The sequence below is a fragment of the Haliscomenobacter sp. genome (genome assembly GCF_040403615.1).
Taxonomy (GTDB): domain Bacteria; phylum Bacteroidota; class Bacteroidia; order Chitinophagales; family Saprospiraceae; genus Haliscomenobacter.
Genome location: NZ_JBBAKG010000040.1, coordinates 1 through 52,277 on the forward strand (window position 1 = coordinate 1; position 52,277 = coordinate 52,277).

Below are 52,277 nucleotides of genomic sequence, written 5' to 3' on the forward strand. Positions count from 1 at the left end.
CGTTCGACTTCCTATTCAAAACCCAAAATCGGGAAGTTAATTTTTCTGCGTTGTTAAAGCAATCTCGATGGTAAAAGTAGTTCCCAAATCTGGATTGGATTCAACTTCCATGCTTCCGTTTAATAAAGTCAATCGCGATTGAATGCTCTGAAGGCCAATGCCAGGATTTTGTAGCTTTTCTGCTACATCGAACCCTTTTCCATCGTCTTCGATGATCATACTAAGTTGTGCGTCCTCGATGCTGAGTTGAACGATCAGTTCTTTAGCTTCAGCGTGACGAAGGGCGTTTTTGACCAATTCCTGCACAATTCGATAGATGGACACAGCCGTAGGGTCATCAAAAGGGTAGTCCAGGCCATAGGGGATGAAACTGATTTCCAACCTTCCCGAGCGGCTGATGCCTTCACATAGGTCTTGAAGTGCAAACTCCAGGCCGTATTGTTGCAGGATTGCAGGCATTAAATTGTAGGAAATTTGTCGTACTTCGGTGCAAGCTTCATCCAATAGGCTGTCCGCTTTTTGATAAGACCTGTTGGCATCAATTTCAGGCAATTCATTCTGCACGGCATTGAATTGCAGTTTGACGGTGGCCAACAACGTGCCCAATCCGTCGTGCAATTCCTGGGCAATCCGTTTGCGTTCCTGCTCTTCTCCATTGATCATCGAACGAAGTTGATCGGCTTCTCGCTGTTTTTCCAATGCAGCCAGTTGTTGGGCTTGCAAGCGTTGTTCGGTTCGGGTGCGGTAGTTTTGGAATAACAGTAAGGCAATCAGTAGCACCACCAGTAAAGCCCCACCCAGCAAATAATTGAGTTGGTTTTTCTGGCGCAATTCAGCCCGATTTTTGGCAATTTCAGTTACTTGCAGGCTATCTCGCAGGGCAGCATTGTCAAACCGGGCATTCATTTCGCTGATGATGCGGGTTTGTTCTGCATTAAAAATAGAGTCTTTCAAATTTTGGTGCCGTTCTGCAAAAACATATGCGGCATTGAAGTTGCCTTGTAAGGCATTTGCTTTGGCCAAGGCATCCCAAATGGCCAGCAGATAGGTTCGGTTTCCTGCTTGGATGGCCAATGAAGCACAATTTTTCAAGTTGGCTAAGGCAGCAGTTCCCTCTTTTAGTTCCAGTTGGAGTTTGGCCATTTCCAAACGGATTTCTACTTCGCCGAGGGTTTCCTGGTTGGCTATTTTGTCGGTCAAAGCATTGCCAAAATAGGCCAAGGCCCGTTGGGAAGCAGAAATTTGATGAAAAAGTGCCAATGTGCGCCCACATTCCAGGTCATTTCCCAAGTGCTGAAAACCACTCAATGCCGTTTTATACAAGGCTAGCGCTTGATCATGTTGGTTCTGTTTATCCAGGCTTTGCCCTTGCAAACGCCTGATTTCAGCTACTTTAAATTCGTTTTTTTTGGCGACTGCCATCACCAGGCTCCGTTGGAGGTATTCTTCCGCAGTAGCCATCTGATTTTGCGCCAGGAAACCCTTGGCGATGGAATACAGCAATTCCATCTGTTGAAGGGTATCCCGAATGGATTGGGAAAGTTTCAAAGCTTTCAGCAGTTGTGATTGCGCCTGAGGCAGATCGCCAGTTTGACGAAATAAATCGGCCAATTCCTGATGGTCACTGATGAGATTACGCTCGTCTTTGGTTTTTTCGCGAAGCCGAATCAATTCCTCCAAATAATCCTGGGCCTTGATGAGCGATCCATCCTGGTTTTTGAAATTGGTGGCCAATTGGGTAAGTAAGTCGATGGCCAAAGTTTTATCAGACAATTGTAAGGCCAAGGCTTTTCCTTTTTTCAAATAGGCATTGGCCAAATCTGCTTTTCCTTGCTGGCTACAAATTTTGGCCCAAAAATTGTACCCTTTGGCCAGGGGCATTTGATCGCGAGTAGGTTCAGCGCGTTTTTCCAGCATGCGGAGTCGGGATTCCGCTGCTGGCCAATTGCCTTCGGCAAACAAAACTTCAGCCCAGATCAACCAGACTTGTAGCAGGTAAGCACGATCGTCGGCTTTATTGGCAGTGCTTTCGCAGGTCTCCAGTTGATCCTTGGCCCGAGGGAAATCTCCCTGGTAGAAATAGGCCGAGGCCAATCCCAAATTGGCCTGCAATAGGTGCTGTTTTTGCTTTTTAAAGGTAGCTTGATCAATCGCTTTTTGATACACCAAAATCGCAGAATCCAACTGGTCATGTTCCAGGAGTTTTTCTGCTTGCTGAATGAGTTGGGGCGTGGAAATGGAAACCGCAGGGCAAAGCAGTGGCAAAACCACCAGAAGCAGTGTAAGCAAGCGTACTTTTATCCGAACTTCTGGTTTTGTCATGCCTGATGGTCATCGGTTTGAATTCAAAAATACAAAGTCACGGTTGTTCTCCAAGCATTATAGCCTTTGAGCTTGCTGTTTTGTACCGATTGAAAAGCGTATGCACTACGAATGAGGACAATATCTTTGATTTTGGCCCCCAAAACCAGCGAATTGCGCAACACGCCCTGATCCCAATTGTTGTTGAGTTGTAAGGTTTCCAAACGCCAGGCTGCATAAGCGCCAACCAGGAAAGGAAACTCGTATTTGGTGTCAATCCAGCCTGAATAAGCTTGAAAGGGGCGGTTTTCGCTGTAGGTTTTTGCACTAAAATTGTATTGGGGAACCTGGTAAAACGCGGCCATCGCTTCTCCAGAAATTTCAAAGTGGCCAAAACCGAATACAAAATCGGTTCCCAGCATGGTTTGGCGGTAGCCACTTCGGTCTCGTAGATTGTCATTGAGTGGATCTGCCTGCAAAAATTTGCCTTGACTAAAGGAAAAACCTTGTTTCCAAAAATATTTGGGTTGCAATTTAAGGCGTGCGATGATGCCGTAATTCAAAGGATCAAAGCGGAAATTCCTGGGTAAATTTGGAGAAGCGGTAGTAAGCGCAAGTTCCAAGAAAGTCTTACTTGGCGCTATCGTCCAGCGGGTTTTGATGCCATTGGAATAGCCGTTGTAGTACAAAAGTGGAATGCCCCATTCATTGCGGCCATTGATCAATATTTTTGTGTCGTTTCCCAGGTTGTTGACTTGTCCGATTTGCTCAGAAATGTTGGCAAAATAACCATATGCCAAGGGTACATCCACAAAAGTACGGGCAGTGGACAATTGCAAATTGGAAAACAAGCCAAAAGGCGTGACGAAGCGCCCAACCGTAAACTGCAAGGGGCTTTCGCCCGGCTGCCAGTTCAAATTGGCTTGAGCCAAGCGCAGTTGATTGAATTTCAAACCCTCAGCGCGTTCCATTTGAACCCTGAAGTTTGAACTCAGGTGTGGATTAAAACGAATTTTGGCCAAAAAATTGAGTTCGAGCGGGCGGACAGCACCATTTTTCAGATCCTTATGAATGCCATTGAGGTAATAATGGGAACTGGCGCCTCCTTTCATGTATTCGAGATCGGCGGTTCCATTCAGTTCTATTTGGGGTTTGTCCTGCCCCCAAAGCGGAAATGAAGCAAGAACAAAGCATAGGACACCAAAGAAATTGATTTGATTCATCAGAGCAAGGCTTGGCGAATAGATTTGTTGTACAAATTAGGGTTTGACCAGGTTGAGGTTTTTGGTAACCACTCCCCCACCCTTCACCGTGAGGTTTTCTTCAATGAAACCAAGACTGTAATGGTACACTTGCACCCGGTAGTTTCCATCCGGTAATCCATCGACCTCGTAATTGCCGCTGGCGTTTACTTTGGTAAAAAATGGCGTATCCAGACTGAGGATAGCCGCATTCATGCCACAATGGATGTCGCATTTCAACTCCACCAATCCGACTTTTTCGATACGTTGGGGAATGGATTTGCCGGGTTGCCGCCGACCAATGTTAAAATTAGCCCGAGGAGTCATGCTGAAAATGTTGTGTACTTCGGTATCACTGTTCAAAAACTCAACGGTGCTACCAGCAGTGATGGGCAATACTTTTGGGGAAAAAGTCTTTTCCATCTGGTTCACAATGGCATTGGGCGTAGGAGAAATTTCAGCTTTGAAATCCAGAGGATGAAAGCTGATCACAACGTGCCGGTTGGGGTGATTTTCCAGTTGGAGTTGTTTTTTGCGCGGGCTGGCGGGTTCTTCTTCGCAGTACTTTTGGTTGCTGCCTCGTTTGACCAAAGGCACATCACCAGGAATGGAAATTTTCCCTACAATCTTGTTTTTGTTGAGCGGTAAATCTGCCGCAGGCATCAGCAGTAATGCATAAAATAAGATTGAAAAAATACGCATCATTTAGGTTTTAGGGATGTTGAATAAGCAGGACTTACTTTGAACAATGGAAGAATTAATAGATATTCGTTCCAGGTATTTTTGCATTGACTATTTGACCGATTTACAAAGATAAACAACTTTAGATCAAGAGACAAATAGCTAATATTAGGTTCATTGAAATCGTTATCCACTAACAAAACTCGATGCTTATGCTGCGCCAATTGCTTATTCTATGCTTTGTGCTGACTGCGTTATTGCAAGGAACTGCACAGGCAAATGATTATTTCTCCGTTGATTTCTATGCCCTGAATGCCCCCAAAGAAGCCAGTCAAAGTCTGAATTCCCTGGCGTATTACCTCAAAGGCACTGGAAAATTTGGAGATCAGGAAAAAGCCCGTTCAATATACAGTTGGATCACCCACAATATTCGGTACAACCACGCTATAATTGAGCAAAATCTGCTGGGTACACGTGAAAATACATTAATGCAACGCGCCGAAAATGTTTTGACAAACCGAATTGCTGTTTGCGAGGGTTATGCCAATCTGTACAAATCTCTGGCCAACCTCATGGGGTTAAAAGCTGAAATTGTCACCGGCAAGGTACGAGAAGAAGATGGCCAGATTGCAGATACTGGTCATGCTTGGGTGGCCATCCAATTGGATCGAAAATGGTTTTTAAGTGACCCAACCTGGGGTGCAGGATACTATGACCTCGATAATGGAGCACCCACTTCTTCCCATGATGATCAATACTTTCTGGTTGATCCCGTCACCATGATTCGCGATCATTATCCTTACGATCCGGTTTGGCAACTCAATCGCTTCCCGATGACTCAAGCCCAATGGCAATCCTGGGACTTGGTTTCACCTTTGCCCCAGAATGCCAGTACACTCCCTTTCTTTTTTGCAGATACCATTGCCCGCATGCGCTTGATGGACACGCTACAACTTACCCTCAATATAAATGCACGGATTTTACGCTTTAACCCTGATGATGATTTTGCATTGACCCAGTTGGGGCTAAAAATGTATGAACAAGGCCTTGTGGCCATGGTAGCGATTTATGAAAATCTTTTTGCCAAGGAAAGCGGCCCCGGTGTTCAATTGGATACTCTTCGATATTTTAAGCAATTACAATTGGTTGAGCAGGATTTTACGCGTACCTGGACCTACCTCAATGCCGTAAAAAATGAACGACTGAAAAAGATTCAGCAGCAAGTACAGTCGTTAGAATACATGCAAGCTGAATTGATTTTTGTACGTGGGCATGTCCATTATACTCAACTAAGTCGTTACTGTCGCGAAAACATTAGTGGTTTAAGTCAATTGAATCAGCAGCCTATGTTGAATCGAATTCAGCGTGAAACCGAGTTGGCAACTCAATATTATCAGCAATCGTTAAATATTTATGCCCAGGGAAATTCTGCAGCGCTGCTTGAAAAAAAATCAGAAATCATTTTCTTCCTGGCCCGCTGCCATTACCTCAATTCCATTTCATACCTCAATGCCAGTGCCAACCGAAGTCGTTTGGAAGTGGGAGCCTTGGAAAACAATTTGGCAGAAATCCACCTGGGCAAGTCCGCGCTTTTGGCCATGGAAAAAACCATCGAAGGTGCTTCCACTTTATCCACTCAAGCAGAAGGAATTGAGGAAATGCATGAAGATTTCCCCTTTTTAATGGCCAAGTTTTTAGCCAATGAAAGTTTAACCAAATACGACCTTGCAAGTACCAGATATCGGCAGGTTTATGACAATCCACTCCCTTATTTGAACACAAATTTCAACACTGCCCTGGAGGTTTATCGAGAAAGCGGGCACAATGCAGTTGAAGGATTAAAATTTATCAGTTCCAGTTCACCAACATCAGATCGATTGACCATTGTCCAGTTTCTCAATGCGGGAGGAGGCTTGGCCAATATTCAAATTGGAGCTTTCCAAGCTCAGGTCGCCTTTAAGCTGCACGAGAAGTTGGTCAAAAATCCAACGCTGGGATCACAGGATAAAATGGAAGCGCTTTCTCGAATCCGGCAAGCAGCAGAAGCTTTTGGTAAAGCCAAACCCTATCTGGAGCTGTCGGGGTCGAACAGTAGAAATTTGTTGCTCGATTTGCAAGCCCGGGTTGGCAAATTGGAAGAATTGAAAAAATGGTGGCAAGCCCGGTAAAAAAAATCCTCATAAAAGGGGAGTACTGGGTACCATCCAATGATCAGGTCGTTAAAATCAGCATTTGTGCTGATTATTGTAGTTGAGGGGATTTGCGTAAAAGATTTTATCTTGCTTTGAAATGAGTTAAAATTTGTATCCATGTCGCCACTGATATTTGACCTGAGCAAGAACCCGAGTGTTGCCCATCATTTTATTGCTGAAATGCGCAACATCAATGTCCAAAATGATCGCATGCGTTTTCGGCGCAATATGGAACGGCTGGGAGAAATCTTGGCTTACGAATTGAGTAAACATCTGCCTTATAATTCTATTGAAGTAGAAACGCCACTGGGCATAGCCCAAAGTAAAGAGCTGTCAAGGCCAATTGTATTGGCCACAATTTTGCGCGCGGGGCTACCATTGCATCAGGGCATGCTGAATTATTTCGATGGGGCAGAAAATGCTTTTGTTTCTGCTTACCGCAAGCACCACCACGATGGCACTTTTGAAATCAAATTGGAATACCTGTCTTGCCCCAACCTGGATGGAAAAATTTTAATTTTAGCTGACCCCATGTTGGCCAGTGGCGCCTCGATGGTCATTGCTGCCAAACAACTGCTTGAACATGGTACACCTTCGGAAATTCATTTTGTAACGGCTATCGCTGCTACTCCTGGTGTGGAATATGTGCGTAGAATGTACCCTAAAGCGGGGATTTGGATGGGTGCGCTGGATGAAGAACTTACTGCAAAGTCTTATATTGTTCCTGGATTGGGAGATGCGGGGGATTTGGCGTACGGGGAAAAAGTGCAGTTTTGATAGATTTTCACCACCATCATTTTGAAGTACAGGAAGAAGCAGGATTAAGCATCCGGTCTTTTCATCAGCAGGAGGAAGAGGCGTTTGCATCCTGGACTGGGCCTTGCTCTATTGGATTACATCCTTGGTATTTGTCTGCACACGAAGAAATCCGGGAGGGGCAATTGAACTGGTTGACGGAGGCGGCAAATGCTCCTAAAGTAAAACTAATCGGTGAGTGTGGTTTGGATAAACTTCGTGGCCCCGATTTGGCACTTCAACAGCTTGCATTCGAGCATTGCTTGCACCTCGCAGAGGAGTTGCACAAACCCTTGGTCATCCATTGCGTTCGCGCTTACGAAGAGTTATTGGCAACCCATCAGCGCGTTCAGCCAACTGTGCCGTGGATTGTGCATGGATTCAACCGCAAACCCAGTGTGCTTAAGGCTTTAATCAAGAAAGGGTTTAATGTTTCCTTTGGCGCGGCCATCTTGAAACCCGGTAGCCCCGCGGCTCAAAGCCTGATTGAGACCCCACTGGGACAACTTTTCCTGGAAACAGATGATAAATTGCTTCCCATTGCAGACCTTTACGCCCATGCTGCTCAGCTCAAGGGTATTCTGCTTGAAGACTTGGAAGCAGCGTTGTACCACAATTGGAAAAGAATAATTGAATTCACGTAATGAGTACCGACAACTGGTTGATCAGAACCGAACTACTGATTGGGGAAGAAAAAATTGAACAATTGCGACAAGCCAATGTGTTGGTCGTTGGGTTGGGTGGCGTAGGAAGTTTTGCTGCGGAATTTTTATGCCGCTCGGGCATCGGTAACATGACCATTGTGGATGGCGATGTAGTAGATGTAAGCAACAAAAACCGCCAACTGCCTGCACTCAATTCAACCATAGGAAAGCCCAAAGCCGCGGTAATGGCTGAGCGCATTTTGGATATCAATCCTGAGCTGAATCTTAAGGTGGTACAAGCTTTTCAACAGCCCGATTATATGGCTGAGTTGGTCCGCGATGGATTTGATTGTGTATTGGATTGCATCGATAGCTTTCAGCCCAAAATCAACTTATTGACCCATTGCCTGGATGCCGAAGTGAACCTGATTAGCTCGATGGGAGCTGGAGGCCGGGTAGATCCCGCCAAAGTAAAAGTTGATGATGTTTTCAAAACTTACAATTGCCCTTTTGCACAGCAGGTAAGAAAATTTCTGCGCAGCAGGGGAGTAGATCAGGGATTTCCAGTAGTTTTTTCTTCTGAATTGGTCAAGCCCGGTTCACTGCAACTCACGGAGGGAAGTGCATTCAAAAAATCCTTTTATGGCACTATCTCTTATCTTCCTGCACTGTTTGGCCTGAATATGGCAGCTTATACCATAAGAAAAATAACCAACCTGATTGACTAAATTAAATGATTACTCTTCTTCAAATTGGCGGCCAAAAGGAAGACGAGCCAAAATCCAGGTAATGTTGAACCAAGCTTGGTAGTAAGGGCCAAAGTAGGGAACAAGGACGCGTTTGTTTTGCACGGATCCCATAAAGCCAACAACCCACAAAAAGAAACAAAGCAACAGGCCGAACAACCAGAGGATGAAGCCAATTTGATAAGGAATCCGACTCAAAAACAACAACGCCGCCAAAGTAACATAAATGCCCCCTGCCTGACGCAAGTGAAAAGCAATGTAGTCCTCTTTGCGAAACAATTGAATCAAGAAGGATAATGCCCAGCCAATTGGACTCAGATAAGCCAGCGCACCAGCCAAACCCGCGATAGCAGAAATCGAATGACTCCGATGTTCCATGTATGATTATGTTTGATGATTTGGGGCCATTGTTATTTTCAGCGCGTAAATATACCGGATATTTCCTACCCTGTATCTTTAAATCCAGCAAGAATCTACAAAATAAAATTTCGCAGTTGTCATTCATTCAAAATTTACTCCCATTTTTGGCCTAAATTCCTAACCTCCTGCCTAATTAAGTATGGAATGCCGAATAAAACCTTTTTTCGATGAAAAATTAACCTTAGTCGATATAAATAATCATTTGGTCGATAATTTGACCATTTTAGTCGATGTCAAATCGGGTCTCGGTCGAGCATTCTCATCTCTTCATTGATAATGTGGACAATATAGACGCAACTTTGCGTTGTATTTGAGGATTTAAAAAGTAAATCAGTCCTACACCCAAATTAAATTTCCGTTTTAATCCCTGTTATCATGAATTACAAAATCAAATTTGGTTTTTCAACTCTGCTTGTCCTGTTTTTCTCGCTAAATTGTGCCCTGGCGCAACAAGCAAAACAAGCTCCTGAAAAAATCGCAGCTCCCGTTACTTCCAACGAGTATGAGGATCTCAAAAAAGATTGGGATGAATTTCAAGCTAAAACTGAAATAAGATCCAATCGCGTTAATCAAAAGCCTGCCCTTGAAGCCACTTATAATGAGCTGGTCGAACGGGTAGAGTTCATTTGTGAAGGCATTCAACCTGAAGACAAATCTCCGAAAAAAGCTGTGGCAACTCAACTTACCACTCCAGTGAAACCAAAGAAAGAACAGGTTTCAGCGATGAAGTAAGTTTTTCCATGAGGGTTTTCATTCGTTGAGCAACGTCAGCGTAGCGTTTTAGAAAGTTTAAAATAACAATTAATTATCATTTATTGTTTTTTTATTGATCTTTGCATACTCTTTGGCTTCTAACCCGAAATCATGCGTGAACGCTACCTCATCATTGCCTCATTTGCAACAGTTTACCTCGTTTGGGGATCAACTTATTTGGTCAATTATTTGGCCATCAGGGAAATTCCGCCATTTCTGATGTCTGGAACCCGTTTTTTGACGGCAGGTCTACTGTTGTTTGGCGTAGCAGCTTTGCGCAAAATCCCCTGGCCAAGTCTGGTACATTGGAAAAATTCTGCATGGGCAGGTTTTATGTTTATGGCTTTGGGCACAGGCTTGGTGGTTTGGGCAGAACAGTGGGTCGATAGTGGAATGGCCGCATTGTTGGTTTCCTTTGAACCATTGGTCGTCGTCGTTTTACTCTGGATCATGCGGGGTCAAAACCCTCAGTTGAATAGCCTTTTGGGGGTTGCTTTGGGCGTATTGGGCATGTTTTTGCTGGTTGGACAACCCCAAATTTCCACAGATCGCAATACTTTAATTGGTGTGGCCGGGATTGCCTTTTCGCTTTTGGCTTGGGGTTATGCTTCCATCTACATTGGCCAAGCCAATTTGCCTACCTCAAAAATGCAATCGGCGGGCATGCAAATGATGGGTGGCGGGGTATCGCTGTTGGCAATGAGCTTTATCTTTGGCGACTACAAGCAATTTGCGTGGGAAAATTTAACTGGAAAAGGAATTTTTTCATTTTTCTATCTGGTTGTATTGGGTTCACTCTTGGCCTTTTCGGCTTTCAATTACTTGTTGTCCAAAGTTTCGCCTGAAAAAGTGGCCACTACCAATTATGTCAATCCCGTTGTAGCCATGTTCCTGGGCTGGAGCATCAACAACGAACAAATAACCACCCGATCATTGCTTGCCGCAGCGGTAATGCTTACTGGAGTGTTCTTTATTAACGGAAGATTTGTCAAAAAGATGAAATGACCACAATCGGAAGATAAATCCAATTGTGGTCATTTTTATATTCCCATCAAAACAAGATAAACTTACTTGTTGCTGCTGTATCCTTTGTCCAAAAACAGATACCGTGCATCGTCTTTCGCCTTCACCGCTTTAGACTCTACATCAATCACCATTACATCTGGCTGACGATCTTCCTTTTTTGCCGCAGGCCATTGTGGTAAATTGGCGCCATTGGGATTGCCACTGATGACAAAATTGGCAAAATAGCTCAACATCGTTTCTGAAACTTTATAATCATCCGGTGTCCAGGCATAATCAGTCACCAGGTGTAGGTTCCCCATGCAATACTCGATCTCGCAGGCGTGGGGCGCACCGATGGGTTCGGGTGCTTTAGGCGCATTGGGGTCTTTTTTCACGGTTCCACCAGCAAGCCCAGAAGCTTGACTTTGATCGGCCAAAGGTGGGCGTATTTTGCTGTACAAATAGCGATACACGGGCTGATCGCTGTTTTTGAGGTGCAAATCAAACCATTTCCAGGTGCTGTAGGCTATAAAGCGATCTGAAGCCAGTGCTGTAGCCGAATATTCGATTTCTTTTTCTGAGCTGTGCGGATACAACTTGAGTACTTCCTCATGATCTTTCGGATATGCCTCCTTTACTTTTTTGGCATAGTTTTCTTCATTGTAGGGCAGTCCCTGCATAAAGGCCATCCCAGTCATTTCTGCTGAGTTCCAGCCCAACAACAGAGGCACCATGGCTTGTTGTTTTGCGTTGAAAACCTCAGGAGCTGTTTTGGGCATAAAATAGCCATCAATCACTGTAGAAAAGCCAAAACGCTTGGATTCCTGGTACAATTCGAAAATTTCGCGGGTGCTGAGTGCGCGCAACTGAGCCAAAGTAGGATATCCCGTATTTTTAGCGAATTCAAGACCCGTTTTTTCGGCTTCTGCCAAAGGAACCGGATACAAAGTTGGGAAAATTCCCGCGCCACTTTCGCCAATCGCACCGGCAATCAAACCTTTGGACAAAGGAGAAATCATTTGTGCACATACCGCGATAGAACCCGCAGACTCTCCGGCAATGGTCACTTTTTTGGGATCGCCACCAAATGCGGCAATGTTTTTTTGTACCCACTTCAAAGCTGCGTTTTGATCAAGCAGTCCATAATTGCCTGAGGCTTTGTAAGAAGCTTCGGCACTCAGCTCAGGGTGCGCAAAAAAGCCAAAGATGTTCAAGCGGTAATTGACGGTCACCACTACGATCCCTTTTTTGGCCATGCTCTCGCCGTCGTAACGTGGTTCTGCTCCATCGCCGGCTACAAAACCACCACCAAAGAAGTAAACCAATACGGGCAGGTTTTTGGTGTTGCGTTTGGCTGGAGTCCACACGTTGAGGTACAGGCAGTCTTCGCTCAGTCCTTCGGAGCGGCTTTTCATGTCGCCAAATACGATGCCTTGGACTGCTCTTGGACTAAATTTTTTGGTGGGGAGTACTCCTTTCCAGTTGTCGAGAGGTTGGGGTGCTTTCCAACGCAATTGACCAACCGGAGGTTTGGCGTAAGGAACGCCACGGTAAAACTGGATGCCAGTGCGGGTATCGTAATCGCCTTCGATGGTGCCATTTTCAATTTTGGCTTGAACCGCGAAGAAGTTGTTGGTCTGCGCCCACGTCGATAGGCTTATCAACATAAAAAACGCAAGTATAAATTGTGATCTGAACATTGTATCAGGTTGAAAAGGTTATTGTAACAAAATGATACAATGTTAAAAAAAATACCACCATGGAGATTAGAATCTGCGAAGAAATGTGTAGAAAGAAATTTAAAATCCTGTTTTCCTTCGACTTCTGAGCCAAAGGATGACACCTACTACTACTGCGGTCATTACAGCAAGCAATGCATTGCCCGATTTCAACTGCGTCAATAACCAGGAAGTAAAATAATATCCAATCCAGCCGTAAATACCCATCCAGATGCTGGTACTGATCAAACTAAACAGGAGAAATCGGTAAATCGACAATTTGCTCACCCCAAAAAGCAGGGGCAATACAATCCGAAAACCATAAATAAAGCGGTAAGAAAGCAAGAGGAGCGTACCTTTTTTTTCAATCCACTGATCAATTTTGGCAGCTTTGCGTTGCAATTTTTCATTGCGCTCCAGGTACCTGCGCCCCTGGCTGCGGCCTGTCAGAAAATAAAACCAATCGGTGCAAAAAGTACCCAGAAAAAAAGTGAGCATGGCTCCATAAAAATCGACATACCCTGCTCGTGCAGCCTGGATGGCGCTGATGTATACCACCTCGCCCTCCAGCACTGCACCAACAAATATGCCCAGGTAACCGATTGGGTTCACGTTTATTTTGATTTCAACCTTACCACCGGGCAAATCATCTCTTCAAGGGAGATCCCACCGTGCTGGAAGGTATTTTTGTAATAATTGTGGTAGTGGTTGTAGTTGTTGGGGTACAAAAAGAAAATATCTTCTTTGGCAAAAATGTAAGAAGAGCTCACATTGGGACGTGGCAAGCGGGCTTGCAAAGGATCCCGAATTTCGAGTACGTCTTTTTTGTCGTATTGCAGGTTGCGTCCCATTTTGTAACGCAAATTTGTGGTCGTATCGCGATCTCCTACCACTTTTGAAGGGGTATTCACCCGAATAGTGCCGTGGTCGGTGGTGACAATCAATTGGATCTCTTTTTCCGCCAATTTTTGCAACGCGCCATACAAGGGTGAATTCTCAAACCAGGATCTAGTCAAGGAACGGTAAGCCTTTTCATCACCAGCCAATTCTTTGAGTACTTCCATCTCCGTACGGGCATGCGAGAGCATGTCGATGAAATTGTAGACGATGACAGTCAAGTCGTTTTTGACATAGTTCAAGACGTTGTCCTGCATTTGTCGGGCGGCTGCAACGTTGGTGATTTTGAGGTAATCGTACTTGAACTCTTTGCGGATGGTCTTGCGAATTTGCTCGCCCAGGAGTTCGTTTTCATACAGGTTTTTGCCCCCTTCTTCATAGTCGTTTAGCCACCAATCCGGGAATTGTTTGTCGATTTCGGCGGGCATCATTCCTGCAAATATGGCGTTGCGGCTGTACTGGGTTGCAGTTGGCAAAATACTACAGAAGTAATCCTCATCTTCCACTCTAAAGAGTTCCGTCATGGCAGGCTCGATGACCTTCCATTGATCGAAACGTAGATTATCGAGCAACAACACAAAAGTGGGTGGATTGCCTGCAATTTGAGGAAAGATCTTGCGCCGAAACAACTGGTGCGACATCACCGGGCCATCGCTATCGGCTTGCACCCAATTCAGGTAGTTTTTGGCCACATATTTTGAAAACTCGGTATTGGCTTCTTTTTTCTGCATGGACAAAATGTCGCCCATTTCTGTCGAGTTGGAGCTATCGATTTTGAGTTCCCAGTTGATGATGCGCTTGTACACCTCCACCCACTCCTCAAAATTGAGTCCGCTGTTGATTTCCGTAAAAATCTGACGAAACTCCTGCTGGTAATCCGAAGAAGTCTTCTCGCGAACCAGGCGTTTGTTGTCGATGATTTTTTTGAGGGTCAGCAGAATCTGGTTGGGGTTGACCGGCTTAATCAGATAATCGGCGATCTGAGAGCCCAAAGCTTCTTCCATTACATTTTCTGCCTCGTTTTTCGTGATCATCACAATGGGCAACAATGGAATTTCTGCTTTGATGCGGGAAAGGGTTTCCAGCCCAGTGATACCAGGCATGCTTTCGTCCAAAAAAACCACATCGATGTTGCGGTTTTGCTGGCATTCTTCCAGGGCATCGTGGCCGTTGGTCACTGTTATTACTTCGTAGCCTTTTTTTTCCAAAAACAGGATCTGGGGACGCAGCAGGTCGATCTCATCGTCAGCCCAAAGTATGATGATTTTATCCATGGTAGATTTTTAGCCCACGAAAAAGTTCGAGGGTTGATTTTTTCAGATCTAGTTAAGTCGCGCGTATTTACGATAACACAAAAATCATCTTTTCTTCAATATTATTGTTCAGGTGGATAGAGTTTTTGAGATTTGTAACAAATTTCAAGTATGGCCACCCACAAAATCTTCAATGACCCCGTTTACGGGTTTGTTACAGTGCCTTATGGCATCATTTTTAATTTGATTGAGCATCCATACTTTCAGCGTTTGCGGCGCATCAAGCAAGTCAGTTTGACGCATTATGTGTATCCTGGCGCGCTGCATACGCGCTTTCACCATGCCCTTGGAGCATTCCACTTGATGACTCAGGCAATTGACGTGCTTAGAGCAAAGGGAGCCGACATCAACGATGAAGAGTCCCTTGCGGTACAAATTGCCATTTTGCTCCACGACATCGGCCATGGGCCTTTTTCTCATACCCTGGAAACTACCCTGATCAATGTGCACCACGAGCGCCTTTCGGAGTTGTTCATGCAAAAACTCAATGAAGAATTCGACGGCGCACTGAGCCTGGCCATTCAGATATTTGAGGATACCTACCCTAAGAAATTCTTGCATCAGTTGGTTTCCAGTCAATTGGATATGGATCGGATGGATTACCTCACCCGCGACAGTTTTTTCACGGGGGTGTATGAGGGCGTGATTGGGTACGACCGGATCATTAAAATGTTGGCAGTACACGAAGGTGAATTGGTGGTAGAAGAAAAAGGCATTTATTCGATTGAAAAATTTCTGATTGCCCGCCGTTTGATGTATTGGCAAGTGTATTTGCACAAAACGGTGCTTGCTGCCGAGCAAATGTTGATTCAAATCTTGCGTCGTGCCAAACAGATCGTCAAAGAAGGCGGCTCATTGTATTGCCCACCCAATCTGGAAATATTTATTCACCATGATTTTTCAGAAACCGACTTTCTGTCTCGTCGGGATGAATTATTGGATGCATTTGCCGGCTTGGATGATTACGACATTTTTGCCGCCATCAAAGGCTGGATGAAAGCGGATGATCGGGTGCTGAGTTTTTTGTCTACGGGCTTGATCAACCGAAAGTTGTTCAAACTTGAAATGGCCAACCGCAAATTTGAACCCGCTTACCGCCAGGCACTCAAACAAAAAATTGAAGAATGGTGGCAAGGGCCTGCCTCCGATATGGCTTACCTGTTGCTGAATGGCCAGGAAAGCAATCATGCCTACAATCCGCAAAGTGGTGAAATCAAAATTCTGTTTAAAAATGGCGTAGCACAACCCATGTCAGAGCTCCTGGAATCCGGGCTACATTTCAAAAACGTAACCAAGTACTACCTCGCCTATCCCAAATTTTAAATTTTGTTTTTTTTGTTGAAAAAAATTAAAAAGACTTGGCAATTAAGAACATTTTGTGTATTTTTGAGTTGATTTAAAATATTTACAACTCAAAGACATTTTTATGGGCAAGGTGGAAAAATATCTAAAGAAGAATTGGCTCAAGCTGGCCATTGTACTGCTTTTGGTATACGGGGCCACGCGTAAAAACCTGAGCTTGCGCATCAACATGAATACTCCGGTCAAGTCTGAAGAAAAGCTCCCCTTGCAACCCCTTGCAAGCCCCAAAAAAGGCTATACCGTTAATCAGCGGTCACTCACCACGGAGAGTAACAAATTTTCTCTGGATCCTTTTCCAACCAAAGAATCCTCCTCTACCTTGGCCGCACACTTGAGCAACATCGATGACGTATCCGTCAAGGCATTTATCCATCGCTTTGTAAAGGTTGCCGTCAACGAACAACACAAATTCGGGATTCCAGCTTCCATTATTTTGGCCAATGCCCTGATGATGAGCCAGGCTGGGCAAAGTGCTGCATCGCAAGGTGCAAACAACTTCTTTAATCTACACTGCACCAGCGATTGGCAAGGACCAACCTTCAATAATGAAAAATCCTGTTTGCGCAATTACGAAACAGCCTGGATGAGTTTCCGAGACCACAGTTACTACATCACAACAGGCGCTTTTTCGCCATTGCGAACAAAACGAACAACAGACGTAACAGGATGGATAGATACCTTGCAAACCCTTGGTTTTTATCCCACAAAAAGCGATGCCAAAGCAGTTTTGGAAATCATTGAAAAGTACGAATTGACTTCCTGGGACACCCATTGAAATAAAACGGGCTAAAAGCCGGTCTATTTATTCGAGTTTTGTATTTTTGCTACCTTAATTGTCATACCTTTCAAACTATAATTGCTATTCAGCTCCTGGGTGCTTGCGGCGGTAGTAGTGTACTCCTGCTCCAAAAACCCATCCTGAGCGACCTTTCCGAGTCTGGATTTTCACCCAAGGCTCCGTAACCGTTTCTTTTCCCAGGTTTACAGTGGTTTGTGAATCTGTTACTTCGTTGAGGTAGTACACTTCATCAAAGAGGGTCAGGCTTTCCAAAATTTCAGCGTTCAGGTTTGGGGTCTTGCGCACTTTCAACCCTTCGATGCTTACATAAAGTACCGCCAACGCAGGGCCAGAGACGGTGGGCGTAGCCACTGGCACAATAGTATCTTTTTTTGCGTTTTTGATGGCATGTCCAAGACTGTCTTCCAAGTTGCGAATGTGTTCGGTTTCGGCCCTACGACTGTATTTGGCCTGTGTAGCTGAACACTTTCTAAAAGCCCAAACCGCAAAACCGACAAAAAAAGCAGCGATAAGGAGCAGTTCCAAACTGGGCAGGATTGACCCTTTTTTTTCACTCATAGTATTTTGTTTGGAAGTAATAAAAATTCAAATCACATAGTAGTGGGGCAAAAGTAAGTGTTTCATTTTTTCGAAGCCAAAGGATTAGATAAGAAACTTGAAATGAACCGTTTTACTCATTTAATCCTTTGGCAAAATGAAACACTTATTTTTTTATCGCCCTCTACAAAGATATTCGTTTTTGCAATGGAGCATTTATTTTACCAAATTGCACTTACAAAAATACCCAAAGTAGGGCCGATAACAGCCCGTACTTTAGTGAGTTATTGCGGTAGTCCCAAAGATGTATTTGAGAGCAACACCAAAGCGTTGCTCAAAATTCCCGGTATTGGCGCACAATTGGTTCAGCAAATCAAGTCCACTGAACCTTTAACATTGGCCGAAAAAGAACTCTGGCACCTAGAGCAGCATGGCATCTCTGCCCTTTTCTATCTTGATGATCAGTACCCCAGTCGTTTAAAAAATTATCCAGATAGTCCATTGGTCATTTATTTCAAGGGAAACACCAATTTAAATCCAGATAGGGTCATTTCCATAGTGGGGACGCGCAAGCCTAGTATTCAGGGCACTGCATTTTGCGAAGAGTTTTTAGAGCAAATTTTGCCTTTTAATCCCCTTATCATCAGCGGATTGGCTTATGGCATTGACATTTGTGCCCACCGCAAAGCACTTGAACTTAAGTTGCCAACCATTGGCGTATTGGCCCATGGCCTGGCTCATTTATACCCTCCGGCGCATCATTCAGCAGCACAAAGAATGCTCGAAAATGGCGGAATCCTTACAGAATATGGGTTTGAAACCACTGCCGAAAAAGAACATTTCCCGCTGCGCAACCGCATCATTGCGGGCATGTGCGATGCCTTGCTGGTGGTAGAAACAGCGCGACATGGCGGCTCCATCATCACTGCCAACTTTGCCAACGATTACGACAAGGACGTTTTTGCAGTGCCGGGCAGAATTAAAGACCCCTATTCCGCAGGCTGCAATGCACTGATTAAAACCCATCAGGCGCACCTTCTTGAAAGCGCGGACGACTTGATTCGGATGCTGCGCTGGGATTTAAGCATCAGCGGACAGGGTATTCAGCAACAGCTTTTTACAGAACTGGATGTGGAAGAAAAAAATATCGTAAATTTGTTGCGTCATGATGAAGGAAAAGACATTGACACGCTTACTTATTTGGCTCAAAAATCCAATAGCGAAATGGCCGCTTTATTGCTCGAACTGGAGTTTAAAGGGGTCATTAAAGCTTTACCGGGTAAGCGGTATGTACTGGTCTAAGCTTTTTCTTTCTCAATTGGGTCAACCAAACACACGCTTAAAGACAAGATTAGATGAAAAAACTGATGCTGTGCTCACTGGCAATCCTGTTGAGTTTGCCCATTTTTAGCCAAAAAGCACCCAAAGGTACCCCTACTGGATCAATCACCCCAGTAGCCAAAGTCAAAAATGTGATCTTGCTGATTGGCGATGGCATGGGGTTGACCCAGCTCAGTGCGGGCATGTACTTCAACAACAATCAAAGTCAGTTTGAACGCTTCCCGATAGCTGGGCTACAAAAGCCCTATGCTGCCAATGACCTGATTACCGACTCGGCTGCTGGTGCAACCGCCATTGCTACTGGCGTCAAAACTTACAACGGAGCGATTGGTGTTGATGTGGACAGTACCCAATTGAAAACCATCATGGAAGAAGCCGAACGTAGAGGCTTGGCCACCGGATTGGTGGTTACCTCAACCATTACCGACGCAACGCCCGCCGCATTTGTGGCCCACGTACGCAATCGCAGAAAAGAGGAAGAAATCGCTACCTGGTTCCTTAAGTCAGAGATTGATTTTTTTGTTGGGGGCGGGAAAAAATACTTCGACCAGCGCACCACAGATACAAGAAATTTATACCAAGAACTGAAAGACAAGGGATTTCAGGTTTCGGACTATACTCAGTCTGGCACAATTACACCTGACCCCCAAAAGAAATTTGCCTATTTCAGTGCAGAACTCGATCCACCCAAGGTTTCGGAAGGTCGAAGTTACCTTGCCCCAATGAGTATCCTGGCCATTCAGCAGTTGAAACAACAATCCGAAAAGGGATTTTTCTTGATGGTGGAAGGTTCTCAAATTGACTGGGGCGGCCACGCCAATAATTCTGATTACATCGTCAGCGAAATGGTTGATTTTGATAAAACGGTTGGTAAAGTTCTGGACTTTGCCGCTGCCGACGGCGAAACCTTGGTTATCGTAACCGCAGATCACGAAACTGGGGGCTATGCCATCAACCCCGGCTCTGAATTTGGAAGCATTAAAGGCGTATTTACCACGACCAACCATACTGCGCAATTGGTTCCTGTATTTGCCTTTGGGCCTGGAGCTGATTTGTTTGCCGGGGTGTATGAGAATACTGCGATTTTCGCAAAGATGAAGCAGGTATTGGGGTTTTAGGGCACCTCTAAATCCCAATAGTGTCCGGTTCAAATTTAAATAAAGAGGAGAGTATAGCACCCCGCCTTCGGCAATGTGCTATACTCTCCTCTTTATTTAAATTCTGTTCTTTACTTATCCCCTACCCTTCTTTGCTCATCAGAAGCTCCGCTTCTTCTTCGTTCGGCTTTATTCAGGTATTGATTGCCAAAATTGTAGGTGAAAGTCAAATTGACAATCCTGGTTTCCCATTCTGAAAGGATTTTCGCTTTAAAATCGGCGTGGTCGATTTGGCCATGCCAGTACCGGAAGAGTATGTCGTCCATGCTCAGGTTGAGGTTGCCCTTGTTTTTGAGGATTTTCTTTTGCACGCCCAAACTCACACTGTACAAGTGCTGGCTGATCTGGATGCCTTCAATACCGGGGCCATTGTACCATCCACCAACTTCAATTTTCCAATCCTTGGGCAGGGTGTACGTTCCTTGAATAAAGGCGACAACATTCCAGCGCCCCTGGTTGAACTGTTCTTTAAAGACTTCTGATTGATAGTGGTTGTAATAAACCATCACGCCACCATAGCCGGATAATTGCTTAATGAATTCAAGGGGAAAAAACAGGCTACCTCCGTAGCGTTCGAATTTGGCCAGGTTGTCGTCCATCCCAAAACCTACCCCTGTTACCGAGTCTTGCTGGGTCACCAATTGGATGGCGTTGTTGGTACGACTGTATTCCAGGTTAAAAAAAGGCTGCTTGTCGTACGTCAAGGAAAGCTTGTAGGAGTCGGTGATTTCCGGGCGCAAAAAAGGGTTGCCCTTCTGATAGGTGTACGGGTCAAGGAACCGCACAAAGGGGTTCAACGAATTGTAACTTGGCCGGTTAATCCGGTTGCTGTAGGCCAATGCTACACCCAATTTATCCGTTAATGGAGCAGAAAGACTCAAACTGGGAAACAAACGGGAGATGTGCCGCTTTTGGGCACTATCTAAGGTAACGGAGTACCCCTTAGACAAAGAGTTTTCGTACCGCAAACCCGCTTGTCCTTCTACTTTACCCAGCGTAAAATCGGAAGAAACATAAGCCGCCGATATTTCCTCCGTAAAAATAAAGTGGTTGCTCAGGGTTGGATCATTCACCCAAATATTGTCGGTAAAGATGTTGGCTTGCAAGTCGTTGTCAACGATGGCATGGCTGTATTTAAGGCCCGTTTCAATTTTGAGTTTTTTTCCAAAAGGCTTGGTATAATCCAGTCGATAGGCTTCGATGGCCGTGTTGCCAGGTTGCTCCTGTCTGCGGTTTGGGTATTGATCGCTTCCAACTGTCAGTGTAGTTTGCAACAGGTTGCTAACCTCCCTGCCATAACGGTTTACACTTACATCGGCATTGATTTTCTGGCCGCTGGTGTCCAGTTTCAGTTCGTAATAGGCATCCACGTTGACAAATCCGGTTTTGCGGTTGGTCTCGTTGGTGGTCAACAATTCAGCCCGGGATTTTTGTAAATCCTGAGATAAAATGGAGGTTTTGTTCTCATTGGTCGCTTGGTTGGTTGTTCCCAACACGTTGACAGACATACCCACCGTTTGCATCTTGCTTAAATAGTGGTCTACTCCCGATTTCAAATTGAGCGAATATGGTAGCCCAGGCTGAAAATTGCGCTGGCTGTACACCTCATTGCCTACAATGCGATCCAGGTTCAAGGCTTCGTACCAGGTGCGGTGGCTGAAAGCGACGGAATTGGTAAAGTTGAATTTTTCGTTGCGAAAATTCATAGTACCAGAACTCCGGTATTTCCAGAATTTACCCACACCCGCGCCAAGTGTAGCGGTTCCGTTCAGCCCCAGTTTCATGTTGCGCTTCAAAATGATGTTGATTACTGCTCCGGTTCCCTGGGCATCAAATCGAGAACCTGGCTGGCTGATTACTTCAATGCGGTCGATATTGGCCGAAGGCATGTCCTTCAACAAACTCTGCATGTCCATGTACTGGGTAGGTCGACCATCGATCAGAATAGACAAACCTTGTTGGCCAGCCAGGCTGATTTTGTCGTTGACCACAATCATACCGGGCACTTTGCGCAATACATCCAACGCGCTACCACTCGCGCCAGTGATGCTGTTGGCCACATTGACAATCATCGTACCCGCTCTTTGTTCAAGGAATGGTTTGCGGGCAACGATTTCGGCGGTAGCCAGGGTTTTCGAAACGGTATTTAAGGCAATATCGGGAAGTTTAAGGTCTTCTGTCAGGGTTTCAATTTTTTGGAAATGATCCAAAAAACCGAGCATTACAACCCGCAAGAGGTAGGTTTTACCTGTTGGAACAGCAGTGAGTTCAAAGCTTCCATCATCGTTGGAAATAGCAGCTTTGATCATACTAGAATCTTTGGGTTCTAGCAATAACACATTGGCGTAGGATATTGCGGTTCGCTTTTCATCCAGCAATTTGCCACTGAGTTTGGCCTGGGCATGGAGGGACAAGCACAACAAGCAAGCTCCTCCAAGGGTGATTAGAAGTTTCATAACAGTCAGGTGATGGTGTAAAAATGTCTTTGAAATGAAGAGATGCGAAAAAATAAAGCTTACCCCTATTTGCCAATAAAATCGCAGGGAATTATTTTTCTCCCAAGGCTTCGCTCAAACCTTCCCCAAGTGACTTGAAGGTGATCACCGTAAAGAAAATCGCGATCCCCGGAAAAACAGCCAACCACCATTCAATTTCATGCTGCCCACGCAATTGCCCCAAAATTGTACCCCAGGTAACTTTGTCAGCCGCACCTACCCCCAATAGGGAAAGGCTCGACTCGGTACTGATGGCAGCGGCCATACTAAAGGACAACAAAACCAACAGTGGGCCTACGGCGTTGGGCAAAGCATGCCGAAAAATCAGGCGCAAATGATCAAAGCCCAAGGCACGGCCTGCTTCCATATAAGTTTGTTTGCGCACTTTCAAGAACTCTGCCCTTACAAATCGGGCCAAAGAAGCACTGGTAATAACGCCTACTATGGCCATCATGTACGTAACGCTGGGTTGCTTGAGTGTAGCAATGAGCGCCAAAACCAGGATAATGGAGGGAATGGCATCTACGATTTCCAAAAAACGCATCAATATCGTGTCCAGTGGCAGGGTGATTTTTTTCAAACGCGGAAACAATCTGGCACATAAACCAGCCAAAAGATAAGCCAACACCAATGGCCCGATGACCAGGCTGAGAAACTTGATCAGCAATCCAAACCAACCTGCACCTTCATTAGTGCCCGGTAAATAGGCAGCGTAAAAAAGGCTTAACGGAAGAAAAAACAAATAAATCAAAAACGTAGCACGATTGAGGACAAATCCGGAATCTCCAAAATAACCCGCCAATCCACCAAAGGTCAGCCCCAAAACCAGTGAAACGGAAACAGCAATGAGTCCCACCCACAAAGCCATCAAAGTACCGTACAACATGCCTGCGGCAACGTCACGGCCTGACTTGTCGGTACCCAACCAATGCCAGTAGCGCCAGGATTTTACCCTTTGCCGTTCAAATGGCCCACGAGCACCCAGGTTTTTGTGGTCAATGGATGAAGGTGAATAGGGGATGAAGGTAAACAGTACGTTGTTGTAAGTTTTATCCAGCCAATCTTCAGCAGGAATCAAGCGCTCATCCCAACTGCTCAGGCCAGCATCAACCAGGATCCCCTGGAAAAGTGGAAAAAATGTGTGCCCATGAACTTTTGCATAAACAGGCCGCTCATTGGCCAAAAAAGGACTCAAGAAAGCAACCAGCAAAAAACCCTGCAAGCCGCGGATGGCCAAACGACCAGCCCGCTGCGCCCGAAAGCGCTGCCAAACATTGTACCAATATCCTCTTGACACATCCTTCTTCATGCTTTATCCATCATTTTCATGCTTTTACAACCTGGTTAAAGCGCACCCGGGGATCCAGCCAGGCAAAAGCCAGATCAACCAATAACAAACTTACCATACTGAGCAATGCCCCCAGGAGAATGATGCCAAACACCACTGGCCAATCCTGAGTGCCAATAGAATCGATCAGCAACTGCCCCATTCCGGGAATGTTGAAAATGTTTTCTACCAAAATAGAACCCGCCACCATATCTGGCAACAAGGATCCCAGAAAGGTAATCAATGGAAAAGCAGCATTGGGAAAAGCATGCTTCCAAATCACCGCCTTTTCGGGTAGCCCTTTGGCCCTGGCGGTGCGGACAAAATCCTGGTTCAAGGCTTGAATCATCGAACTGCGCATTTGGCGAGCCAAAACCGTCATCGCCGGATAAATCAGGCACAGAATGGGCAACACCAATTGACGCGTACTTCTACTTAACCATTCGCTCCAGGTACTGTTTTCGTCCAAATCCATCATGCCCGTGATGCTGATAAAATTCATGCCCCAATCTGGATTGGAAAAAACATACAGCAAAACCAACAGTACCCAAAATGAAGGCAAAGCGTACAAACCAAAAAGTACAGCATTGGCCCGTTTATCAAAGCGGGAATCTTTTCTAACGGCCATTTTTACCCCCAAAAAAATGGCGATCAAGTAGGCAATGGGCAACGCAAAAAAACTGAGCAGCAAAGTCCAACCCAGCGCCCGCCCAATTTTGGCACTCACTGGACGTCCATCCTGAAAAGAAACGCCCAAATCACCCTTGAAATAACCCAATAAGGTATGCTGAAACTGATTGTCAAAACCATGCCATACCACGCTGGGAAGAAACAGTTTTTCTTTTTGAGGATGGGCAATGAGCTCATTCAAGGATTGCTTCAATTGTGCGTGAGGACCGCCTAAGGCCTTTTGCAAGACCGCATCTTTTTGAAGCAAGCCGCTGCTTTTTTTTACCAAAACCCTTACCACCGAAAAATCGGTGGTGTACTGCAAATCACCGATCAATTGCCCCAGGCTGCTGCGGGATGCTGATTGGATGGAATCCGGTAATGCTTGCAGCGCTCTTTTGAGTAAGCCAATGTTGTTAAAATAAGATTCCAAGGCTGGCCAATTTCCATTTTGTCGCAATAGTTTAATCAACATTTCTCGTCGACTGCGGAAGGGAATTTTGTACAACGTATCTGGATAAGCTGCGGGTTGAATACTGAGGTAAAAAACTGGCTTATCGAGTCCAATTCGAGCGGCTTTGCGTTGGTAGGTAATGAGCAATTCTTCTTCGCCGAGCCGGGATTCATCCAGTTCTTCCTCGAATTGTTCTTGCACCAAATCTCCTGGAACCAGACGACTCAAGCCAAATATCAAAACCAGCGCTGCCAACAAAGTTGGAGCCATGATCAGGATTCGCTTGAGGAAGTAACGCATCATTTTAGTTATGTTGAGTACTAATTTTTCAATCTAAACTCTGAAGGAACATAGCCAGGAGAGGTTGAAACCGGCGTGGTTGAAAACCGCTTGTGGATGGCAATGCATTCTTTGGGGGCAAACAGAAAAATCTCCGGTTGTTCATCATAGATGGTGGCCTGTAAGCGCTTATACATTTCTCGGCGTTTGTTGACATCAAAAGTCACGGGGATTTGATCGATCAGGGCATCGGTTTGGGCATTGCCAAAACCACTCCGGTTGTCTTCATCGGTACGCCAGTTTTGTTCTGGGTTCCAGGAAAGCGTTGGATTGCCGCGACCAGCACTCAACAATTCAAAATCGTGAGCAGACCAGTGCGCAAGAATTTCCCGACCTTCCATGGGTTGAATCTTGATGTCGATCCCCGCTTTTTTGGCATTGTCTTGAAACAAGAGTGCCATTTGCTCCGAGGTTTCTTTTCCAGCAGTATACAAATAAGAAAGGCTTAATTCGGTATTTTTCCCATTGATTGACTTGTCTACAATCCCATTTTTATTGCTGTCATTCCAACCTGCTTCCGCCAGAAGTTGCTTGGCTTTGTCGATGTCAAAAGCAATGGGTTTAAGGTCTTTGTTGTAATCTGGAGATGCCAGCGGAACAGGGCTCGTCACTCTTTCTCCAAACCCCAGGTACAATTCTTTGATGATTTCATCTACATTCACCACATGTGCCAAGGCCCTGCGCACTCTTTTGTCCGACAATTTTGGATTGCGCATGTTGATGGGCATGCTGAAATAGGAAGTCGTTGCCGGAGTGTAGAATTCGTATACATCCGCAACTCTCTTGTTTTTTTTAAGGGCCAAAAAATCCTCTGGTGTGATTCGATTGGTCACATCTATCTCTTCGTTTTTGAGGGCCGCCAAAGCAGCCGCTGGATCGGTGATCACTTTAAAAATGATTTCATCCGGGTAGTAGGTCAGAATCGGGTATTTTTTCACTAATGGCTCACCCCACCAGTCTTTTTTCTTTTTGGTAACAATTTTTTGTCCACTCGTCCAGGATTCGATGCGGTAAGGCCCACAACCTACCAGGTATTTAGGGTCATTGGAATACGCTGGAGAATTGAACAGCTCCGCAAATTGAATGATCTTGGGATTTTTGGCCAGTGCTTCTGCTTTGGCAGGATTGATTAAATCTGCCAAAGGAATGCTTTTCATTAAGCCCTTGGGATCAAGAATATGTTCGGGTAAAACCGAAAAAGAGTTGGTGGCAAAATCCAGCGAATAAATGGTTTTGGGACTCAATACCACGGTAAATCGCTTGGGTTTTTTGGCATCAATTTGTACATCTTTAATTTCCTCAACATAAGGTGCGATAGATGCATCGACTTTGGGGTTCAGGATGGTTTTCAGCGTAAACAGGTAATCTTTGCCCGTTACAGGCTTGCCATCATCCCATACAGCTTCATCAAAAATTTCAAAAGTATAGCTCACCGCACCATTGGGCAGATCTTTTACAACCGGTTGGCCCTTGACCAAAAAAGGAACCAGTTCGTAATTGTCGTTGTAGGTCATCAAGTTGAGGTGCGCCAAATCAGAAGGTATCCGTCCATACTGTGTAGTCGTGAGAATGGTATTGAGCCGGTCGGCATCGCTTTCCAGGCGCACGATTACTGAATTTCCAGTTCGTTTAAAATCTACATCCGGTAATTTCTCTTTGGAATCTTGTTGACAAGCATTGAAAACAAGCATCAGGCTAAAGACTAAAGTTTGGGAGATGTTCAGGTAACGCATTACTTTGGATTAAAGGTTCAACTATTCCCTAAAACCAATGAACGACTGAGGAAAGATTGGTGTTAGGTGCTCAAAATTAAACAATCTACAACGGTAAAAAAATTTTACCGAAATTACGTGTTGTATTTTGTTTACCAAATAGGAACGCAATGAGCATTGTATTGATTGCCGGAGGCACGGGTTTGATTGGCACTCAACTCAGCAAAACGCTGAATACCGTAGGATTTCAGGTTCGCCACCTCAGTCGACATCCAGGCCCGGATGCCTTGTACCCAAGTTTTGCCTGGGACGTAGACAAAGGTACTTTAGACCCAGCCGCATTGGAAAATGTTGAATTCATCATCAACCTGGCGGGAGCAGGAGTAGCCGACAAACCCTGGACTGAAGCCCGCAAGCGCCTCATCACCGAGAGTCGAGTCAAAAGCAATCAACTGCTTAAGAAGCATATCCTGGCCATGCCCCAAGCTCCCAAAGCCTTCATTTCCAGCGCAGCTGTAGGCTATTATGGTGACAATCCCAGTGAACAATGGGTTTCGGAAGATGCTGCACCTGGCAAGGGTTTTTTAGCCGAAAGCTGCATTGCCTGGGAAGCTTCTATTCGCAGCATAGCCGAAACTGGCGTTCGGGTTGTTGGTCTACGCACCGGGATTGTGCTCTCTACAAAAGGGGGAGCATTGCCCAAGTTGATCCAGCCAATGAAATTTGGAATAGCTTCCTATTTTGGTACTGGCCAAACCTGGTATCCCTGGATCCACATCGAGGATCTGTGTCGCATGTTTCTTTTTGCCCTGCAAGACCCTGATATGTCCGGTTTTTTCAACGCAGTTGGGCCAAATCCAGTGCGCAATCGAGAGCTGACTCAAACTGTAGCCAAAGTATTTGCCCCCCGGGCCTTTTTAATTCCTGCACCTTCTATTGCGCTGTATGCCATATTAGGCGAATTGGCTAGCGCTATTCTCACAGGGGTCAGGGCTTCTGCTGGAAAAATCCAAACTGAAGGTTTTGATTTTGAACATCCAGAATTGGAAGAAGCACTGCGGAGCTTGAAATAAGGAATGGGGTTGAAATAAGAGTCATTCCCGGTTTTTTTGCTAAAAAATGAAATTTCCATAAAAACGGGCTACTTTCATTCTACCAAAAAAATCGTCTTTATGCTCAAGGAATTATTCAACGGAGGGAGAATGAAAGAATCGTCTCTTGCTTGTTATTGCTGCACTTTGTTCTGCTTGCTTTTTACGCTGGGAGTTCAGGGTCAAGCTAAACTCAACCCGATCAAGTTAGACTCTGCGCTTACCGCATTGCACCAACTTCAGCTTTTCAACGGCGTGGCACTCGTGGCCCAGGATGGTCAAGTCGTGTATCAAAAAGCTTTTGGCAACGCCGATGCGGGTGGTAAAACTGCGCTCAATGCCCAATCTTCCTTCAACCTGGCCTCCGTTTCCAAGCAATTTGTAGGCATGTGCGCCATGATGCTCAAGGAAGAAAACAAACTCCAATACGATGATCCCGTCCAAAAGTACCTTGCGGGTTTTCCTTATCCAAATATCACGGTCAGGCACCTGTTGAATCATACTTCCGGTTTGCCCGAGTATTTTGATCTGGCCCAACGCTACCAGACTTTGCTGGATACCCTGACCAACGACGATATGTTGCAACTCCTGATCCAGCACAAACCTGAGCTGGAATTTGAACCCGGCAGCAAATGGGCCTATTGCAATACGGGCTACGTCTTGCTGGCCTCGGTGGTAACTAAAGCATCGGGGGAACCTTTTGCCGATTTTTTTGCCGAGCGGATTGCCCGTCCTCTAGGGATGAATCACTCTTTTGTGTACCATTACAAAGGCCCTAAAGTGCCTGATCAACGCGTATTGGGCATGCGCAGGGAAGGTGGAAAACTGCTGCCCGATGACCTACTTCGACTGGATGGCGTGGTCGGTGATGGAAATGTATACTGCTCTGCCGAAGACCTTTTGCGCTGGGATCAAGCCCTTTATACCGAAAAACTGATCAAGCAAGCCACCTTGAAGGAAGCCTTTACGCCTGTAAAACTCAATGATGGAAGTACTTATCCTTATGGGTTTGGATGGGGCATTGACAACGAAGGAAAATTACTCAGTCATACTGGCGGTTGGGTAGGTTTTCGAACCATCATCATCCGTGACCTGGCACAAAAACGCACCTTTATCCTGCTGGACAATTCTGGGCAATCCTATGGACATCAGTTGATCCAGGACTGGGCAGAAGGCATTGCATTTCCTATCCCAAAATCTCAACTCATCCGCAATGTGCTGATCGTCGATGGCACCGGGAGTGCTGCGCGCCCGGGAGCAGTACGGGTACTCGACAACCAAATCCAAGATATCGGAGCACTTGCCCCTTTGCCTGGAGAAAAAGTAGTGGATGGTGGCGGAAAGGTATTGGCACCTGGATTTATCGATACCCATAGCCACCATGTGGGTGACATGGACGAAAAGCCGGAAATGCTGGCAGTGGTTAGTCAGGGCATCACTACGATTGTAACGGGTCAGGATGGGAGTTCTGAACCAATGGATACCCTATCTGCCTGGCTAAAACGCAAACCTGTAGCCGTCAATATTGCCTCTTATACTGGTCACAGCACCGTGCGCATTCAGGCAATGGGATTGAGCAGCTTTCGCCGACCAGCCACTGCTGCTGAAGTTGAAAAAATGAAAGTCCTGCTGGATGCCGAATTAAAAGCGGGTTCGCTGGGGCTTTGCTCTGGGTTGGAATACGAACAAGGTTTTTATTCCAACCGCGACGAAGTCATCGCTTTGGCCAAAGTGGCGGCAGCCGCTGGTGGGCGCTACATGAGTCACATCCGCAGCGAAGACATTCACCTCGATGAGGCACTGGACGAAATCATTCAAATTGGACGAGAAGCCAAACTTCCCGTTCAAATCTCCCATTTCAAAATTGCCCTGAAAAGCAGATGGGGCCAGGCGCCGCAAATTTTGGCGCAACTCGAAGCCGCCCGTACCGAGGGCATAGACATCACCGCAGATGTGTATCCATATGAGCATTGGTTGTCTACACCCCGGGTTTTGTTTCCAAATAAAGATTTTACCAACCTGGCCAGTGCGGAGTTTGCAGTTACCCAATTGATTGATCCTACCCGCAGCATCATTTCTCGCTATGGCGCGCAACCCAGCTACGTGGGCAAAACCTTGAGTGCCATTGCCCAAATGCGAGGCAAACCCGTGGCCGAAACACTGATTTACCTGATAGCCGAAGCCGCGCGCGCCGACAAAGGGGCCTCGATCATGGGGGCGTCAATGGCAGATGAAGACATTTCCAATTTGCTGCGCTGGTCGCACACCAACGTTTGCACCGATGGCTTTGATGGCAGCCACCCGCGTGGTCATGGCGCATTTACCAGGGTTTTGGCAAAATACGTTCGGGAGAAAAAAGCACTTGGCCTGGAAGAAGCCATTCACAAAATGACTGGCCTTTCGGCACAACACCTGGGCATCCGCAATCGTGGTTTAATCGCCCCTGGTTACTATGCCGATTTGGTGTTGTTTGACCCCAAAACGGTACAGGACAATGCCACTTTTCAGAACCCTACTTTGCTCTCTACTGGCATCGAACAGGTGTGGGTCAATGGCAAAACTGTTTTTGCAAAAGGAAAAAGCACCAAAGCGTTTCCGGGAATTTTATTGAAACGAGATATCACGAAATACACCAATCCTCTAAACTAAGGGGCGATAAAAAAATAAGTGATCATGCCAGCATACGTCATCGTACAAGTGAAAGTCAACGAACCCGTTGAATATGAAGTGTACAAATCCCTTACTCCAGCATCTATTGAGGCTTTTGGCGGGCGCTTTATGGTCAGAGGCAGTGCAGTAGAACCCCTGGAAGGCACCTGGAATCCTGGACGCTTGGTCATTTTGGAATTTCCAGACAAAGCTACCGCCAAGGCCTGGTGGGAATCCGAAGAATACGGCCCTGCCAAAGCAATCCGTCAACGCACTGCTGAAACGGAAATGATTCTGGTAGAAGGGTTGTAAGTATCAGGGTGCCAGCAGTTCCTTCATCCATTCTTCGTTTTCGAGTCGGTACTGTACGCGGTCGTGCAAGCGACTTCTGCGGCCTTGCCAAAACTCGATTAAATCCGGGCGTATCAGATAGCCGCCCCAATGCAATGGCCGAGGCAATACTTCAGCACCTGCGTATTCCTGATCCAGGCGTTCCATCTCGGCTTCGAGGACACTTCGATCAGCAATGATGGTGCTTTGTGGCGATGCCCAAGCTCCAAGTTGGCTTTTGCGTGGGCGGCTTTGAAAGTATTCTTCTGACAATGCAGTACTCACTTTTTCAATCGCCCCTTCAATGCGTACCTGGCGCTCCAGGTCATGCCAAAGAAAGGTAATTGCAGCATAGGGATGCGCCAACAATTCCTGGGCTTTGGCACTGTTGTAATTGGTGTAAAAAACGAAACCTTCTTTGTCAAAGCCTTTCAACAAAACGACCCGACCTCTTGGACGCCCCTGGGCATTGATCGTTGAAAGAGTGAAAGCGTTAGGTTCTTTGATTTCAGCTTTTTGTGCTTCTTCAAACCAGATCGCAAATTGATCAATCGGATTGGCCTGGGTATCGGCAATGTCCAAGGTTGCAGCGCTGTAATCCTGCCGCAGATCAGCAATATTCTTTATCATGATGGAATGATTGTTGTAAAAGACTCTTTGTTCGTAAAGGCTAACAAGTAAAACTACACAAAAGATCTTTTTTCGCTATCCATTCTTGTTTAAAAATGCCGCCCATTCTTCGGGGGTGTCGATGTCCAAAACGCCCGCTTCAAAATCGACAATACTTGCTTGATCGAGGTATTTTTGAATCAGGGATTTCGCGCCTTGAGTACCGTGCAACTCAAGCAACTCCCCAAAAAGCAATTGATCAAATAATGCAGGAACCCCACATGTAGCGGCGTACCTGGAAACCACCATTGGGCTATTCCCCTGATTTTTTCGTTCTTGCAATGCCAACAAATGAACGCTATTCAGCAAAGGCTGATCTCCAACCAGAATCATCGCTTTTTGACAATCTTTCGCAACCTGAAGGAGATGCTTCACCCCCGTTGCAATTGAACTTCCCATTCCGGTAGACCAATCCGAGTTGTACACTGTTTCAACCTCTAATCCTGCCAATTCGGGTTCAATTAGTTCTTGGTTGGCACCCAATACCACTACTATTGGCCGAAAGGGAGTACTCAGCGCAATTCGAATTGCTCTTTGCAGCAAATTTTCGGTTCCGATTCGCAACAGTTGTTTGGGTTGTCCCATTCGAGTGGAAGCACCTGCCGCCAAAATGATGATGCCCGTACTGGCTTGGTTTTCCTTGTCTTGAATCATATTGAGATTAATTATGTGTGCCTACACTACCTTAATTCATTTCTTTTTTGCGTTATTGGGGTAAAATTACTCAATATGTTGCGTTTTATAACCCTCTCCGGCATCCTTACCATTTGTTCAATTCAACTCATCAGTGCTCAAGACCAAGCGCTGCGTTATGAAGATGCCATCTACCAGCCCTACATCCGTTCGGTAAAATTGACCCAAAAAGGCCTATACCTTAATCCGCCAATTCTAACACTAGAAGGAAACGACTTATTGGAATTAGAGTTTGATGACATGGAGGCCGACTCCAAGTCCTACTATTACCGCATCATTCAATGCGACATCAACTGGAAACCAACTCCGCTAGCAGAATTGGATTACATTGAGGGTTACTCCAATGACCTCCTGCGGGAATACCACAATTCATTCAAAACCACTACTTCATTTTCTCATTATCGGCTCATTTTACCGAATGAAAATACCCGCATAACCCGTTCAGGAAACTATTTACTCCAAATCTACGAAAACCTCGACAAGGAAGTTACGGTACTGAGCAGGCGTTTTATTGTGTTGGAAAACAAGGTTTTCGTTGCCGCAAAGCTGGTTACCCCCGCAGCAGTTGGCAAGTACCGAACCCATCACGAAATTGATTTTGAGGTTGGCGTGGACAAACTTCCGGTAGGCAACATGCGCCAGGAAATCAAAGCGACCATTCTGCAAAACAACCGTTGGGACAATGCCATCCAAGCACTGGTTCCCAATTTTAATCGCCTTAATAATTTGGTTTGGGATTATCAGGATAAAGTGGTATTCCCGGCAGGAAAAGAATTCCGGTGGTTGGATATGCGTAGCCTGTTCATTTTCGGCTCTCAAATTGCCAGCATCAACAAGGTCAATGGTCGCTTTGAAGTCATCGCGAAAGAAGATCACCCCTTTGATGGCAAACAATACTTCCAGATTTTAGACCTGGATGGCGATTTCGTGATCGGCAACTCTGATCAGAGGGGAATGCGGCTCAATGAGAATTTACAGAGTCGCACAAACACAAATGGGGCAAATCCCAACACTTCCGATTGGCGAGATCTAGCTCAAGACGAATCAAATCACTTCAACAACTCGGTTGGCAGCGACTATGCAGAAGTACAATTTTTTCTGGGCATGAACGAGCCATTGCTCAATCAGGATGTATACCTCGTTGGCCGATTCAATGATTGGCAAATGCAGCCCCAATACAAAATGAGTTTTGACGATGTCCAGCAAGCCTACACGGTTCGTGTTCCACTCAAGCAAGGATATTACAATTACGCTTTTTCGGCAAAACCGAGAAACAGCACTACTGCTCCAGTTAATTTGACGCCAATTGACGGAGATTGGTGGGAAACCGAAAATGTGTACACCATTTTGATTTATTACCGCGCATTTGGAGAACGTTACGATCGAGTAATCGGCATGACTCGGGTTCAATCCGGCATCCGTTAAGCGTGCAATGGTGAATTTTGATTAATAATCCACGTTACTCATCTAGAATAACCGCCTTTTTATATAAAAATTTCGACCTTTTGGAGTTGCTTTCCTAGTATTGCAGTGTGTTAAAATTTTTAAGAAATCGCCATAAGTTTAACACGCTAAACGACTAGAAGCATTATGTCAAACTTCGCCAAACTGAGCTTGGGTGGATTATTAGGTCTGCTGATTTGCGTAGGGGTTCAAGCCCAGCAACGCTGGAATCTTCAGCAATGCATTGAATACGCCACCCAAAACAGCATCTCAATCAAGCAGATCCAGAACCAGATCCGCACCAGCGAATTAACGCTCAAGCAGAATCAATTCAACCGGCTTCCGTCCGTCAATGCTTCGGCCAATGGAGGTATCCAGTTTGGCCGTACCATCGACCCTACCACCAACTCCTTCAACTCGCAAAACATTGTCAGTAACAGTATTGCACTGTCTGCCAACGTACCGATTTACAATGGAGGGCGACTCAAAAACAACATCGCTTTGAGCCGCATTGATCTCGAAGCGATCAAATACGACGCAGCCTTTACTGCGAATAATATCGCCTTGAGCGTAGCTGCAAACTACCTCAATGTCTTGCTCGCCGAAGAGCAATTGGCCATTGCCCGCACCCAACTAGAACAGGCGCGCTTGCAATTGACGCAGACAGAAAAACTAATTGAGGCAGGATCTCGTCCCCGCAACGAACGGCTGGATGCTCTAGCTCAAGTTGCCATTAATGAGCAAACAGCTGTAGACGCCGAAAACCAGGTAATCATTCGCTATTTGGCACTCAAACAACTGATGGTACTCGATCCCGCCCAGGAATTGTTGATTGAACGGCCTCAAGTAATCATTCCAGCAGATTCCAATCCAGACGCCTATGTCCTGGAAACTATTTTTACCGGAGCATTGGGTGCACAACCACAAATTTTGGCTGGCCTAAAACGCCGGGAAAGCGCCGAAATTTCTATCGATGTAGCGAAATCTGGGATGTTGCCCTCTTTGTCTATGTATGGCAACCTCAACTCCTATGCTTCCAGTCGGGCTTACAATTACACCTTTGAAAGACAAAGATATAGCCAAACTGCATTTTTCAACGGGCAGCCTATCAACTTTGAGATTGAAAATCAAGTGCCTGTGCAGGCAGGTAAGCAAGCGTGGACAGATCAAGTCAATCAAAACTTTGGCCAAAACATCGGTCTCCAATTGTCAATCCCAATTTTCAACAACTACCGCAACCATATCAACATTGAACGCGCCAAAATCAATGTTATCGGAGTAGACTTGACCAACGAGCAAACCCGCCAGCAGTTGAAAACCGATATTCAAACCGCCATTGCCAACGCCCGGGCAGCCCGTCGTTCATTGATTGCCGCTCAAGCATCCGAAGAAGCCTCTCGATTGGCCTTTGAAAACGCCCAGCAACGGTTTGACATTGGGACTTCCAACCAGTTGGAATTCAACACCGCGCGCAACAACTTGTCGCGGGCGCAAATGGATTTGACTCGCGCCAAATACCAATACGTATTCAACGTCAAGCAGGTAGAATTCTACCAAGGCAAAAAAATCACCCTCAACTAAACCCAACCCACGACTTCTGTCGTGGGAGGCCACATAAAACTCAACCCGCGACTTTAGTCGTGGGAAAGCGCGAAAGCGCGATAAAAAAACACCGTCACAACGCAATAAAATCATGGCAAAGAAAAAAAGCAACAACTGGTTAATCATTGGATTAATAGCCCTCTTGGCTGTTTTAGTTGTAGTTGCCGTCATCCAGGCACGCAACAAACCTAAAGGCGAAAAAGTAACCGCCGAAAAAGCAGAACTTCGCACCATCAAGGAAGTAGTTGCGGCGAGTGGCAAAGTTTTTCCTCACACCGAGGTTAAAATCAGTTCTGACGTTTCCGGAGAAATCGTGGAATTGTACGTTAAAGAAGGCGATTCGGTACGACTAGGCCAAGTATTGGCCAGAATTGATGCCGACGTTTACCAGTCACAAGTTGAGCAAGGTATGGCGGCACTCAATCAGGTCAAAGCCCAGGAAGCCAATGCCAAAGCCCAAATTGAAAGCCAACGCGGACAGCGCGAGCAAATCCTGGCCAACCTGGAGAATGCCCGGGAAATTCAAAAGCGCAACGAAAAGCTGTTCAAAAATGGGGTAATTTCTGAAGCAGATTACCAAACGTCCTTGTCCAGTATGCGGGCATTGGAAGCCAATTTGAAAGCATCAGAAGCCAGCATCAAATCTTCTCAGGAAAGTGCCAAAGGCGCAGCTTTCCAAATTCAAAGCTCGGAAGCATCCCTCAAGCAGTTGCGCACCAGCTTGAAACGTACCACCATTTATTCCCCCAACAATGGCATCGTTTCCAAACTGAATGTGGAAAAAGGGGAACGCGTAGTAGGTACCATTCAAATGACGGGTACAGAAATGATGCGCATCGCCAACCTCAACAACATGGAAGTACGGGTAGATGTGAGTGAAAACGACATCCCTCGCGTGAAATTGGGAGATGCAGTTGATGTTGAAGTAGACGCTTACATTGGTCGCAAATTTCTTGGTCACGTAACCGAAATTGCCAACTCTTCGTCCAATTCGGCAACTGCGGCCCTGACCAGCGACCAGATCACCAACTTTGAAGTACGCATCGCGATTGATCCAAGCTCTTATCAGGATTTGATCGAGCCACGCAAACGCTATCCTTTCCGTCCCGGTATGTCTGCTTCAGTAGAAATCAATACCACCACCAAAGCAAACGTATTGACCATTCCAATCCAGTCTGTTACGACCCGTGAAAAAGATGCCAGCAAAACCAAATCCAAAGTGGTCAAAAACAACGACGGCGAAGAAGAACTGGTCAAAGACTTAAATGAGGATGACCTCAAAGAAGTAGTCTTTATCATCGGCAAAGGCGATACCATCAAAATGGCTGAAATCAAAACCGGTGTTCAAGACGACTCTTACATCGAAGTATTGGAGGGCATCAAAGCTGGTGACGTAGTGGTTTCCGGTCCCTACTCTACCGTTGCCCGCAAACTCAAAGCTGGCAACGTAGTCCGCAAAGTCAAAGAGGATGAACTGTTCTCTGATGGCAAAAAGAAAAAGACAGAAGATCAATAAGTTATAGACCTACTCAGCGACACTTAATTGAATTTTCAATTCAACTAAGTGTCGTTGTTGTTTTACTCCAAACAGGACTTTTGACGGTAGCTTAAAATGAGTTTAATTATTTTTATCAAAAATCCTGCACTAGGAAAAGTAAAAACCCGCCTCGCCACCACGCTGGGCGATGAAGCAGCGCTTGACATTTACCACAAATTATCCGCACACACCCGCGAAGTCGCTTCAGCCATAGATTTTCCCCGTTATCTGTATTACAGCGATTTCATTGACTGGACCGATGATTGGGACAATGACCTATTTGTCAAAAGACTTCAAGAAGGGGAAGACCTGGGCGAACGTATACTCAATGCCTTCACAGAAACCCTGCGCCAGCATTCTCCTGCCATGATTATTGGCAGCGACTGCCCATTGTTGACCACGGGTATTTTGCAGGAAGCTGTTAATCAATTGGAAAAACACCCGTTTGTGCTTGGGCCAGCCTTGGATGGCGGGTATTATTTGCTGGGTATGCACGAACCTTGCCCGGAATTGTTTCAGGCCATGGAGTGGAGCACCGACACTGTCGCCCAAGTTACTCTGGAGCGCATTGCAGAACGCAATCAGGCTTGTTACTTACTTCCACCACTTCCCGATGTTGATGAGGCCGCAGATTGGGAGCGATATGGTTGGTAAGCAGAAGCCTCAATTTTTTAAAAAAACAATGAGTGTACTTGACATTTTATCCAAAATTTCATTTCTTCGTATAGTAAAATACTTCAAATGAAATTCAAACTGATTCAAATTATGGAAACGCAAACTGATATTTTTTACCTCAATTTTACCAAAAAACCCATTCAACCTGTTATCCGCAACCTGATCATTGGCGTTGCAGTAGCGGTGCTAATATTAGTTTTGTATACCATTATAAGAGATACCCTTTTGAACAGGGTTTCTTGGGACACCTTTAAGCCTGTTTTTTTCAGTCTGGCAATCTGGATTACAGCTATTCAGGTATGGGTTGAAAGAAATTCAAAAATCGAGGAAGCTTTTGTACGCCTCTCTCCAACTTCCCTTGAATTTAAAAATGAAAATCAAAAAGACAGTACTACCGTTCTGTTGGATCAACTCAAAGAATACCACTTGCAATGGAACCGGATAGACCTCAAACCAATAGACAAGCCCTGGCTTTATATCAATGTACAAAGTCGTGCAAAAGCCAAACTCATTTTTGAGCACTTGCAAACTGCGGTAAAAAAGGAAAAAAGCCCCCAGGAAGTTTAATCACTCATTCAAACCCTCCACAAAAGGGACAAACCTAAACGGGCCCAGAGGTTCATCCTCATATAAGTTGGCGGCTATGCGGCGAATGCGGTACATCGTCTGTTCCTCTTCGCCGACGGGAATCACCATCACCCCGCCAACGGACAATTGCTCGCGCAGGGCATCTGGTACATAGGGCGCACCCGCAGTGACAATGATGCGTTCAAACGGGGCATACTCCGGCAAGCCTTTGTAACCATCGCGGTAAAACAGGCGAATTTGCGGATAACCGATAGCGGGGAGAAAAGTCTTGGCCAGTTCGTACAATTCCTTTTGGCGCTCGATGGTGTACACTCTGGCCCCCAAATGTGCCAGGATACAAGCCTGATAACCAGAGCCTGTCCCTACTTCCAAGACCTTTTGGCGCTTGCTTACCTCCAACAGTTCAGTCATGTGTGCAACCGTATAAGGCTGGGAAATGGTCTGATCGCTGCCGATAGGAAAGGCTTTGTCCTGGTAAGCATGGTCTTCAAAAGCCTTGTCCAAAAAGAAATGCCGGGGCAAAGCAGCAATTGCTTCCAGCACCTTTTCATCTTTGATGCCCTTTTTGCGCAATGTTTCCACCAGTCGGCGGCGCATGCCTTTGTGTCGATAAGTATCTTCCATTTTTGGCGTCTGCCTCAGCTTTTGAGCATGGGAATATGCGGAATGCCATCTTCCAAATATCCTTCCCCACACTGTACAAATTCTAAAGATCCATAAAATTTTTCCAAATACGCCTGCGCGCCAATTTTGATGGGCTGCACACCAAATCTTGCGTACAATTGCTCAATGCTGTAATTCATCAAAATGCGTCCCCAACCGCCACCCCTTGAAGCGGCAGAAGTAACCACCCGACCGATGGAGGCATAATCCGGATAAGCTATCCCTTTTTCCAACAAACGCGTATAGGCGTGCAACTTGCCTTCCTCTCCGTATCCAAAGCAATGGAAAGCGACCAGGTCTTTGCCATCGGCATCCAGAAAAGCACAGTTTTGCTCCACCGAAAAAATTTCCTGCCGCAGCACCATGCTGTCGTACAATTCGTGCAGGGTCAATTCATCAAAGAATTTACAGGTAAATGTCAAGTTCATCTGAAAAGTGCTACAATTTTTGGTCCAAAAATCAATAAACCAACCCCCACTGCCGCAAGTGCAGCAATCAAAACGGCTCCAGCGGCAACATCTTTGGTTTTACCTGCCAGCTCATGGTAATCCGGTGAAACCAAATCGGTCAGAAATTCCAATGCTGTATTGAAACCTTCCGCGACAAGGACACTGCCTATCGTCAAAACCAACAAAATCCACTCTTGCACTGCAATGCGAAAATACCATCCTGCACCAATCACTGCCAGGGTAACTCCCAAATGGATGCGTGCATTGGGTTGGCTTTTAATCAAAACAGCAATCCCGTTGAAGGCATATTTGAAACTGGCAACGCGTTTTTCCAGCATAATTAAAAAATTATTTTGTTCCAGCCGTTCAAAGCTTAATTTTCTTTGGAATACTGTAGGCTTCTTGCTATTTTCCCGCTCGTAATTCACAAGCAAAAAGCCTGTTGAACGTTTGAAAATTTCAATTCATGACAACCCACAAGATCTGCATGTTGGGTACTGGCCTAATCGGTACCTTTTACAACAGGACAATGCACAACCTGCGCGGGCGCGACCGGGTTCACCCCATTTACTCCCGCAGCCAGGAATGCGCCGACAAGTTCGCTAAAGAATGGGGAATTCCCAAGACTTCCACCAATCTTGCTCAAGCCATTCAGGATCCAGAGGTCAATGTTGTCGAGAGTGGATTGCACAATGATCACCACAGATGAAATTTCTCAAAAAGTAATTTATAAAGCATAATAACCAAAATCTGATTCCTGCTCAACGCTCTTTTTTCTTAGCTGGAGCCAGTGACAGGATGATTGAATTGGCTTATTGAAACACAAGATTATGTTGGCAATCGGAATGGATCTGGGCGGTACCGCAGTAAAAGCCGTCGTCATTGATCACTATGGGAATGTAATCAAAACGATGTCCCGTCCCCTGGGACAACACGCCACCTCCATCGATGAGTGGAGTTGGAAAGGCGTCGTAAAATCTGTCGCTACCGATCTATTGGAAGAATTTTCAGGGCGCGTCACCGCAATGGGCATGTCGGCCCCCGGAATTTGCAATGAAGAAAATACGGCCATCTACTCCATGCCCGGTCGTTTTTATGGCCTGGAACAATTCATCTGGTCGGATTACCTCGACCATGAGACCTGTATCCTCAACGATGCCCACAGTGCATTGATGGCCGAGGCTCAGTTTGGCGCAGCCAAAGGGTACAAAAATGCCATTTTACTTACCCTTGGAACAGGTGTTGGCGGGGGGATCATCATCGATGGAAAATTGCTGCAAGGCCGCAACATGATGGCGGGTCACTTGGGGCATATCTCCGTAGATGCCGACAATCCAGAGCTGGATATTTTCAAAATCCCCGGTAGCATCGAAGACCACATCGGCAATGCTACCATCGAAAAGCGCACTTACCACCGCTATCAAGCAACCCACGAGCTGGAAGCCGCCTACCGTGCAGGCGATCCGGTAGCGACCTATGTATGGCTGAGTTCGGTGCGCAAATTGTCCATCGCCATGTGCTCTTTGATCAATGCGCTTTCACCAGAGGTATTCGTTCTAGGCGGTGGCATCGCACAGGCTGGCGATTCTTTAATGAAGCCTCTGGCTGCTTTTATGGAATTGCATGAGTGGCGGCCTCGCGGCGAAGGTGTTCCAGTACTTTTGGCACACCACGGCGAACATGCCGGAGCCATTGGAGCAGCTGCGTTTGCGATTCGGCAGAGTACGAAATAGGTTTTGGTTTTAGGAGTCGAAAAGCCGCACGCTTTGGAATGGAATAAGACTGAACTCTCCGAATTCGCGCGAATTCGGAGAGTTCAGTATATTTTTGAAAAAAACCGGTGATTACTCGGTTTTATGTCGAAACGCTGATAAACCAGCCACGTCAAGTAGGCAAAACTACCTGGATCTTTTTGCTGAATCAATGATTAAAACTTCCCAGCCAACACGCAAGTCAGTTTCTGTTGCGATTTATTTCCCTGAGGTTCAAACAATTCAACCCACACTACATACACCCCAATTCTGGCTTTCAGGAGTTCATCCGTGGTGCCATCCCATTTGAGGATGCCTTCGGCAGAAAGGGATTCGTTGCGCGCCAACCGTTTTACGGGGCGACCGTTGATGTCAAAAATACTGATGTTGGCCAGATATCCGGGCGCATTGGTTTGATAAGGCAACAATAAAATGTCCTGAAATCCATCTCCATCTGGCGAAAACTTGGATTCTTCGATTCTAAATACCGCCTCCGCGTTTGGTTCTGTTGACCTGAAGATTTGAGAGTTGGTATATCCTGGGGTAGCCGAACCCGCTGAAGTCGCCGCAGAGTGCCAATTTCCAGCAGCGTTGGTGGGTAAATCAAAATTGAGTCGTTCCAAAGACACGCCTCGTTCCTGATCCAATAAGGGGCTATGTAGTTTATTGCTGTAATTGAACGAGTCAAGCGAAACACCATTGTATTGTAAGGTGATGTTGCCTTGATCCGCTTCGAGCGTTGGCAAGGCATTTTTCAACAAGGCCGTAGAATCCTTAATAATATAACGTTGGCGAACATCGGCGGTAGATTCTGCGATGGCCACATAACGACCAGGAGCCAACAGGTAATTCGAACCAACCAGACTTTGAATCCCTCCCGTTGTTTTTTTTCGATTGATCAGCAGCAACCCTTTCAGGTTGATCAACTTTTGAGACTTGTTGTAAATCTCTACAAAGTCCGAACCTCCCGATTGAGGATTAAACAAGATTTCGTTGACGATCAAATCTCCAGCAATGGCTGGTTCTGGCAAGCCGGTTAGTACTTGCTGACTGGTTGTTTGGGCATTTCCCAAACAATCGCGGATTCCAGGAGCAATGGTTAAGGTATAGGCTTTGGCGATTTGTAATGGCGCATTCAAGCTTAAAATCACGGAAATTTTGTCTGGTTGCAGGGTAGCATCTATGATTCCAACCCCGTCAGTTAGGGCATACCACCGCAAATCTTCAGCAGAGTTGAGATCCAGCGGCTCATCAAAACTGAGTACCAGTTCCTTGTCATTAATCGATACTGCGGTAATCAATTTGGGTCCGCTGCGATCGGTGAGTTGGTTGTTGATAGAGTTGAGTCGACCCGGAGTACCACCTGTAGGATCCACGCTAGCCCGCCAGTTTCCGGGGCAATCTGCAGGTGCGTTGGCGTTAATGAGTTCTAAAGCCCAGCCTCCCTGCGCTTTGTCCACATCCCGGTACCAATCATCGGTATAGTTGACCTGATTCAGTACAGTCCCAGCGGTCGTTCTCAAACTTAGGTCATCTCCTGAATTGGTCAGAGAAGGAAAGCCAGGCACACCAACCACCGGCCCAAAAGCTCGGAAGCCAAGCACATTTTCGGGTGCACATAAGATAAAAAAGGTATTGGGCAAAAACAATCCTTTGCCCAGGCTTGCTGGCGTTCCACCATTAGATATCTGCAAATCATCCAGTGCGATGACTTTGTTGCTTTTGTTCCACAATTCGAGGTATTCCACTGCTGGCAGTTTACCCAAAGCTGGGGTTGGGTCAGCCATAATTTCACTGATCACAATATCCCCCTCCGCTGCCTTGCTGATTTCAAAGTAAGTAAATTTGCTGCGCTGAACGCTTGCGGTATTGCCAAATGCATCCCGAATGCCCGTTACGGAGCAAGTATATTCAACCAGGTTTTTCATTTTTTCCCCCAGGGTTAGAATGACGTTTCCGGGGTTATTGGCATCTCTAGTGGCAGATGCGATGGAGCCTGCGCTAGGATTTAGGTCATAAATATCGGTCTTGTTTGCGCTGGCCAGATCAACTGTTTCATTGAATTTCAGCAAGATGCTTTGGGCAGAAAGGGCTTCAACCCCCAATAAAACGGGTGGAGTGCGATCTGTAAACAGCGGATCAACCCGGATATCGTCCAAAGAAAAAGCCTTGTTTCGCGTAGCCGAATACCTGCAAATCCATCCAAAGTGCGTACCCGAAGGATAAGTTGCATCTTTTGCCTTCCCTTCTTGTACAAATGCCTGGGCACCTTCATAATCGGCTGCTAGCGTCCAGGTTCCTGAGGTATCCCTACTCACTCGAACCCGTACATTTACGGTGGGAGAACCTACTCCGCCAGAACGGCCATTTAAAAAAGCAGTCAGTTTATCTCCGTCCTGCCGATAAAGTTGCAAGGCATCTGAATCTCCATTTATCCCCCCCACCTGGATGAAATAGCCGTTGAGCGGTTTGGATAAATCTGCTTGACTGGCCGATAAATAAACCCGTGGATAATTGGTAGTAGAAGGCGAAAAAGCCAAATTCACATAAAATTCCCAACTCGTTGACCGGTCACTCCCGGTAGGCGCAGGAATGGACAAATACGCTTGATTGTTGGTAACTGGATTGTTATCAGACAACTGTAACGCGCCATTTACCACGGCAAACTTACTGGAATCACCTTTCCATCCCTGAAAATTTCCGGATGAGAAGTCAACGGCCAGTTGAGCGTGTACAAAAATGACCCAGCAGCACAGAATAGAAAAAATTATTGTGGTTTTCATGCGTTTAAAGGTAGCAATAAAGATACAATGCACTTATATTTGCCCATTGATAACAAATCACCATGTGTACCTCGCGAACTGACACGCGGGTCGCACACCAGAATGGAAGCAAACTACAAAAAATCGAATGATTTTGAAAGTTAAATCTATTCACAATATTTCAACCGCCCTAACCTGCACAATTTTTCCTCATTATTTAAATTGTTTTGAACATGAGAGTAGCAGTAGTCGGTGTAACCGGTATGGTAGGTAATGTGATGATCAAAGTATTGGAAGAACATAAGTTTCCAATTACTGAATTTATCCCGGTTGCTTCGGAGCGCTCAGTAGGCAAAGAAGTTGCGTACAATGGTAGCAAATATGTGATCATTGGCATGGAAGAGGCCATTGCAGCTCGGCCAGATGTGGCTATTTTTTCGGCAGGTGGCAGTGCTTCACTGGAGTGGGCACCGAAATTTGCAGAAGTTGGTACAACAGTAATCGATAATTCATCTGCCTGGCGGATGGATCCTTCTAAAAAACTGATTGTTCCTGAAATCAACGCGCATACCCTGACTGCCGAAGACAAGATCATTGCCAATCCCAATTGCTCTACCATTCAGATGGTTTTGACATTGGCGCCATTGCACAAAAAATACGGCATTAAGCGTATTGTGGTTTCTACCTATCAGTCCATCACTGGTACAGGTATGAAAGCGGTTAAACAATACCAAATGGAGCGCAAAGGATTCGAGGCTGATGAGATGGCCTATTTCTATCAGATTTTTGAAAACTGCATTCCCCACTGCGATTCTTTCCTGGAAAACGATTACACCAAAGAAGAAATGAAATTGGTGAATGAAACCCGGAAGATTCTCGGAGATCAGAGCATTGCCATTACGGCTACTGCTGTTCGTGTCCCTGTATTGGGTGGACACAGTGAATCGGTAAACCTGGAGTTTTTACAACCTTTTGAAATAGCGGATGTTAGACAAATTTTAAGTGAAACACCAGGCATCATCGTTCAAGACAACCCAGCCAAGAATGAGTACCCGATGCCGATGTTGGCCAAAGACCGCGATGAAGTATTTGTAGGTCGGATTCGTAGAGATGATTCCACAACCAATGGTTTGAATCTATGGATTGTAGCGGATAACTTGCGCAAAGGTGCTGCAACCAATGCGGTGCAAATTGCCGAATACTTGGCTGCCCACAACTTGGTTGGTCATTCCGCTGTACCGGCATAATGGAGTAAAGACGCGATGCTACTCGGTAATGCGTGCGTTTTTACTTGCAAATCGTTCAACTAATTTCCATTACCTTGTTGTATACTAGGTAAATACTGAAAAAAAATGCTATTTTTGATTTAATAAACGGATATTACCAACCGTTTTCTACGAACAATGTACATCATGAACATTTTGAATAAAATCAAAATGCATTGATAATCAGCAAATTTGTCACCAGTTTATGAAGACCAAGCTCGTACTTTGGGGTACTAACGCACAGAATGAACGATTGTTAATTGCCCTTGAATTGATGCCGGAGGAAAACAAAGTGAAAGCTTTTACTTTCCCCGAACAAATTGCAACCGAAGAGTTCAGCCAACTGATGCTCAAGGAATGGAGAGACGGCAACGCAGTCGAATTTCCAGAAGGCTTTTCTGCAGAAGAGAGAGAACTCACCCTGAGCGGTAGTATTCTCCCCGATGGCGTAAAAGCTGAACGGGATGACATTGTACAACGCGCCCAAACCGAATGGCATTTCATTGTGCTCTCTTCTCGACTTTATCACACCTATCATTCTGAATTGAATGAATTCAGAGACCGCATCGAAAAGGCTTTGCGTTTTGAATCTGGGTTGTGGGACGAGTTGAAGGGGTTCTGGGACAAAGTACAAGTACAGGTTCGGGATCGCAACTTATTCCGTGAACACGCGGACGCTTTGCGCGATCGCACCAACGAGCTGTTCACTTCATTAAAGGAATTACGGGGCAAATTGGATGAAGAATTTGAACGCCTCTCCAAAGAGAACTTCGAACGCTTCAATCAAATGTTGACGGATGTAGAGAAAAAGGTTAGTGATGGATTGCGCCTGCAACCGCTCTTTGATGACCTCAAAGAAATGCAACGCAAATTCAGAGAAGCCAAATTAACCAAAGATCACCGTACCAAGATCTGGGATCGTTTAGATCTTGCATTCAAAGTGATCAAAGACAAACGTTTCGGCACCAGCGCAAGCGCACCAACCTCCGGCGCCACAAATGATGGCGTTCCGGGTGATGATCGCTCCCCAGGTGAGCGCCTCAATCGGCGCTACGAAGGCTTGATGTCTGCAATTGACAAGATGGAGAAATCCATCAAGCGAGATGAAGACGATCTGGATTTCCAAAAACGCAAAGTAGCCAACACGGATGGGCAATTAGAAGCGCAAATCCGTCAAGCCAAAATATTGATGATCGAAGAGCGGATTCGCTCCAAACGGGAGAAACTGGGAGAAATGCTCCAGACTCGCGAAGAACTCGATCGTCGGGTGGAAACCCAAAAAGAACGCGACGCAAAAAAAGCCGAGCAAGACAAAATCCTTGAAGCAAAACGCGCGGCTGAAGAAAAAATCAAATCTGAAATCAAAGCAGCCGCTGACGCACGCAAAGATGACGATGGCAAGCTCTCTAAAGCTGCGGAACAATTGAAGGTTGAAAAAGGCACCACACCCAAAACGCCTGAAACGCCCGTTGCTGTCGCTGAAGACTCCTTGCTTGATGCAGTTGTCAATACCGTTAGTGATTCTGTCACCGATTTGGTAGATACCCTTAAAGCAGTAGGTGAAGTAATCGGAGACAAAATTGGTGACCTGGTAGAGGACATCAAAGAAGCAATGGAAACACCTACAGCAGAACCTGAGGCTCCTACAGCCGAAACTGAAACTACTGAAGTTGAGGTGCCAACTACTGAAGTTGAAGTGCCAGCTGCTGAAGTTGAGGTACCAACTGCTGAAGTTGAAGCTACAACCGAAGAACCTGCTGTAGAGAAAGAGGAGGAAATTTCCGAAAAAACGGTAGATCCAGAACAAAAGAATCCAAACGAATAACGATTTTTTTTACACTATTCTGACATACAAAACGAGTTCCTGGCTTCTAATCGACCAGGAACTCGTTTTTTTTTTACTTTTTTCAACCGCTTACCGCCTAAAAACTTCCTTTCACCAAAAGAAAAAATTCTTTTTTTTTCTCCAAAAAAATTATTTTTCTCACAATTCATACATTAATACTCAACAAATAAAGGGGATTATCGAAAAATTCATTGCTATTTTTTTTCACAATGCCCAAATATTGTCCTTGTCAAGGGAAAAATACTGTCGCATATTTGTATTGTGATCAGGAGATAACGAGAATGTGAAGCAAGTGATCATCAGCTAGTCAAAAGGATTGGCACACAAAATTGAATATGTTCATGGGATTATAATTTGTCAGTGGTCGGTCGTCCCGAAAGAAATTTCGGGACGATGGACACCTTTTAAACTGACAAGGTCTCTGCTCAAAAATAAAAAAGGGCATTTCTCAAACGAAATGCCCCTCAAGTAGTAACTAGGTCATGCTCATGGAATTATTGCAAAAAGATATTTCGTGAGATTACAATTTTTTTTGTTGGGGTCAAGAATTAGCATATTGTGAGGCCAAGTTACGAGGAATAATTCTTCTGTGCAAGAAAGAAGCATTATTTCTATCAACGGACTCAAGAGATTTTTTTTGGATATGTTCATGGGATTATATGTAAGGGTCGCGCTTAAAGTGCGACTTTTTTTTTGCCCCTACTTCATCGCTCCACAGAACTTTAATTTTAAGACTTCCGTCTGGCAATTTGGTCACACTTTTGCCACGCCGTTGTCACGCTATGATTCAAAAAAATATTTCCTGCGCAGCACGAAAAGTATTGGCATGTGCTTCAACTATCAAAGCCAATCGTTCGGAATATCCTCCGCCCATACTTACTGCTACTGGCACATTGTTTTCTTTACACATTTTCAGCACGTACCAATCTCTTTCGCGGCAACCTTGCGTAGACAAACTCAAACGCCCGAGCTTATCACTTTCCAATACATCTACACCAGACAGGTAAAAAACCAAATCGGGTTGGACTTTTTCGATCAATCCTGGCAAGGTTTTTTTCAAAAGACGCAAATAAGTCCAATCATCGGTATTGTCGGGCAAACCGATATCCAAATCAGAAACTTCTTTGCGCAAAGGAAAATTTTTAGCCCCATGCATGCTAAAAGTGAATACCCTGGGTTCATTCCGAAAAATATGCGCAGTGCCATTGCCTTGATGGACATCCAAATCAACCACCAAAATTTTTTCCACCAAGTGATGATGCAGCAAATAATTGGCAGCTATCGCTATATCATTGGTACAACAGAACCCTTCTCCCCGAAAAGCGTAGGCATGGTGGGTTCCTCCGGCAACATTCATGGCTACCCCGTATTGCTGCGCAAACAACGCACATTGTAAGGTTCCATTGGCGATGACCCGGCTTCTTTGCACCAGCTGGGGCGTCAAGGGGAACCCAATGGCCCGGATTTCGCGTTCTGTCAATTGCTGGTCGCGGAGGCGCTGCCAATAATCCAGGGTATGGGTAAGCAGAATGCTGGCCTCATCCAGCGGCTCTGGATTAAAGAAGTTTTCTTCGCACACCGTCCCTTCATACAGGAGTTGTTCCGGGATCAATTCATACTTGATCATCGGAAAGCGATGCCCTTCTGGCAGTTTATACTTGTAAATTGGGTCGAAAGCGATTTTAAGCATCAAACTTTTTCTATTTTTGCAGCGCAAAAAAAATAGCTATCCTTTGCAATTCTTGTAACAAGGCGAAAGGTGGCCACAAAAATAACACATCATGCATTTAAGTGAACAGGAAATTATCAGAAGGGAACACCTAGATGAATTGCGCAAATTGGGCGTTGACCCCTACCCTGCCCAAGCGTTTGAAGTCAATGCCCTGGCTTCCGACATTAAAGCACAATTCAGTGACGATGCTCCCGAACAGTTTGAAGCAGTTTCTTTGGCTGGCCGGATGATGGTGGTGCGCGAAAAAGGTAAAGTGACTTTTGCCGAATTGCAAGACAGCAGTGGGCGGATTCAGCTCTACATTTCGCGCAGCGACGTTACCGACGGCGAAAATTTTGACCTGTATGATGTGGTATTGAAACGCCTGCTCGATTTTGGTGACTATATAGGTGTCAAAGGATTTGTGTTTCGCACCCGCATGGGCGAAATCACCATCCACGTTAAGGAACTGACTTTGCTCAGCAAGTCTTTGCGCCCATTGCCGATGGTCAAAACCCGCACCAATGAGGCAACGGGTGAAACCGAAGTGTATGACGCTTTTACCGATCTGGAACAGCGTTACCGGATGCGTTATGTGGACTTAACCGTAAATCCGCACATCAAGGAAGCATTCATTACCCGCAGCCGGATCATTACGGCCATGCGCCGTTTTTTCGATGATAAAGGCTGGTTGGAAGTAGAAACGCCCATTTTGCAGCCCATTCACGGAGGTGCTGCTGCCAGGCCGTTCAATACCCACCACAATACCCTGGACATGCCGCTGTACATGCGCATTGCCAACGAGCTGTACCTTAAGCGTTTGATTGCGGGAGGTTTTGACGGGGTTTATGAGATCGGGAAAATGTTTCGCAACGAAGGGATGGACCGTACCCACAACCCGGAGTTTACCTCCATGGAGATCTACGTGGCGTACAAAGATTACTACTGGATGATGGAAATGGTAGAGCAATGCCTCGAATACATTGCCCGTACCATCAACAACGATAACCCACTCCTCAAATTTGACGATCACGAAATCAATTACGCCGGGCCTTACCGCCGCCTGACCATGTACGACTCCATCAAGGAATACACCGGAGTAGACATTTCCGAGATGGACGAAGCGCAATTGCGCGACTTGTGCAAACAACTGCACATCGAAATCGACAATTCGATGGGTCGTGGAAAGTTGATCGATGAAATTTTTGGCGCCAAAGTGGAAAAAAACCTCATCCAGCCCACCTACATCATCGATTACCCGATCGAGATGAGCCCGCTGGCCAAAAAACACCGCAGCAAATCTGGCTTGGTAGAACGTTTCGAGCTGTTTGTCAACGGCAAAGAAATTGCGAATGCCTACTCCGAGTTGAACGACCCGATCGACCAGCGCGAACGCCTCGAAGACCAACTCAACCTGGCCGCTCGCGGTGATGACGAGGCTATGGCCATGGACGAAGATTTTTTGCGTTCGCTGGAATACGGCATGCCGCCTACTTCCGGCCTGGGCATCGGCATCGACCGCCTGACCATGTTTATGACCAACAACCATACCATTCAAGAGGTGTTGTTTTTCCCCCAAATGCGGCCGGAGAAGACGGAAGGGTAACCCACAGTGTGTGCTTGGAAACAAAAAGCCTGTATCTGCTAATGCGTGATACAGGCTTTTTTTTTGTGGGTCAAATGCGATAAGGAACAAAAAATTCAACCTGAAAAAAGTACAAACCTGAGAATCAATTCCTTTAATCCCTTGTGTAGTTTAATTTCGAAAATTTGGGGTGGTCAAAATCGTGCAAAAGTGCCTTGATTTGAGGGATGCCTCTTTATAGCTTGCCATCGAATTATTAATCCGTAAAATATTGTACGCATGAGCAACAGCAAAACCCGCGATCTATTGGCCCAAGAGTATGGGGTCAGTCGCCCTACTTTTTACAGTTGGTTGAAAAGAGTTGGCATCATACTTCCTGCTCGCGTTCTTCTTGCGCCTAGTGAAGTAGAGCTGGTTTACGAGAAATTGGGGAAGCCTGTTTCTTTGGAAGATAAACCTTCCAAATTCTCAAAAGACTGGCGAAAAGGCTGAAAAAGGCTTGATAAAAAAAGCGCCTTGCTTGAAAGTGGGGCGTCTTTTTTACAACAACCAATTTGCTTTACAAACTTTGACACGCTTTTACAAACTTTGACAAATTGGTATTTGAGCTTACTGTAGTTTTGTATTGTACTAAAAAAGGAAAATCATGTTGCATACTATCAATGAAATACCAAACAATAAACAATTGACCAAAGGCTCTTGGGGGCTATCTACTTGGGAAACCTTTGGCGTTTTGTGTGCAGTTTCCTTAGTTGTTTTTTTTGTACAAGATCAGTTGATCCTAACCAAAGATGTGTATTACAGTCTACTGGGAGAACAAATGGCAATCGATCGGATTGATGCGCTATTGAATTTCCAAGCTAAATGGAAATGGGTGAATTATGTTGTCATTCCATTCATGCTTTTGCTTCAAAGCGCAATCATAGCAGCATGCATGTTTACCGGAGCAATCTTGCTGGATTGGAAGATACCCTATCGAGCATTTTTTGGCCTGATCATCAGGGCAATGGCAGTAGTCTCAATGGGCAAAATTCTCCAAACCATCATCCTACTTTTTATGGACATCCAAAGCATGGATGATTTTTACCAGGCAGATTGGTTTTCGCTGCTCGGTTGGGTCGGAAAAGCAAACCTTCCTGAATTGGCAATGGCTCCAGCAAGCTTCCTGAATGTTTTTGAGGTCTTGTTTTGGGTATTGTTGGTAGCAGGGGTAAGGCAATTGAGTGAAAAAGCCAAAGGACTGGGCTTTGTAGCGGGTACTTATGGTGTGGGATTGGTACTTTGGTGTCTGTTTTTGGTGTATTTGCAAGTGAATTTTGGCTCCTAGTTGGGAGTTCAGATAAGAGATTCCTCGGCGCGCGAGAGGAGTAAATTAACTTAATTAAAACCTAAAAACAAATTTATGAACAAGTTTTCAAATGAAGAAATGGCTCTTCTAACCGCAGGTAGTTTTAGAAGTGGCCTATGGTGTGGATTAGCAGGCGTGTCAATACTCATCGGAGGAGCAGCTATGTTTGTCTCTGGAGGAGTACTTGCACCGGTAGCGTATGGAATTGCAACTGCTGCGATCAGTAGTGCATCGGCAGTTGGTTGTGGAATTACTGCTGCTCAAGATTTTAATTAAACAATAAAACTAATCAAAATGGAAAAAGTTGAATTCACTCAAATGGAGAATGTATGTGGTGGTGCGGGAGACCCTACAATAGTTGGTGTATGCGCCGCAATTGGAGTAGGTAGAACAGCGCTTGGAGCATGGGCTTTACTCGGTTCAACCGTTGCTAAAGCTGTCATTGGGGGACCAGTAGGCATTGGATTGTTAGTAGCAACAGGTGCGTGTATTGGTTATACCGTTTATAGTAACTATTAACAGTACAGCATGTCTAAATTTTGATGGCAAAGTTGCAAACGTGGTTGTTTTTTTTATAAATCAGATGCTTCAAAATAGTAGCATTTGATGAGTCAAAATAAGTGTTTTCAAAACGAAATTGTTCAAAAACAAAGCGTTTGTAGCAAAACCCTAAAAATTTAGACATGTTATTATTGTAAAACACTATGGTTTGTGCAAATGAG

General features: G+C 45.5%; 47 protein-coding genes. 27 read left to right on the forward strand and 20 right to left on the reverse strand.

Features of this window, described 5'->3' with window-relative positions:
- Nucleotides 1–36 precede the first annotated feature (36 nt).
- Genes ABW391_RS14410 through ABW391_RS14420 form a run of 3 tightly spaced genes read right to left on the reverse strand, consistent with a single transcriptional unit; the run spans nt 37 to nt 4,244 of the window.
- Nucleotides 37–2,322: a tetratricopeptide repeat-containing sensor histidine kinase gene (locus ABW391_RS14410; protein ID WP_353482586.1), complete on the reverse strand. Its 2,286-nt coding sequence runs from the start codon at nt 2,320–2,322 to the stop codon at nt 37–39.
- A gap of 23 nt (nt 2,323–2,345) precedes the next feature.
- On the reverse strand, nt 2,346–3,524 hold the full coding sequence (locus tag ABW391_RS14415) for a hypothetical protein (protein ID WP_353482587.1): 1,179 nt from the start codon (nt 3,522–3,524) through the stop codon (nt 2,346–2,348).
- A 36-nt stretch (nt 3,525–3,560) separates the two neighbouring features.
- On the reverse strand, nt 3,561–4,244 hold the full coding sequence (locus ABW391_RS14420; protein ID WP_353482588.1) for a carboxypeptidase regulatory-like domain-containing protein: 684 nt from the start codon (nt 4,242–4,244) through the stop codon (nt 3,561–3,563).
- Between the two features lie 191 nt (nt 4,245–4,435).
- Here ABW391_RS14420 and ABW391_RS14425 point away from each other — a divergent pair, with 191 nt between their 5' ends.
- From ABW391_RS14425 to ABW391_RS14440, 4 genes are all read left to right on the forward strand, one after another.
- Complete coding sequence (locus tag ABW391_RS14425; RefSeq protein ID WP_353482589.1) at nt 4,436–6,391, forward strand: transglutaminase domain-containing protein; 1,956 nt, start codon at nt 4,436–4,438, stop codon at nt 6,389–6,391.
- 141 nt (nt 6,392–6,532) lie between these two features.
- Nucleotides 6,533–7,192: a uracil phosphoribosyltransferase gene (gene upp, locus ABW391_RS14430; RefSeq protein WP_502916328.1), complete on the forward strand. Its 660-nt coding sequence runs from the start codon at nt 6,533–6,535 to the stop codon at nt 7,190–7,192.
- Nucleotides 7,189–7,854 carry a TatD family hydrolase gene (locus ABW391_RS14435; RefSeq protein ID WP_353482590.1) on the forward strand — a complete coding sequence of 222 codons (666 nt, stop codon included), beginning with the start codon at nt 7,189–7,191 and terminating at the stop codon, nt 7,852–7,854. Before upp ends, ABW391_RS14435 begins: the two co-directional genes overlap by 4 nt.
- On the forward strand, nt 7,854–8,582 hold the full coding sequence (locus ABW391_RS14440) for a tRNA threonylcarbamoyladenosine dehydratase (RefSeq protein ID WP_353482591.1): 729 nt from the start codon (nt 7,854–7,856) through the stop codon (nt 8,580–8,582). The genes ABW391_RS14435 and ABW391_RS14440 overlap by 1 nt, the downstream gene beginning before the upstream one ends.
- Before the next feature lie 9 nt (nt 8,583–8,591).
- Here ABW391_RS14440 and ABW391_RS14445 read toward each other — a convergent pair whose 3' ends face one another.
- Nucleotides 8,592–8,978, reverse strand: a complete 387-nt coding sequence (locus ABW391_RS14445; RefSeq protein ID WP_353482592.1) for a hypothetical protein — start codon at nt 8,976–8,978, stop codon at nt 8,592–8,594.
- Nucleotides 8,979–9,395: 417 nt separating this feature from the next.
- On the opposite strand from ABW391_RS14445, the gene ABW391_RS14450 reads away from it, so the two are divergent.
- Both ABW391_RS14450 and ABW391_RS14455 read left to right on the forward strand, forming a co-directional pair.
- Nucleotides 9,396–9,752, forward strand: a complete 357-nt coding sequence (locus ABW391_RS14450) for a hypothetical protein (RefSeq protein WP_353482593.1) — start codon at nt 9,396–9,398, stop codon at nt 9,750–9,752.
- A gap of 132 nt (nt 9,753–9,884) precedes the next feature.
- The gene (locus ABW391_RS14455) at nt 9,885–10,778 is read left to right on the forward strand and encodes an EamA family transporter (RefSeq protein ID WP_353482594.1); all 894 of its coding nucleotides are present in this window, start codon (nt 9,885–9,887) and stop codon (nt 10,776–10,778) included.
- A 62-nt stretch (nt 10,779–10,840) separates the two neighbouring features.
- Here the strand turns inward: ABW391_RS14455 and ABW391_RS14460 are convergent, their stop codons facing one another.
- The 3 genes from ABW391_RS14460 to porX form a co-directional block, all read right to left on the reverse strand.
- On the reverse strand, nt 10,841–12,478 hold the full coding sequence (locus tag ABW391_RS14460) for a carboxylesterase/lipase family protein (RefSeq protein WP_353482595.1): 1,638 nt from the start codon (nt 12,476–12,478) through the stop codon (nt 10,841–10,843).
- Nucleotides 12,479–12,577: 99 nt separating this feature from the next.
- Nucleotides 12,578–13,108 (reverse strand): DedA family protein, encoded by a 531-nt coding sequence (locus tag ABW391_RS14465; protein WP_353482596.1) that lies wholly within the window; start codon nt 13,106–13,108, stop codon nt 12,578–12,580.
- 2 nt (nt 13,109–13,110) lie between these two features.
- Nucleotides 13,111–14,667, reverse strand: a complete 1,557-nt coding sequence (gene porX / locus ABW391_RS14470) for a T9SS response regulator signal transducer PorX (RefSeq protein ID WP_353482597.1) — start codon at nt 14,665–14,667, stop codon at nt 13,111–13,113.
- A 150-nt stretch (nt 14,668–14,817) separates the two neighbouring features.
- On the opposite strand from porX, the gene ABW391_RS14475 reads away from it, so the two are divergent.
- Together ABW391_RS14475 and ABW391_RS14480 are read left to right on the forward strand one after the other, a co-directional pair.
- Nucleotides 14,818–16,029, forward strand: coding sequence for an HD domain-containing protein (locus tag ABW391_RS14475; RefSeq protein ID WP_353482598.1), 1,212 nt, complete (start codon nt 14,818–14,820; stop codon nt 16,027–16,029).
- A 103-nt stretch (nt 16,030–16,132) separates the two neighbouring features.
- Nucleotides 16,133–16,843 (forward strand): glucosaminidase domain-containing protein, encoded by a 711-nt coding sequence (locus tag ABW391_RS14480; RefSeq protein WP_353482599.1) that lies wholly within the window; start codon nt 16,133–16,135, stop codon nt 16,841–16,843.
- Nucleotides 16,844–16,927: 84 nt separating this feature from the next.
- Here ABW391_RS14480 and ABW391_RS14485 read toward each other — a convergent pair whose 3' ends face one another.
- Nucleotides 16,928–17,425: an SH3 domain-containing protein gene (locus ABW391_RS14485; RefSeq protein WP_353482600.1), complete on the reverse strand. Its 498-nt coding sequence runs from the start codon at nt 17,423–17,425 to the stop codon at nt 16,928–16,930.
- Nucleotides 17,426–17,611: 186 nt separating this feature from the next.
- Between ABW391_RS14485 and dprA the strand changes: the two genes are divergently transcribed.
- Both dprA and ABW391_RS14495 read left to right on the forward strand, forming a co-directional pair.
- On the forward strand, nt 17,612–18,706 hold the full coding sequence (gene dprA / locus ABW391_RS14490) for a DNA-processing protein DprA (RefSeq protein WP_353482601.1): 1,095 nt from the start codon (nt 17,612–17,614) through the stop codon (nt 18,704–18,706).
- A gap of 53 nt (nt 18,707–18,759) precedes the next feature.
- Nucleotides 18,760–19,863: an alkaline phosphatase gene (locus tag ABW391_RS14495; RefSeq protein ID WP_353482602.1), complete on the forward strand. Its 1,104-nt coding sequence runs from the start codon at nt 18,760–18,762 to the stop codon at nt 19,861–19,863.
- 110 nt (nt 19,864–19,973) lie between these two features.
- On the opposite strand, the gene ABW391_RS14500 is transcribed toward ABW391_RS14495, so the two are convergent.
- The 4 genes from ABW391_RS14500 to ABW391_RS14515 form a co-directional block, all read right to left on the reverse strand.
- On the reverse strand, nt 19,974–22,358 hold the full coding sequence (locus ABW391_RS14500) for an outer membrane beta-barrel protein (protein ID WP_353482603.1): 2,385 nt from the start codon (nt 22,356–22,358) through the stop codon (nt 19,974–19,976).
- Nucleotides 22,359–22,449: 91 nt separating this feature from the next.
- Nucleotides 22,450–23,706, reverse strand: coding sequence for an ABC transporter permease (locus ABW391_RS14505; protein WP_353482604.1), 1,257 nt, complete (start codon nt 23,704–23,706; stop codon nt 22,450–22,452).
- Between the two features lie 16 nt (nt 23,707–23,722).
- A complete protein-coding gene (locus ABW391_RS14510) occupies nt 23,723–25,150 on the reverse strand; it encodes an ABC transporter permease (protein ID WP_353482605.1) in 1,428 nt (475 codons plus the stop codon).
- Between the two features lie 17 nt (nt 25,151–25,167).
- The gene (locus ABW391_RS14515; protein ID WP_353482606.1) at nt 25,168–26,919 is read right to left on the reverse strand and encodes an ABC transporter substrate-binding protein; all 1,752 of its coding nucleotides are present in this window, start codon (nt 26,917–26,919) and stop codon (nt 25,168–25,170) included.
- A 149-nt stretch (nt 26,920–27,068) separates the two neighbouring features.
- Between ABW391_RS14515 and ABW391_RS14520 the strand changes: the two genes are divergently transcribed.
- The 3 genes from ABW391_RS14520 (at nt 27,069) to ABW391_RS14530 (ending at nt 30,950) form a co-directional block, all read left to right on the forward strand.
- On the forward strand, nt 27,069–27,971 hold the full coding sequence (locus ABW391_RS14520) for a TIGR01777 family oxidoreductase (RefSeq protein WP_353482607.1): 903 nt from the start codon (nt 27,069–27,071) through the stop codon (nt 27,969–27,971).
- 99 nt (nt 27,972–28,070) lie between these two features.
- Entirely contained in the window at nt 28,071–30,638 is a 2,568-nt protein-coding gene (locus ABW391_RS14525) for a serine hydrolase (RefSeq protein ID WP_353482608.1), read from the forward strand.
- A gap of 24 nt (nt 30,639–30,662) precedes the next feature.
- Nucleotides 30,663–30,950 (forward strand): DUF1330 domain-containing protein, encoded by a 288-nt coding sequence (locus ABW391_RS14530; protein ID WP_353482609.1) that lies wholly within the window; start codon nt 30,663–30,665, stop codon nt 30,948–30,950.
- Nucleotides 30,951–30,953: 3 nt separating this feature from the next.
- Here the strand turns inward: ABW391_RS14530 and pdxH are convergent, their stop codons facing one another.
- Together pdxH and ABW391_RS14540 are read right to left on the reverse strand one after the other, a co-directional pair.
- Nucleotides 30,954–31,598: a pyridoxamine 5'-phosphate oxidase gene (pdxH, locus tag ABW391_RS14535; RefSeq protein ID WP_502916329.1), complete on the reverse strand. Its 645-nt coding sequence runs from the start codon at nt 31,596–31,598 to the stop codon at nt 30,954–30,956.
- Between the two features lie 75 nt (nt 31,599–31,673).
- Complete coding sequence (locus tag ABW391_RS14540) at nt 31,674–32,291, reverse strand: nucleotidyltransferase family protein (RefSeq protein WP_353482610.1); 618 nt, start codon at nt 32,289–32,291, stop codon at nt 31,674–31,676.
- A 75-nt stretch (nt 32,292–32,366) separates the two neighbouring features.
- Between ABW391_RS14540 and ABW391_RS14545 the strand changes: the two genes are divergently transcribed.
- From ABW391_RS14545 to ABW391_RS14565, 5 genes are all read left to right on the forward strand, one after another.
- Complete coding sequence (locus ABW391_RS14545) at nt 32,367–33,755, forward strand: type IX secretion system plug protein (RefSeq protein ID WP_353482611.1); 1,389 nt, start codon at nt 32,367–32,369, stop codon at nt 33,753–33,755.
- Nucleotides 33,756–33,920: 165 nt separating this feature from the next.
- On the forward strand, nt 33,921–35,354 hold the full coding sequence (locus ABW391_RS14550; protein ID WP_353482612.1) for a TolC family protein: 1,434 nt from the start codon (nt 33,921–33,923) through the stop codon (nt 35,352–35,354).
- A 112-nt stretch (nt 35,355–35,466) separates the two neighbouring features.
- Entirely contained in the window at nt 35,467–36,891 is a 1,425-nt protein-coding gene (locus ABW391_RS14555; protein ID WP_353482613.1) for an HlyD family secretion protein, read from the forward strand.
- 96 nt (nt 36,892–36,987) lie between these two features.
- Nucleotides 36,988–37,566, forward strand: a complete 579-nt coding sequence (locus tag ABW391_RS14560) for a TIGR04282 family arsenosugar biosynthesis glycosyltransferase (protein ID WP_353482614.1) — start codon at nt 36,988–36,990, stop codon at nt 37,564–37,566.
- Nucleotides 37,567–37,677: 111 nt separating this feature from the next.
- Entirely contained in the window at nt 37,678–38,154 is a 477-nt protein-coding gene (locus ABW391_RS14565) for a hypothetical protein (RefSeq protein WP_353482615.1), read from the forward strand.
- Here the strand turns inward: ABW391_RS14565 and ABW391_RS14570 are convergent, their stop codons facing one another.
- From ABW391_RS14570 to ABW391_RS14580, 3 genes are read right to left on the reverse strand one after another with little or no spacing between them, the layout of a single operon-like run.
- Entirely contained in the window at nt 38,155–38,799 is a 645-nt protein-coding gene (locus tag ABW391_RS14570; protein ID WP_353482616.1) for a protein-L-isoaspartate(D-aspartate) O-methyltransferase, read from the reverse strand. It abuts the gene before it with no gap.
- Nucleotides 38,800–38,813: 14 nt separating this feature from the next.
- Entirely contained in the window at nt 38,814–39,266 is a 453-nt protein-coding gene (locus ABW391_RS14575) for a GNAT family N-acetyltransferase (RefSeq protein WP_353482617.1), read from the reverse strand.
- Nucleotides 39,263–39,625 (reverse strand): diacylglycerol kinase family protein, encoded by a 363-nt coding sequence (locus ABW391_RS14580; RefSeq protein WP_353482618.1) that lies wholly within the window; start codon nt 39,623–39,625, stop codon nt 39,263–39,265. The genes ABW391_RS14575 and ABW391_RS14580 overlap by 4 nt, the downstream gene beginning before the upstream one ends.
- Before the next feature lie 128 nt (nt 39,626–39,753).
- Between ABW391_RS14580 and ABW391_RS14585 the strand changes: the two genes are divergently transcribed.
- Nucleotides 39,754–39,996 (forward strand): Gfo/Idh/MocA family oxidoreductase, encoded by a 243-nt coding sequence (locus tag ABW391_RS14585; RefSeq protein ID WP_353482619.1) that lies wholly within the window; start codon nt 39,754–39,756, stop codon nt 39,994–39,996.
- A 121-nt stretch (nt 39,997–40,117) separates the two neighbouring features.
- Nucleotides 40,118–41,020 carry an ROK family protein gene (locus ABW391_RS14590; RefSeq protein ID WP_353482620.1) on the forward strand — a complete coding sequence of 301 codons (903 nt, stop codon included), beginning with the start codon at nt 40,118–40,120 and terminating at the stop codon, nt 41,018–41,020.
- 194 nt (nt 41,021–41,214) lie between these two features.
- Here the strand turns inward: ABW391_RS14590 and ABW391_RS14595 are convergent, their stop codons facing one another.
- A complete protein-coding gene (locus ABW391_RS14595) occupies nt 41,215–43,821 on the reverse strand; it encodes a lamin tail domain-containing protein (protein ID WP_353482621.1) in 2,607 nt (868 codons plus the stop codon).
- Nucleotides 43,822–44,033: 212 nt separating this feature from the next.
- Between ABW391_RS14595 and ABW391_RS14600 the strand changes: the two genes are divergently transcribed.
- Together ABW391_RS14600 and ABW391_RS14605 are read left to right on the forward strand one after the other, a co-directional pair.
- Complete coding sequence (locus tag ABW391_RS14600; RefSeq protein WP_353482622.1) at nt 44,034–45,047, forward strand: aspartate-semialdehyde dehydrogenase; 1,014 nt, start codon at nt 44,034–44,036, stop codon at nt 45,045–45,047.
- 223 nt (nt 45,048–45,270) lie between these two features.
- Complete coding sequence (locus ABW391_RS14605) at nt 45,271–46,890, forward strand: hypothetical protein (protein WP_353482623.1); 1,620 nt, start codon at nt 45,271–45,273, stop codon at nt 46,888–46,890.
- Nucleotides 46,891–47,698: 808 nt separating this feature from the next.
- Here the strand turns inward: ABW391_RS14605 and ABW391_RS14610 are convergent.
- Nucleotides 47,699–48,601, reverse strand: coding sequence for a histone deacetylase family protein (locus ABW391_RS14610; RefSeq protein ID WP_353482632.1), 903 nt, complete (start codon nt 48,599–48,601; stop codon nt 47,699–47,701).
- A 91-nt stretch (nt 48,602–48,692) separates the two neighbouring features.
- Between ABW391_RS14610 and lysS the strand changes: the two genes are divergently transcribed.
- The 5 genes from lysS (at nt 48,693) to ABW391_RS14635 (ending at nt 52,074) form a co-directional block, all read left to right on the forward strand.
- Nucleotides 48,693–50,228 (forward strand): lysine--tRNA ligase, encoded by a 1,536-nt coding sequence (gene lysS, locus ABW391_RS14615; protein ID WP_353482624.1) that lies wholly within the window; start codon nt 48,693–48,695, stop codon nt 50,226–50,228.
- Between the two features lie 258 nt (nt 50,229–50,486).
- A complete protein-coding gene (locus ABW391_RS14620; protein WP_353482625.1) occupies nt 50,487–50,699 on the forward strand; it encodes a hypothetical protein in 213 nt (70 codons plus the stop codon).
- Between the two features lie 154 nt (nt 50,700–50,853).
- The gene (locus ABW391_RS14625) at nt 50,854–51,534 is read left to right on the forward strand and encodes a hypothetical protein (protein ID WP_353482626.1); all 681 of its coding nucleotides are present in this window, start codon (nt 50,854–50,856) and stop codon (nt 51,532–51,534) included.
- Between the two features lie 75 nt (nt 51,535–51,609).
- Nucleotides 51,610–51,831 carry a hypothetical protein gene (locus tag ABW391_RS14630; protein WP_353482627.1) on the forward strand — a complete coding sequence of 74 codons (222 nt, stop codon included), beginning with the start codon at nt 51,610–51,612 and terminating at the stop codon, nt 51,829–51,831.
- A gap of 18 nt (nt 51,832–51,849) precedes the next feature.
- On the forward strand, nt 51,850–52,074 hold the full coding sequence (locus ABW391_RS14635; RefSeq protein ID WP_353482628.1) for a hypothetical protein: 225 nt from the start codon (nt 51,850–51,852) through the stop codon (nt 52,072–52,074).
- A 13-nt stretch (nt 52,075–52,087) separates the two neighbouring features.
- Here the strand turns inward: ABW391_RS14635 and ABW391_RS14640 are convergent.
- The coding region (locus tag ABW391_RS14640) for a hypothetical protein (RefSeq protein ID WP_353482629.1) at nt 52,088–52,277 on the reverse strand (190 nt) is incomplete at its 5' end.

Bases quoted from the DNA above. Each gene is read 5' to 3' on its own strand.
- ABW391_RS14410 (WP_353482586.1), bottom strand. From the start codon at position 2,322: ATGACAAAACCAGAAGTTCGGATAAAAGTACGCTTGCTTACACTGCTT.
- ABW391_RS14415 (WP_353482587.1), bottom strand. From the start codon at position 3,524: ATGAATCAAATCAATTTCTTTGGTGTCCTATGCTTTGTTCTTGCTTCA.
- ABW391_RS14420 (WP_353482588.1), bottom strand. From the start codon at position 4,244: ATGCGTATTTTTTCAATCTTATTTTATGCATTACTGCTGATGCCTGCG.
- ABW391_RS14425 (WP_353482589.1), top strand. From the start codon at position 4,436: ATGCTGCGCCAATTGCTTATTCTATGCTTTGTGCTGACTGCGTTATTG.
- upp (WP_502916328.1), top strand. From the start codon at position 6,533: ATGTCGCCACTGATATTTGACCTGAGCAAGAACCCGAGTGTTGCCCAT.
- ABW391_RS14440 (WP_353482591.1), top strand. From the start codon at position 7,854: ATGAGTACCGACAACTGGTTGATCAGAACCGAACTACTGATTGGGGAA.
- ABW391_RS14445 (WP_353482592.1), bottom strand. From the start codon at position 8,978: ATGGAACATCGGAGTCATTCGATTTCTGCTATCGCGGGTTTGGCTGGT.
- ABW391_RS14450 (WP_353482593.1), top strand. From the start codon at position 9,396: ATGAATTACAAAATCAAATTTGGTTTTTCAACTCTGCTTGTCCTGTTT.
- ABW391_RS14455 (WP_353482594.1), top strand. From the start codon at position 9,885: ATGCGTGAACGCTACCTCATCATTGCCTCATTTGCAACAGTTTACCTC.
- ABW391_RS14460 (WP_353482595.1), bottom strand. From the start codon at position 12,478: ATGTTCAGATCACAATTTATACTTGCGTTTTTTATGTTGATAAGCCTA.
- porX (WP_353482597.1), bottom strand. From the start codon at position 14,667: ATGGATAAAATCATCATACTTTGGGCTGACGATGAGATCGACCTGCTG.
- ABW391_RS14475 (WP_353482598.1), top strand. From the start codon at position 14,818: ATGGCCACCCACAAAATCTTCAATGACCCCGTTTACGGGTTTGTTACA.
- ABW391_RS14480 (WP_353482599.1), top strand. From the start codon at position 16,133: ATGGGCAAGGTGGAAAAATATCTAAAGAAGAATTGGCTCAAGCTGGCC.
- ABW391_RS14485 (WP_353482600.1), bottom strand. From the start codon at position 17,425: ATGAGTGAAAAAAAAGGGTCAATCCTGCCCAGTTTGGAACTGCTCCTT.
- dprA (WP_353482601.1), top strand. From the start codon at position 17,612: ATGGAGCATTTATTTTACCAAATTGCACTTACAAAAATACCCAAAGTA.
- ABW391_RS14495 (WP_353482602.1), top strand. From the start codon at position 18,760: ATGAAAAAACTGATGCTGTGCTCACTGGCAATCCTGTTGAGTTTGCCC.
- ABW391_RS14500 (WP_353482603.1), bottom strand. From the start codon at position 22,358: ATGAAACTTCTAATCACCCTTGGAGGAGCTTGCTTGTTGTGCTTGTCC.
- ABW391_RS14505 (WP_353482604.1), bottom strand. From the start codon at position 23,706: ATGAAGAAGGATGTGTCAAGAGGATATTGGTACAATGTTTGGCAGCGC.
- ABW391_RS14510 (WP_353482605.1), bottom strand. From the start codon at position 25,150: ATGATGCGTTACTTCCTCAAGCGAATCCTGATCATGGCTCCAACTTTG.
- ABW391_RS14515 (WP_353482606.1), bottom strand. From the start codon at position 26,919: ATGCGTTACCTGAACATCTCCCAAACTTTAGTCTTTAGCCTGATGCTT.
- ABW391_RS14520 (WP_353482607.1), top strand. From the start codon at position 27,069: ATGAGCATTGTATTGATTGCCGGAGGCACGGGTTTGATTGGCACTCAA.
- ABW391_RS14525 (WP_353482608.1), top strand. From the start codon at position 28,071: ATGCTCAAGGAATTATTCAACGGAGGGAGAATGAAAGAATCGTCTCTT.
- ABW391_RS14530 (WP_353482609.1), top strand. From the start codon at position 30,663: ATGCCAGCATACGTCATCGTACAAGTGAAAGTCAACGAACCCGTTGAA.
- pdxH (WP_502916329.1), bottom strand. From the start codon at position 31,598: ATGATAAAGAATATTGCTGATCTGCGGCAGGATTACAGCGCTGCAACC.
- ABW391_RS14540 (WP_353482610.1), bottom strand. From the start codon at position 32,291: ATGATTCAAGACAAGGAAAACCAAGCCAGTACGGGCATCATCATTTTG.
- ABW391_RS14545 (WP_353482611.1), top strand. From the start codon at position 32,367: ATGTTGCGTTTTATAACCCTCTCCGGCATCCTTACCATTTGTTCAATT.
- ABW391_RS14550 (WP_353482612.1), top strand. From the start codon at position 33,921: ATGTCAAACTTCGCCAAACTGAGCTTGGGTGGATTATTAGGTCTGCTG.
- ABW391_RS14555 (WP_353482613.1), top strand. From the start codon at position 35,467: ATGGCAAAGAAAAAAAGCAACAACTGGTTAATCATTGGATTAATAGCC.
- ABW391_RS14560 (WP_353482614.1), top strand. From the start codon at position 36,988: ATGAGTTTAATTATTTTTATCAAAAATCCTGCACTAGGAAAAGTAAAA.
- ABW391_RS14565 (WP_353482615.1), top strand. From the start codon at position 37,678: ATGGAAACGCAAACTGATATTTTTTACCTCAATTTTACCAAAAAACCC.
- ABW391_RS14570 (WP_353482616.1), bottom strand. From the start codon at position 38,799: ATGGAAGATACTTATCGACACAAAGGCATGCGCCGCCGACTGGTGGAA.
- ABW391_RS14575 (WP_353482617.1), bottom strand. From the start codon at position 39,266: ATGAACTTGACATTTACCTGTAAATTCTTTGATGAATTGACCCTGCAC.
- ABW391_RS14580 (WP_353482618.1), bottom strand. From the start codon at position 39,625: ATGCTGGAAAAACGCGTTGCCAGTTTCAAATATGCCTTCAACGGGATT.
- ABW391_RS14585 (WP_353482619.1), top strand. From the start codon at position 39,754: ATGACAACCCACAAGATCTGCATGTTGGGTACTGGCCTAATCGGTACC.
- ABW391_RS14590 (WP_353482620.1), top strand. From the start codon at position 40,118: ATGTTGGCAATCGGAATGGATCTGGGCGGTACCGCAGTAAAAGCCGTC.
- ABW391_RS14595 (WP_353482621.1), bottom strand. From the start codon at position 43,821: ATGAAAACCACAATAATTTTTTCTATTCTGTGCTGCTGGGTCATTTTT.
- ABW391_RS14600 (WP_353482622.1), top strand. From the start codon at position 44,034: ATGAGAGTAGCAGTAGTCGGTGTAACCGGTATGGTAGGTAATGTGATG.
- ABW391_RS14605 (WP_353482623.1), top strand. From the start codon at position 45,271: ATGAAGACCAAGCTCGTACTTTGGGGTACTAACGCACAGAATGAACGA.
- ABW391_RS14610 (WP_353482632.1), bottom strand. From the start codon at position 48,601: ATGCTTAAAATCGCTTTCGACCCAATTTACAAGTATAAACTGCCAGAA.
- lysS (WP_353482624.1), top strand. From the start codon at position 48,693: ATGCATTTAAGTGAACAGGAAATTATCAGAAGGGAACACCTAGATGAA.
- ABW391_RS14620 (WP_353482625.1), top strand. From the start codon at position 50,487: ATGAGCAACAGCAAAACCCGCGATCTATTGGCCCAAGAGTATGGGGTC.
- ABW391_RS14625 (WP_353482626.1), top strand. From the start codon at position 50,854: ATGTTGCATACTATCAATGAAATACCAAACAATAAACAATTGACCAAA.
- ABW391_RS14630 (WP_353482627.1), top strand. From the start codon at position 51,610: ATGAACAAGTTTTCAAATGAAGAAATGGCTCTTCTAACCGCAGGTAGT.
- ABW391_RS14635 (WP_353482628.1), top strand. From the start codon at position 51,850: ATGGAAAAAGTTGAATTCACTCAAATGGAGAATGTATGTGGTGGTGCG.